This is a genomic window from Mongoliibacter ruber, assembly GCF_003003005.1.
GTDB lineage: Bacteria > Bacteroidota > Bacteroidia > Cytophagales > Cyclobacteriaceae > Mongoliibacter > Mongoliibacter ruber.
Genome location: NZ_PVTR01000004.1, coordinates 230,687 through 288,357, shown reverse-complemented (window position 1 = coordinate 288,357; position 57,671 = coordinate 230,687). Strand labels below are relative to the sequence as shown.

General features: G+C 39.1%; 39 protein-coding genes (2 of these 39 running past the window's edge). 27 read left to right on the top strand and 12 right to left on the bottom strand.

Annotated elements, in window-relative coordinates; translation table 11 throughout:
• Positions 1-800 carry the 3' portion of a YjbH domain-containing protein gene (locus tag CLW00_RS08685; protein WP_106133283.1) on the top strand. 334 nt of this gene lie to the left of the window's left edge, so the window shows 800 of its 1,134 coding nt (coding positions 335-1,134); its start codon lies off the left edge, out of view; it ends in the stop codon at positions 798-800.
• Positions 801-1,049: 249 nt separating this feature from the next.
• Here the strand turns inward: CLW00_RS08685 and CLW00_RS08680 are convergent, their stop codons facing one another.
• The 3 genes from CLW00_RS08680 to CLW00_RS08670 all read right to left on the bottom strand — a co-directional run bounded on the left by CLW00_RS08680 (position 1,050) and on the right by CLW00_RS08670 (position 4,904).
• Positions 1,050-1,976 carry a hypothetical protein gene (locus CLW00_RS08680; protein ID WP_106133282.1) on the bottom strand — a complete coding sequence of 309 codons (927 nt, stop codon included), beginning with the start codon at positions 1,974-1,976 and terminating at the stop codon, positions 1,050-1,052.
• A 330-nt stretch (positions 1,977-2,306) separates the two neighbouring features.
• Positions 2,307-3,233, bottom strand: a complete 927-nt coding sequence (locus tag CLW00_RS08675) for a hypothetical protein (protein ID WP_106133281.1) — start codon at positions 3,231-3,233, stop codon at positions 2,307-2,309.
• 240 nt (positions 3,234-3,473) lie between these two features.
• Entirely contained in the window at positions 3,474-4,904 is a 1,431-nt protein-coding gene (locus tag CLW00_RS08670; protein WP_106133280.1) for a PAS domain S-box protein, read from the bottom strand.
• 577 nt (positions 4,905-5,481) lie between these two features.
• On the opposite strand from CLW00_RS08670, the gene CLW00_RS08665 reads away from it, so the two are divergent.
• The 7 genes from CLW00_RS08665 to CLW00_RS08635 all read left to right on the top strand — a co-directional run bounded on the left by CLW00_RS08665 (position 5,482) and on the right by CLW00_RS08635 (position 14,733).
• The gene (locus CLW00_RS08665) at positions 5,482-6,594 is read left to right on the top strand and encodes a glycoside hydrolase family 130 protein (RefSeq protein ID WP_106133279.1); all 1,113 of its coding nucleotides are present in this window, start codon (positions 5,482-5,484) and stop codon (positions 6,592-6,594) included.
• Positions 6,595-6,987: 393 nt separating this feature from the next.
• Positions 6,988-7,170, top strand: coding sequence for an SDR family oxidoreductase (locus CLW00_RS08660; RefSeq protein WP_425437947.1), 183 nt, complete (start codon positions 6,988-6,990; stop codon positions 7,168-7,170).
• 88 nt (positions 7,171-7,258) lie between these two features.
• A complete protein-coding gene (gene sbnA / locus CLW00_RS08655) occupies positions 7,259-8,305 on the top strand; it encodes a 2,3-diaminopropionate biosynthesis protein SbnA (RefSeq protein WP_106133278.1) in 1,047 nt (348 codons plus the stop codon).
• On the top strand, positions 8,274-10,169 hold the full coding sequence (locus CLW00_RS08650; protein WP_106133277.1) for an FAD/NAD(P)-binding protein: 1,896 nt from the start codon (positions 8,274-8,276) through the stop codon (positions 10,167-10,169). Before sbnA ends, CLW00_RS08650 begins: the two co-directional genes overlap by 32 nt.
• The gene (locus CLW00_RS08645; RefSeq protein WP_170073193.1) at positions 10,102-11,535 is read left to right on the top strand and encodes a type III PLP-dependent enzyme domain-containing protein; all 1,434 of its coding nucleotides are present in this window, start codon (positions 10,102-10,104) and stop codon (positions 11,533-11,535) included. The genes CLW00_RS08650 and CLW00_RS08645 overlap by 68 nt, the downstream gene beginning before the upstream one ends.
• Positions 11,536-11,673: 138 nt before the next feature.
• Entirely contained in the window at positions 11,674-12,957 is a 1,284-nt protein-coding gene (locus CLW00_RS08640; RefSeq protein WP_106133275.1) for a hypothetical protein, read from the top strand.
• 450 nt (positions 12,958-13,407) lie between these two features.
• Positions 13,408-14,733 (top strand): glycoside hydrolase family 68 protein, encoded by a 1,326-nt coding sequence (locus CLW00_RS08635; protein WP_170073192.1) that lies wholly within the window; start codon positions 13,408-13,410, stop codon positions 14,731-14,733.
• Positions 14,734-14,930: 197 nt separating this feature from the next.
• Here CLW00_RS08635 and CLW00_RS08630 read toward each other — a convergent pair whose 3' ends face one another.
• The 3 genes from CLW00_RS08630 to CLW00_RS08615 all read right to left on the bottom strand — a co-directional run bounded on the left by CLW00_RS08630 (position 14,931) and on the right by CLW00_RS08615 (position 21,688).
• Positions 14,931-15,611 carry a LytR/AlgR family response regulator transcription factor gene (locus CLW00_RS08630; RefSeq protein WP_106133273.1) on the bottom strand — a complete coding sequence of 227 codons (681 nt, stop codon included), beginning with the start codon at positions 15,609-15,611 and terminating at the stop codon, positions 14,931-14,933.
• A gap of 169 nt (positions 15,612-15,780) precedes the next feature.
• Positions 15,781-17,190, bottom strand: coding sequence for a sensor histidine kinase (locus tag CLW00_RS08625; protein ID WP_106133379.1), 1,410 nt, complete (start codon positions 17,188-17,190; stop codon positions 15,781-15,783).
• A gap of 424 nt (positions 17,191-17,614) precedes the next feature.
• Entirely contained in the window at positions 17,615-21,688 is a 4,074-nt protein-coding gene (locus tag CLW00_RS08615) for a hybrid sensor histidine kinase/response regulator transcription factor (protein ID WP_106133271.1), read from the bottom strand.
• Between the two features lie 250 nt (positions 21,689-21,938).
• Between CLW00_RS08615 and CLW00_RS08610 the strand changes: the two genes are divergently transcribed.
• From CLW00_RS08610 to CLW00_RS08555, 12 genes are all read left to right on the top strand, one after another.
• Positions 21,939-23,132 carry a glycoside hydrolase family 53 protein gene (locus tag CLW00_RS08610; RefSeq protein WP_245917203.1) on the top strand — a complete coding sequence of 398 codons (1,194 nt, stop codon included), beginning with the start codon at positions 21,939-21,941 and terminating at the stop codon, positions 23,130-23,132.
• A gap of 26 nt (positions 23,133-23,158) precedes the next feature.
• Positions 23,159-25,741 (top strand): membrane or secreted protein, encoded by a 2,583-nt coding sequence (locus CLW00_RS08605; RefSeq protein ID WP_106133269.1) that lies wholly within the window; start codon positions 23,159-23,161, stop codon positions 25,739-25,741.
• A 43-nt stretch (positions 25,742-25,784) separates the two neighbouring features.
• A complete protein-coding gene (locus CLW00_RS08600) occupies positions 25,785-28,730 on the top strand; it encodes a SusC/RagA family TonB-linked outer membrane protein (RefSeq protein WP_106133268.1) in 2,946 nt (981 codons plus the stop codon).
• A 58-nt stretch (positions 28,731-28,788) separates the two neighbouring features.
• On the top strand, positions 28,789-30,384 hold the full coding sequence (locus tag CLW00_RS08595; protein WP_106133267.1) for a RagB/SusD family nutrient uptake outer membrane protein: 1,596 nt from the start codon (positions 28,789-28,791) through the stop codon (positions 30,382-30,384).
• 16 nt (positions 30,385-30,400) lie between these two features.
• Positions 30,401-31,438: a SusE domain-containing protein gene (locus CLW00_RS08590; RefSeq protein WP_106133266.1), complete on the top strand. Its 1,038-nt coding sequence runs from the start codon at positions 30,401-30,403 to the stop codon at positions 31,436-31,438.
• Positions 31,439-31,672: 234 nt separating this feature from the next.
• Positions 31,673-32,560, top strand: a complete 888-nt coding sequence (locus CLW00_RS08585) for a WG repeat-containing protein (protein ID WP_106133265.1) — start codon at positions 31,673-31,675, stop codon at positions 32,558-32,560.
• Positions 32,561-32,767: 207 nt separating this feature from the next.
• Entirely contained in the window at positions 32,768-33,148 is a 381-nt protein-coding gene (locus tag CLW00_RS08580; RefSeq protein WP_106133264.1) for an HYC_CC_PP family protein, read from the top strand.
• Between the two features lie 270 nt (positions 33,149-33,418).
• Complete coding sequence (locus CLW00_RS08575; protein WP_106133263.1) at positions 33,419-37,288, top strand: efflux RND transporter permease subunit; 3,870 nt, start codon at positions 33,419-33,421, stop codon at positions 37,286-37,288.
• A gap of 187 nt (positions 37,289-37,475) precedes the next feature.
• Positions 37,476-37,868: a four helix bundle protein gene (locus CLW00_RS08570; protein ID WP_106133262.1), complete on the top strand. Its 393-nt coding sequence runs from the start codon at positions 37,476-37,478 to the stop codon at positions 37,866-37,868.
• Positions 37,869-37,987: 119 nt separating this feature from the next.
• Positions 37,988-39,385 (top strand): TolC family protein, encoded by a 1,398-nt coding sequence (locus tag CLW00_RS08565; RefSeq protein WP_245917202.1) that lies wholly within the window; start codon positions 37,988-37,990, stop codon positions 39,383-39,385.
• A gap of 160 nt (positions 39,386-39,545) precedes the next feature.
• Positions 39,546-41,306 carry an efflux RND transporter periplasmic adaptor subunit gene (locus tag CLW00_RS08560; RefSeq protein WP_106133260.1) on the top strand — a complete coding sequence of 587 codons (1,761 nt, stop codon included), beginning with the start codon at positions 39,546-39,548 and terminating at the stop codon, positions 41,304-41,306.
• A 232-nt stretch (positions 41,307-41,538) separates the two neighbouring features.
• Positions 41,539-42,132 (top strand): DUF2911 domain-containing protein, encoded by a 594-nt coding sequence (locus CLW00_RS08555; protein WP_106133259.1) that lies wholly within the window; start codon positions 41,539-41,541, stop codon positions 42,130-42,132.
• Here the strand turns inward: CLW00_RS08555 and CLW00_RS08550 are convergent.
• The gene (locus tag CLW00_RS08550; protein ID WP_146131384.1) at positions 42,129-42,905 is read right to left on the bottom strand and encodes a PAS domain-containing protein; all 777 of its coding nucleotides are present in this window, start codon (positions 42,903-42,905) and stop codon (positions 42,129-42,131) included. The two genes, CLW00_RS08555 and CLW00_RS08550, sit on opposite strands and share 4 nt — an antisense overlap.
• A gap of 346 nt (positions 42,906-43,251) precedes the next feature.
• On the opposite strand from CLW00_RS08550, the gene CLW00_RS08545 reads away from it, so the two are divergent.
• Positions 43,252-43,848, top strand: coding sequence for a hydrolase (locus tag CLW00_RS08545; RefSeq protein WP_106133257.1), 597 nt, complete (start codon positions 43,252-43,254; stop codon positions 43,846-43,848).
• On the opposite strand, the gene CLW00_RS08540 is transcribed toward CLW00_RS08545, so the two are convergent.
• The 3 genes from CLW00_RS08540 to CLW00_RS08530 all read right to left on the bottom strand — a co-directional run bounded on the left by CLW00_RS08540 (position 43,849) and on the right by CLW00_RS08530 (position 46,967).
• On the bottom strand, positions 43,849-44,994 hold the full coding sequence (locus tag CLW00_RS08540; protein WP_106133256.1) for a hypothetical protein: 1,146 nt from the start codon (positions 44,992-44,994) through the stop codon (positions 43,849-43,851).
• A 101-nt stretch (positions 44,995-45,095) separates the two neighbouring features.
• Positions 45,096-45,863 (bottom strand): zinc ribbon domain-containing protein, encoded by a 768-nt coding sequence (locus CLW00_RS08535; protein ID WP_106133255.1) that lies wholly within the window; start codon positions 45,861-45,863, stop codon positions 45,096-45,098.
• Positions 45,864-45,866: 3 nt separating this feature from the next.
• On the bottom strand, positions 45,867-46,967 hold the full coding sequence (locus tag CLW00_RS08530) for a Nif3-like dinuclear metal center hexameric protein (RefSeq protein WP_106133254.1): 1,101 nt from the start codon (positions 46,965-46,967) through the stop codon (positions 45,867-45,869).
• Between the two features lie 41 nt (positions 46,968-47,008).
• Between CLW00_RS08530 and lpxK the strand changes: the two genes are divergently transcribed.
• The 5 genes from lpxK to CLW00_RS08505 all read left to right on the top strand — a co-directional run bounded on the left by lpxK (position 47,009) and on the right by CLW00_RS08505 (position 53,705).
• Entirely contained in the window at positions 47,009-48,058 is a 1,050-nt protein-coding gene (lpxK, locus tag CLW00_RS08525) for a tetraacyldisaccharide 4'-kinase (RefSeq protein WP_106133253.1), read from the top strand.
• A gap of 116 nt (positions 48,059-48,174) precedes the next feature.
• Positions 48,175-50,025, top strand: a complete 1,851-nt coding sequence (locus CLW00_RS08520; RefSeq protein WP_245917209.1) for a putative porin — start codon at positions 48,175-48,177, stop codon at positions 50,023-50,025.
• Positions 50,026-50,027: 2 nt separating this feature from the next.
• Entirely contained in the window at positions 50,028-50,639 is a 612-nt protein-coding gene (locus tag CLW00_RS08515; RefSeq protein WP_211300179.1) for a MiaE family protein, read from the top strand.
• Positions 50,640-50,770: 131 nt separating this feature from the next.
• Positions 50,771-52,015 carry an ABC transporter permease gene (locus tag CLW00_RS08510; RefSeq protein ID WP_106133251.1) on the top strand — a complete coding sequence of 415 codons (1,245 nt, stop codon included), beginning with the start codon at positions 50,771-50,773 and terminating at the stop codon, positions 52,013-52,015.
• Positions 52,008-53,705 (top strand): GMC oxidoreductase, encoded by a 1,698-nt coding sequence (locus tag CLW00_RS08505; protein WP_106133250.1) that lies wholly within the window; start codon positions 52,008-52,010, stop codon positions 53,703-53,705. Before CLW00_RS08510 ends, CLW00_RS08505 begins: the two co-directional genes overlap by 8 nt.
• Here CLW00_RS08505 and CLW00_RS08500 read toward each other — a convergent pair.
• Together CLW00_RS08500 and mtaB are read right to left on the bottom strand one after the other, a co-directional pair.
• Positions 53,698-54,051, bottom strand: coding sequence for a DUF805 domain-containing protein (locus CLW00_RS08500; RefSeq protein WP_106133249.1), 354 nt, complete (start codon positions 54,049-54,051; stop codon positions 53,698-53,700). The two genes, CLW00_RS08505 and CLW00_RS08500, sit on opposite strands and share 8 nt — an antisense overlap.
• A gap of 98 nt (positions 54,052-54,149) precedes the next feature.
• On the bottom strand, positions 54,150-55,469 hold the full coding sequence (gene mtaB, locus CLW00_RS08495) for a tRNA (N(6)-L-threonylcarbamoyladenosine(37)-C(2))-methylthiotransferase MtaB (protein WP_106133377.1): 1,320 nt from the start codon (positions 55,467-55,469) through the stop codon (positions 54,150-54,152).
• 233 nt (positions 55,470-55,702) lie between these two features.
• Between mtaB and CLW00_RS08490 the strand changes: the two genes are divergently transcribed.
• Positions 55,703-57,671: the 5' portion of a glutamine synthetase III family protein gene (locus CLW00_RS08490; protein ID WP_106133248.1), read on the top strand. 194 nt of this gene lie beyond the right edge of the window; the window shows 1,969 of its 2,163 coding nt (coding positions 1-1,969); the start codon lies at positions 55,703-55,705; its stop codon lies beyond the right edge, outside the window.

Genomic DNA, 57,671 nt, shown 5'->3' with positions numbered 1-57,671 from the left:
ACAATGAAATCAATAAGGGGTACAGGTTTCATGTAAGGATCAGTCCTGATTTTTCTGCAAGATTTGGGAAGTTTGATGATCCCTTTCAAAACAAAACCAATCTTATTCTAGATACCAGGATATATCTTTTCTCCGGTGTAAGTTTGCACACCGGCGTTCTCCTACCAATCACCAATAACCTTGATGCCCAAGAAAAGAATATCAGGTTGGCGCCTTCTCATTTACATTTATTCCGTGCTGTTGAAAACAGGCATTTCTATTCCATAACAGGAGGTTTGTTCTTTTTCGATAGGTATGGGCTGGATTTTCAATACCGCTATATGCCTATGGACAAAAACTGGAGCCTTGGTGTAGAAAGTTCGCTCACAGGTTTCTATTTTCTCCCCAAATCGGGCGTTTATATGAACAGGCTTGATGAGTTTACCTTTTTATTAAATTACGAGTACCGGCTACCTAGGCTGCCATCCATTTCTCTTGGACTGACTGCAGGCCAATTTCTTTTCAACGATAAAGGGCTAAGAGGAGATCTTATCAAACAGTATGGCAATATCGATATCGGACTCTATGGAGCGATGACAGAAAATGGCTTGAATGTCGGTTTTCAGTTTGCTTTTCCATTATTTCCCGGTAAGATTCTTAGAAACCGGAATTTTGAATTGAGGTCTACAGAAGAATTCAGGTGGGAATATGGTTATAATAATGTTGATATCGTGGCTAGAAAATTCAGATTGGGCACTCCTAGATTACAGGATGTTTTAAGACAGTACCACCCCAAGTTTATTCGGTCTCAAAGACTTTAAAATCTCCCAATTAAAATAATTGTGTGTCATGATCAAGAAATGTCAGCACATATAATAAACATTAGAGAATAGCCTGCTTTTATGCTTTTCAACTCAATTGACTTTGCGGTCTTCTTACCGATAGTTTTTATACTCCATTGGTTAGTGTCTAACAATAACCTAAAACTTCAGAATTTTCTTATACCCAAATACCAAAGTGGCTCCTTTTTCAGTATGGTATCTCTAGAATTGTGAAGTATGAGGCAGTGCTTACTTACTCGTAAAAATCGTTTTTTGGTTAGTGATGGCCACGCCAACTTTTACATGATAGCTATCATAACTTTCAAAGTCATCAAGATAATATAGCCCTTCACTTGCCAATGAATTGGCTTCCCTTTTTTCGAAAACTACAGGTACTGTTTCGATTTTTGAAGCCAGCATGTTTCCGAGGTATGATGATATTCCCTTTTCACGAATCACTACAATCAGAGCCTCAGGTTTGATTATCAATAATTTATTGATCTTTTTGCCGATATGGTTTTTAAGGTATTGTGTGGTTTGAATTTTTAAATTTGCATCAATACTCTGGTTGAGCTTATTCTTCTGCGTATCGCGGCCCTTTTTTAGGCCATTAAAATCTAAATCAGTAAAAAACTCACTCAGGCCCGGGCCAAGTATATAGGATTGTTTTTCTTTTTCCGAGCTTGGATCGAAGTAGATACCTTCAAAATCATCCTTTCCAAATTTCAGTAAGATAAACTCAGGTTCTTTGATGGTTTTTGAAAGAGCGACAGCTTGGGCGTAAATATTGGGATAAGTACAGAAATCTTGGATATGTAAGAGTTTTGAGACCTCTTTACCTCTACTGATATAACTCAGTTTCTTTTGTTTTTTGATGGAGAGGTAATGGTTGATATTTTGATAATATTCCCGCAAGTTCAGACCGAGATTTACTTTGAATCTCGTTTTCCTAAATTTGAAATTTAGTAAGCCTGCGTATAGAACATAGGTAAACCAAGCATTTAAATCATTTGTATTAGAAGAGTCAGAACCTCCAATTTTGTAACGATATAAGTTTCCCTCAAAAGTTAAGGATTCATTCTTGTCATCAACTTCAGGTGCTTTTGTATTGATTTTATGGATAGATACATGATTTGTCAGCTCGTGACTTTTCAGAGAAGGTTTAGATGAATCCATAATTTTTTATTTCAAATTAGATGGAATAATCTCTCAAAAGTAAAAAAGGTAAATAAAAGCCAGAATAGGGGTAAAGAAATGTAATTACCTAAAATTGAGGAGGTAAGGATAGATACTAAAATATGAAAGGATGATTTTTAGGGATGTTTTAAAATGTGTTTCACCTAATTTGTAACAAACAGAAAAAGCAAATAGCTCCCACAAAGCCTAATGGGCTTTTTGGTTTTAGCCCATAGAAATTACCAATTCACTAATTGATTTATCTTACTGATAAAACATCAGGAATTTAGCTTATCCTATCAGGAAGTGTAAGTGGTATAACTATATTTTTTATTTACTGGTGAAAATTGATTTTCCTTTAGAAATGGCTACTCCTACTTTGGTATGGGAACTGTCCAAACTCTCAAACTCGTCAATTAAGTAAAGGCCTTCACTTGCAATTGAATTGGCCTCACTAATTACAAACTTTACTTTTTCAGACCTGATTTTGGAAGCTAAGATATCTCCAACATAAGGTGAAATGGCAGCGTCACGAACTACTACTATCGAGGCGTCAGGTTTCAAAGTGATCAACTTGTTTATTTTTCTTAAAATTTGATTTTTGATATATTGATTTGATTGAAATTTGATTTTGGTCTCTATTTGCTTGCTCTGCTTATTTTCTGCAGGATTGCCTCCGTTTTGTGGTCCTTCAAAATTAAAATCTGTCAAAAATTCACCTACTCCAGGGCCAAGAGTATAATGCTGTTTTTCTTTATTTAAAGTAGGGTCGAAGTAAATGCCCTCAAAGTCATCTTTCCCAAATTTAAGCAGGATAAATTCACTTTCATTGATGATTCTGGAGAAGGCAATGGCTTGAGCGTAAATGTTTGGGTAAATACAATAATCCTGAATCTGTAAGAATTTGGATAACTCTTTTCCTCTGATGAAGTAATTCAATTTCTTTTGTTTGCTGATAGAGAGGTAATCGTTGATGTTCCTATAGTACTCTCTAAGATTGAGACCTATGTTTACTTTGAATTTTGTGTTTCTAAATTTGAATTTGAATAAGCCTGCATATAAAACTTGATTCAACCAAACATTCACATTTTTTGTTTCTTGGCTGTCGAAATCTTCAAATTCGTAAGGATATAATTTTTCTTCAAAGGCTGAAGAATTGTGTTTTATTATAGTTTGCGGGTGTTTTTTTTCAATGTTGTGGATACTTGCATAATTTGGTAATTCATGACTTTTTAATGTCGAATAAAATATATACATAGCTTTTTTATTTTTAATGTATATCTAAAAATATCCTAAAATTTAAAAATGTAAACTAAAGTAACAAAAGTCGTAAAGAACAGTATTTTTACTTGTTTTGAGACTGTGGATTTTTAGTTTTTTACCGAAATAGTATAGTTTAGACTCTCGCAAAAAAACCTGTGATTTTGACCACTTTTCTATGGGAAAAAGCTCTAAATCAGCTTATAAATTTCAAGATTGTTTCGCTAAATAGAAAAGCTACTTCTCCTCTAGCTTGTCAACGATATCTATTTTCTTGGCGACATCTCTGATAACTTTATCAAGCTCTTCGCTTGACTTGTTGAGCAAATCTAAATATTTGCCAAGGTCATCATTATCTGCAAATTCTTCTTTCATCAAATGTATCAAACCTAAAATATTAGCCAAAGGTGCACGGACGAGGTGGGATTGCATCCAAGCGATATCCTTCAGGATAATATTTTGGTTTTTGATTGAATTCTGATGTTTTTTCTTTTCAGAGATGTCCAAACATATCGCTGAAAGTACGACTACGTTATGAATATAGATTCTCTGCAAATGCATCTCTACAGGATATGTGGAATTATCCTTTTTTACCAATTCTGTTTCAAAAATGTGTTTTGGGCTTAGAGATTGAAGCAAGGAAGCACAGATGTTCTCAAACTCTGATTTGGAAAAGTCATTGAGTAGGTCAATGAACTTCAAATTCAAAATATCATCTTTTGAATACCCAAGTTTGCTCAAGGCACAATCATTGGCATGGAGGATAAGTTGAGACTCAGGGTTGAAGGTGAAGATTTCATTGAAGGATTGCTCAATAATCTGATTCACTGTCTGAAGCTTTTCTGTAGTTTCCACAATCTCAGTGACATCTCTGCCTATAGATTGAAATTCTATGACTTCGCCACTTTGATTGAGGATCACAGTATCAGTCCATTCTTGCCAGATAATAGAACCATCATTTTTTATGGTTTTGTGTCTCTTGGTCTGTGTTGGATTATCTTTTGAAAGTTTACGGAGGTCTTTCAAAACATTCTCAATAAACTCTTCAGGAATAAATTCAGTAAATTTCCGGCCGATTAACTCTTGCTTGGAGTAGCCCAAACCTTTGCAATAAGCGTTGTTTAAGAATGAAAGTGTAGTGTCAGGTAAAAACCGGCAGATCATTTCATTCTGCGTCTGAAGGACAGACTCTAAAAAATCCTCATTCTCTTTGAGCCTTTTCTCTACATTCTTTCTGTCATCAATATTGGTCGCATTGAAAGATATGCCGATAATTCCCCCTTTTTCATCATAGGCAGGGTGGTAAGAGCATTTAAACCAGATTTTACTTTGATTGAAACATAGATTGATGTCGCGGGAAATAACTTCACCATTTAGAGACTTTTTAAAGTCAATCAAGAAATCATCTTTGGTTTCGGGAGTAATATAGGGTTCGAAATCACAACCAACTCTTAATTCTTCACCGAAAAGTGCTTTGGTATTTTCATTTGCTACTTTGTTGAAGTTTAATACTTTCAAATCGGGACTAATCAAGATATTCCCATCACTCGTGCTTTCAAAGTGAGCCTTGAGTTTTATTTGGGATTCATAGAACCTCTGTTGAAAAGTGGTTTTCTGCATGTTATCATTTACATTGACAATCAAACCATAGCCATCTGACTTTTTCATTTTTTTTAAAATCTTAATTGCTATTCGTTGATGCTTTTTCCGTATTTTCTTTATGATTGCTCAAGCAAAAAAATGAAGATGACGAAAAAAATTTAATCCACCAAAAGCAATTGATCTCAAAATTTTCAATCTGTTTCATTTTATTTTTATAATATATAATTTGTTTTACACACTATATAATATGGATTTTAATTTTAACGTTAAATTTTAGCTTTTAAATCACTATGTATATTCGTTTTTCACACCAGTAGAATCTAATTAATAGAATTAACCTGTGATTTCGAACCAATATGAATAAATATCCAAAATCTATTAGTATCCCTTTGCCAAGAAAACCTTGTTTAATTGATTAGTGGAATGATTGCGGATAATCATATAAATTATTCCATTGTTTTATGATTATGCGGTAATTTGTCAGGAGTAATGAAATTAAAAGCCCTCAAATGCATTAAGAATAAAATATCACAATTCTGGGCCAAGGAATTGCCTATCTTGAAAAAATATATATGTTCCTTTTGTTCTCTGCCGGCAAAGTGGTATTTGTAGAAATAGAAGAAATCCTAAAACAGAACTATAAATGATCCGAAATATAAAAATTGCCCTTTTCTTAGCCTTTTTCAGCCTTTCGCTCCATTCGGCCCATGCACAGCATAAATCGTGGATGCTAGGACCCTTTGAAAGAGAAGTCAACCAAAAACCAATTATTGAGCCTCGGGAAGATACAGATTTTGAAGACCCTATGACTGGAAACAATGTTTTTTGGGAATCTATGGCAACATTTAATCCCGCAGCGATCCTCAAAGATGGCAAAATCCATGTGTTGTATAGGGCAGAAGAAAAGTTAGGAGAAAATGAAATAGGAGGGCATACCTCACGATTGGGGTTGGCTACCTCTGAAGATGGTAAATCCTATCAAAGAGAAACTGAGCCTATTTTCTACCCCGCAGAAGACAATCAAAAAGAATTTGAATGGACCGGAGGAACCGAGGATCCGAGAATAGTAGAAACAGCAGATGGTAAATATGTGTTGACTTATACCCAATGGAACAGAGAATACCCACGCCTTGCCATCGCAACATCGGCAGATTTGAGAAACTGGGAGAAGCATGGGCCTGTTTTCCAATCCTGGAAGGATGGCAAATACCATAACATCGAAACCAAATCAGGAGCAATAGTAACGGAAGTAAAAGGTGGGAAGTTAGTCGCAGCCAAAATCAATGACAAGTATTGGATGTATTATGGTGTGCCACATATTTGGCTTGCGAGTTCGGAAGACCTGATACATTGGGAGCCTATCGAAAACCATGAAGGGAACCTGGCACCAGTTTTAAGCCCAAGACCTGGGTATTTTGATTCCTGGCTTGTAGAAGCCGGACCTCCACCAGTATTGACTGATAGAGGGATTGTGGTGATGTACAACGCTGGAAACTCGAATGAAATAGGAGTGAAGGACTTGGGAAACAGGGTGTACACTGGTGGACAGGCGCTTTTTGATGCCAAAGAACCTTGGAAGCTGTTGGATAGAACTGATCAGCCATTTATAAAGCCTGAAAAAGACTTTGAAAAATCAGGTCAATACGTGGACGGAACTACATTTTTGGAGGGACTGGTTCTTTTTGAAGGGGTCTGGTACCTTTATTATGGCACTGCTGACAGTATGGTAGGTGTTGTTAAATGGATCCAAGATTAGTAAATACAGGGACAGAATTTATATTTTAGAATGATCAATTGTATTGAAGTTGACCCATGGCTTCAGTGATCACTTATTTTTATCTTTTTAATATTTCTTTGAGTCATTGCGACTTCGTAGCAAAGTAAAAAACCCAATTCAGGAATCAAATTCCTCAACTTGATCAGTCAAGCTGATATTTGCTGTGTTCAAAAAAATAGATATCATAGTTTAAAAGATTATATTTTTAATGTTTAAACTTACATAAATCACAATTTTCTGACTTTAAATAGATTGGTGGAGTAGTATTTGTTTTAATTTTTATCCAAACGCAGTTTTTGGAAATAGATAACCACGACTAAACCACAAATTTCATGACTAAACCAAAAGAATTCCCTGAACAAAGCCAAGAACTTGGCAGAGAAAGGAATTAGGGTAAATGCAGTAGCTCCAGGCCCAATATGGACACCTTTGATAGTCGCTACTTTTGATGACATCCAAGACTTTGACCAAGATACCCCTATGAAGCGTGCAGGACAACCTTCGGATTTGGTCCGGCTTATGTCTTTTTGGGATCATTGGACAGCAGCTATATGATCGCTCAAGTGCTTCACATCAACGGAGGTGAAATTGTAGGCGCCTAACTCAATAAGTATTCGAACTTCTTCCTTAACACAAAATCTTAATGATTTCAACCAATAAAAATCAAATCATAGAAGGGCTTACAAAAGAGCCCAAAGTCACTAATGGTGTGACTTCTTTGATAGGTAATACAGGACTGATCCGCTTGACCAAACTCTTTCCAGAGAAGCAAGTATATGGAAAGCTTGAAATGATGAATCCAGCCGGTAGTATAAAAGACAGAACTGCAAAATTTATCATAGAGCAATCTTTAGAACTAGGATTGATCAACTCAAACTCATTGGTCGTAGAGAGCACCTCTGGAAATATGGGTGTAGGTCTCGCCCAAATATGCCTTTATTATGGACTCAAACTCAAGCTGATTGTAGATCCGTTTATCAATTCCCAAACCATGCAGTTATTAAGTGCTTATGGTGCGGACGTCGAAATGGTGGAGGAAGCAGATGCCTCTGGTTCATACCTTGAAACCAGGATTGGGAGGGTTCAGCAAATCTTAACCGAGCACCCCAACGCCTTCTGGACCCAACAATATGATAACACGCTGAACCCACTCACCCATCATCAGACTGCAGAAGAAATCGTCAATCAATTGGGAGAATACCCGGACTATTTATTGGCTGCGACAAGTACCTGTGGGACTTTGATGGGGCTTGCGGAATACAATGAACAAACTGGCCGTCAAATGAAAATTGTCCCAGTCGATGCCTTCGGTAGTGTGATTTTTGGTGGAAAACCCGAAAAAAGGGTGATCCCAGGCTTCGGTGCCTCAAAGACCTCAAGCTTGCTTAGGGAAGAACTACTGGAATTACCCATTTGGGTACAGGAACATGATAGCATAGCGGGTTGTAAAATGCTGCTGAGACATGAAGCTATCTTGGCAGGAGGCTCCACGGGCGCCTTGGTATCTGCCGTGGATACGCTTGACTTACATCCAGATGAAAAGGCAGTGATCATCATTTGTGATCGCGGAGAGCGCTATCTGGATACAATCTATTCAGATGAATGGATCAAAGAAACATTTGGAATAGAAATTTTTCATTCAATAAACAATAAGGTCAATGAAGGTGTGGAGCTCGAGCAGTTTAACTGATATCATCAGTCAAAATCAAAGGCTTTTGGCCAGTTATATCAGTGAAAGTTATTTGCCGGAATCCAATTTCCGTGTAGCCATTATCGGAGGAGGGCCAAAGGGATCCTATGCTATTGAGCGTTTGGCGAGTGTATGGAATACACATTGCCCCGGGAAGTTCCTGGATATCGTTTGTTTCAATTTATCCGCCGATTTTGGTTCCGGACCAAATTATCAAACACGGCAACCTGACTTCCTGTTGATGAATTATAACCTTGGAAAGGTTGATTTTTGGACCGATGAACCCGAACAGCTTGTTTTTGACCGTCCAGACCTTCGGGAGTTTTTGGAAAGGTTCAAAAATGAATCTGAAATGGAGGTTGATGCTGAGGATTACTGTTCACGTGCCATTACAGGCGTGTACCTCCAATACTGCCTCTGCAAAGTCATAGATGCACTTCCGCCAAATATCCGGTTACATCTGGTCGTAGATGAAGTAAAGTCTATTTCAGAGATTTCAGATAGCCTGATGCTCGATACGGGAAGTGGAATGCACTTTGGTTTTTCTGAAGTGATGTGTTGTACTGGGCACTCTTATCGGTTTGGAAAAGAGTATGATACCAGAAATTCAGTAAAAAAGATAAGTGATGTTTCTCCGCTTAATCAAACTGTTTACCCAGCTGAGAACCTTCAGAAGAAGGATTTGAAAGGTAAAGTTGTGGCCATTAAAGGCATGGGTTTAACTTTTGTAGATGCCGTGTTGGCCTTGACAGAAGGGAAAGGGGGAGTGTTTAAAAGAGAAAATGGCAGTCTCAGGTATATGGCCTCAGGAAAAGAGCCGAGTGAAATATTGCCTTTTTGCAGAACGGGCCTACCCATGATTGCGAGGAAAGAGGATTTCAATAGTGCCGATTTTTCTTTGAGATTTTTCACAGAGGAAACGGTTCAATACCTACTTTCCAAACATGACAAACTGGATTTTAAACTACATTTACTACCATTTATTCAAAGAGAGTTTCGATTCCAATATGTAGTACATCTTTTGAGATTCAGGTGTAGCAAAAATATTCAACCGGAAAAGACTTTACCAGAGCTGGAACTGTATGCTTCAGGAATATACCCGGATTTTGAACCTTTCGATTTGGAGGAATTTTTATCACCTGAGTTACCAGCCCTCGATTTCCACAATGCTGTAGTCAACTATTTACGACAAACCGTTTTTCCGGAAAATTGTAATGAAATGCACCAATCAAAAATAGCAATGTCAGCCTTGTGGCGGAAAATAAACCCCATTCTAAACACCGTATATTCCTTTGGTAAACTCACAGGGGAAAGCCAGCGGTATTTTGATCAGCACTTTTACGGCAGGTTTCAACGTGTTTCTTTTGGGCCTCCAAAAGAAAATATGGAAAAGATATTGGCTCTTGCTGAAGTGGGATTATTGCAGTTCGATCTGGCAAACAAACCCAAAGTATCGATCAAAAATCAGTCTACAGACGTAATTTTAAGCCATAAACAGGCCTCTATTTCAAAATCAGCTGTTACACTGATAGATGCCAGGATTCCAAAATCCGGGGGTTTGGCTACCCAGCCAGAATATATCAAAAAACTTGTATTGCAGATGAAAGCAAGCTTTTTTGTAAATGAAAAATACAAAACCGGTTGCCTGGAAATTGATCAATCAGGAAGGTTGAAAAAACAAAAACAGATCTGCTTTTACGGCACTCCTACAGAAGGCTGGACCCTTGATAATGAAAGCCTCTCAAGGGCAAACAATAACTTCCTTTCACCTTGGGCAAACCAAATCTCAAAAAACTATGTCAACATCAAAGATTCCAAAGTTAACACCAATTACCCACTCTTGGATCAAGGAGCTAACAGCTAACCTAAACGTAATCAATGGCTGGATGAAAGAATACAGCTCACCAGTTAACCTCTTGAATCTGAGTATTTACAAACAGAATTTCCTGAAATATGACAAAATATTTGAGAAATATGGGATAAAAAACACCATCTTTTTTGCCAGGAAAGCCAATAAATGCAAAAGCTTTGTTTTGGCAGCAAAAGAAGCTGGTTTTGGAGTGGATACTGCGAGTTTGAATGAAATCAAAGATTGTGTGGCTGCTGGAATAAATCCCGATAAAATCACTGTCACAGCGGCAGTGAAAACGCCTGAACTGCTTGAATATGTCGTTGCACATCAAATCCCGGTTATTTTGGATAATAGGGATGAATGCGAGCTATTGCATCAAATTCTTGTAAGAGAAAATAAAACTTTACAGGTTGGATTCAGACTGAGTGGTTTTTGGCATGATGGGGAAAAATTATATTCCAGATTTGGTTTTGATGTAGATGAAATCGTTGATTTTATCTCAACAAATGTCTCAGAGTCCGGTAGATACAAGCGTTTCATTTATCATGGATTGCACTTTCACTTGAACGGATACAGCATGGAACAGAGGATCAATGGCTTGTCTCAAAGCCTTGATGTTGCCGATGGACTTGCCCAGTTTGGGTTGAAGACATCATTTATTGACATGGGTGGAGGCATTTTGATGAATTATTTAAGTCATTCGTCTGAATGGGACGCTTTTCACAAAGAACTGAAGCAAAGCATCCAACCCGGTAAAGAAGAGATCACCGTTCATAAAGATTTGTTGGGGATGATCAATGTCGAAGGAAAGCTGATAGGTGAACCAAAAGTCTATCCATATTTCAACGAAACCTATCAGGATAAATTTGTTGAGAAAATTCTGATTGGAGAGAAGGATGGAGTGCCATTGTACTCGCATTTGGCTGAAAGAGATATCGAGTTGAGGATTGAGCCAGGACGGTCAATGTTGGATCAGGTCGGGATTACGATAGCCCAGGTGGCTTTTAGAAAAAGAGATTCTGAAGGAAGGCTACTCGTAGGCTTGGAGATGAATCGTACGCAGATGTTCAGTTCGAGTGCAGATTTTCTTCTTGACCCCATTTTTCTTCCTCTCAAACCCGAAGAGGAGTCGCCTTGCGAAGTATACTTTGTGGGGGCTTATTGTTTAGAGCAAGAGTTTTTATTGAAAAGGAAGATAACACTTGATCAGCTTCCACAAATTGGAGATTTGGTCTGCTTTGTAAATACTGCTGGATATATGATGCATTTTTACGAAAGTGAGGCACACCTGTTTGACCTTGCCCAAAACCTGATTGTAGAAAAGAATAAAATGTGGGAAGCCATACCAGATTGGAAATACTGGGCAAGCCATACATAGCTTTTTTTCTTTTGAGAGCAAAGAGCCTATTGATGTTAAAAAATTTTGATACTGCTTCCTGACAGGATTGCGGACATACTTGTTTTTTGATATATTCAAAAAAATTAAACAGCTCCGATTTGTCAAACACTAATGCCGATGTCTAAGAAAAAAAAGAAGCCACAGCAAACAAAAATTTCTCCTAAATCTTACCTGAAACAAAGAGGGCGAAGCTTACCTATTTACAAATGTCTAGTCAATGATGAATGGGAAGAAAATGGGATGGCCCAAGTGATTGTTGTTAGAAAGCATGTCAATGGAAATATCACGTTTGGAGCTTTTTTGATTGACATCTGGGAGAAGGGCTTAAAAGATTCCTTTGTGGGTTTCAATGAATCTGAAGAATTTTTGGAAGATATCCAAGAAAAATCTCCTTATGATTTTATAGAAATTGAGTACAATCTGGCACACAATATCGTTTATGGAGGACTTGAATTTTCTCAGGACCAGGGGTATAAGACTGAGAAAGATTTTAACTGGACAAAATATATTTTGGAGGAAGATACAGAGGATATTCCAGTGATCGATATTTCTTTTGGATCGGGTGATTGGACTGGGGACGAAGATGATTCTGAGAATGATGATGAGCAGGTTGATCCATATAAAGGAGTGGATTTAATTCTCTCCCTTACTGATCGGGTAAAGGAATTGACATTTGGAACTCAATGGCTGGCTCCTGACTTCGCGCAAAAAAGAATAGATGCCGATAAGGGGGTTGATTTTAAGGAATTAGATGATTTAGAGGTAGATAGAAAAGAGATAACTACTCTTTTTCCGGTTCTTTTGGAATTTGAAGAGATAATGGATGAAGAACATCCAAATGAAGAAGACCTGAAAGAACTTGCGGTAAAAATTGAAGGATTAATTCAAAAAAATGAAGAGATTCCTCAATTTTATGAACTGCTTTCTAATATATATCTTGAACTTGAAAATGATGATAAGGTTTACCAGACAATTCAAAAACAATTAAATCGGTTTCCCAATCACTTTACCTCAGTATTTATTTCCGGAATTAAGCTCATTGATTTGGGGAAAATAGAGGAAGTTGAAGCATTGGTTGGAGATGCTTTGGATGTGAAAGATTTTAGGGCCGGTTTTGCCGGACTTAGCGAGTTTGAAGTGGGTCTATTTTATGCCCTCTTATGCAGTTATTTCATGGCCAAAGAGGAATTTGACAAAGCAGAAGTGTATTATCAACTGGTACGCAAACTTTGCGTTGATGGAGAATCTTTGACTACCGGCCTGCAGTTGGAAGTACTTCTTAAGTTTGCGAATCATAGAAGAATCAGCATAGAAAAATTCTATAACAAACCGTTCATGGAAGTTCTTAACCAAGAAAATATAAAGGAAAAAATTACAGATGTGTTGATAAAGAATAACTAATTTAAAAATTGGGCTATCCGGTGTAACCGTATGTTGATGCTGATATCCCGTCAAACCAATCATAAGTATCCGAGAGTCTTTTGACTTGAATGCTATAGAGTTAAAACGCCAACCCTTTTTAGTAGCAAAAGGTTGTTTTTCCCACTAATTTTTTTTCACCTTATTACCTTTTTTTTTCTTAGATCAGACCGTTTTTTTATATACAATTCCTTAAAATAGTTATATATGTATGTGATGTGGTTAATCCCTGATTTGCCAGTTTTCAGGACTTTATTTTATTAATAAATCCTCTCATATGCCTGTAAACATGATTTTTTTCACAAGAGGAGTTAGTTGTTTCAGTAGAATACTTGAATTTTGAATTTTTAACAAAAAACGAAATAGTTATAGTGTCGTAAGCTGTATGATATAGTGTATAATATTTTGTTAATAAATTTAAATTTTATGATTATGAAAAGAAATGTATGGCTCCCATTTTTAGTAGCCGGAGGATTTTTCTTACTCACTTCCTGTGATATAGAAGATAAGCCTACTGTTGACGATACAACAGATCCGGCAGAGGTACAAACTGTAGAGTGGACTGCTGAACAAGTCAAGATGATTTCCAGGAATCCGGGAAATACGATTCCTAGAGTGGATTTTGACGAAGGTGTCGACCTGATGCCAGGTTACCATCAGTGGGATTACTGGCCAATCCTCAACCTTGATGGTTCGATTGCCAGGATCAATGGATACCGTGTGATGATAGTTTTAACAGCTCCTGACACTGTGCTGTCTGGCAAACGACACGATATTGTAAGGCATCGATATGCCATTTCCAGGGATGGTATCGACTGGGAAGATGCGGGTATGGTATTTTCGGAAGACGATATCATTGGTTCACGTCAATGGGCTGGAGCAGCATATTATGATCAAGGCTTGGTGTATTTCTATTATACAGCTACGGGCGATAAAGGAGAAAATATGAATTCTGGCAGATTGAATAGTGGTGTCCCTGGTGAGGAAGGTGATATTTCCTTTGAACAAAGGATAGCCCTTGCAACGGCCCAAGTGGGCAGTCAATCGGACAGTGTAGTCTTTGAGAACTTTAGTCAACATAGAGTTCTACTGCAGGCTGATGGTCAAATCTATCAACCTGCCACAGGCATTGATGAAACAGGGACTGTATTTGCATTCAGGGATCCGTTTATCTACAGAGATCCGGAGACCAACAAAATCTATATGACATTCACTGCTAGAGAGGCTGGTGATATCACTACCTACAATGGTGCCGTTGGTTTGGCTGAGGCCGTAGACAATGATTTGACTAACTGGAGACTACTGCCTCCTTTGGTAGTGACAAACATCAATTCAGAATTGGAAAGGCCACACTTTATCAAACATGACAATAAGTACTACTTGTATTTTTCTACCCATATAGAAAAATTCTCTCCGGAAGTAATGGATAGGGTCAACTCTCCTGAAGGAATGTATGGATTCGTCAGTGATGATTTCCTCGGACCATACGAACCGCTCAATGGAAGCGCACTAGTGGCAGGGAATCCAATAGAGGATCCTTATGCTACCTTCTCTTGGCACGTACTACAGGACAACACTGTATTGAGTAATACCAACTATTACAATATACAGCCTGGATTAGAAGTCGGTGAGTTTGGCGAATTGGGAGAAGAATGGGATAAGAAACACTTTGGAGGCACACTTGCCCCTAGGTTGGTTCTTTCCGTAAATGGAAATGAAGTTTCAATTACCAACAGACTTCCACCTTCTTTACCGTAACCTTTTATAAAATGCCGGATTTTTTCCGGCATTTTTTTTGAAATAATGTGAGGACATTCCAGATATTGGCCAATTTCAGAATTGGCTTTTGTACCTACCAGCCGCTCAGGATTGACCAAGTGTAATTATAAGAAAGTAAGGAAAAAGTACTTTCAGCACTGAGTAAGGGCTCTTAAGATTTGGTGTAAAAATGAAATTTATTTCATCTTTTCTACCAATTCCTTATGAAAAGCACCACTAACAGGTACGATTTTTCCCCCGGTAGATACCTGATGTTTTTCAATTTTCCGGATTTCCTTTGAGTTGACAATGTAGGATCGATGCGTCTTGACAAAATAAGATGGAAGAAGTTCTTCAGTTTCGGAAAGTGTCATCCTGCTTAGTATTTTTTTATCAGATAAGTGGAAGTTGACATAATTGCCATTTGCTTCGCAATAAAGAAGCTCATCAAAGTTTATTTTAACCTGTTCAAATCCTGTTTTGATAAAAATTGAGGAGGATTCACTACTAGGGCTTTTCTTTAATTCATGCCATTCCTGAGCCTTCTGGCATGCTTTTAAAAAACGGCTTAGATTAAATGGTTTGAGCAAATAGTCGATTGCGTCCAATTCAAAACTTTTAACTGCGTGTTCTGAATAGGCTGTAGTGAAGATCACCATTGTTTCTTTCGGCAGTAAAGTAGCCAACTCCATTCCTGAAATGTCAGGCATTTTGATGTCTAGGAATATCAAATTGGCAGGATGGTCTTTTAGATACTCCAAAGCCTTGATGGCATCTGTAAATGTAGCCGTCAATTGTAGGAAAGGTACTTTTGAAGCATGAGCCTTGATGACTTCCAAAGCCATGGGTTCGTCGTCTATGGCAATTGCTGATAACATTTATTTTGTATGTCAAGGTTATTAATGAAATAAAATAGAAATATAGTAGAAATAAGGTTGAAATAATTTTCAAGTACCATACCTAAATTTTGGTTTGATGGTGGGAAATTATATCGCCGCAGACATATTTCAATCATCTTTTGCACAGCATATATCTACCATTTTTCAACTATCCCAATTTAATGCTTAAATGAACAAAATACTCAGTTTCATTTTCTCGGATTATCAATTCATGCTTATCAGGATATAGTAATTTCAGTCTTTGCCTGACATTTTCCAATCCTATCCCAGATGATTTTTTTTCTGGATCATCCTCTTTATCCCTGTGAATGCTGTTGTTGACATCAAGGTGAACAGATCCTTCAAGGCAGCGAAGGCTGATTTTTACCCATGACTTTTTTTGAAGACTGATTCCATGTTTGAATGCATTTTCTACAAAAGGAATCAAGAGCATGGGAGAGATTTCACCATTGCAGGTGTCTTCATTTTTGTTAAATACAATTTCTATATTCTCCTGATCCTTTATTCGTAGATTTTGTAGGTCTACATAGTTGATCAGGTATTCTTTTTCGCGGCTGACTGGGATTCTTTCCTGGTTATTTTCATGTAACATAAAGCGCATCATGTCACCCAGTTTTTGTATTCCTTCTGAGGTACGTTCTGCACCTTCCTGAAGGGATGTTCCGTAAAGTGTATTCAATGCATTGAAAAGAAAGTGGGGGTTGATCTGTGATCTCAGAAAAGCCAAGTTGGCCGAACCTTGATCCACCTTGACCGCTAGGGTATTGAGCTGACCAAGATAGTGGTCATATTTTTGGAACAGGAAATTGGAGATGGGGATGATAAGGACCATGACTGCCAATATTACGATCAAGCCAACCAATAAGGCAAGAGGTGTACGTTCGGCCATGGAAATCACAAAAAACATCCCCGCAATAAAAACCTGCAAAAGGATATAAAATGCCCTTGCTTCAGAATTTCTTCCTCTTTTGCTGTAGCTGTAAATCAGGAAAAAATTATAGGCTATGACAGTAATGATGGATGGTACAATAACTACAAATAAAAATGCTACAACTTCTCCCGCTATGTTTTGAAATTGCAATAAAAAGATGACTACAAAAATATATATCAATAACAATCGCAGTGAATTATAAAGCCTGTAGTCCTTTTCTTCCCGAACTAAAAATATCTGATTGAGGATATAAACGATTGCTCCGTAGCCGGCATATATGGCCAGGGTATTGAAATAAAATGGCATCAGAAAGTCTGAAGTAAAGTTTGCTGAGACAGAAAAAGCGCCAATGATAATGAAAGATCCCAGAAAGAGGAGAATGGAATATATTACGAGTTTTACTTTTTTCTGGTCAAGCTGATAGGTCGGGAAAACCCTGACATGGAATAGGTAAAATGTTACCATAAAAGTCAAGGGGATAAAAATCTTGGCAAAGTATAGGGTTCCATCTTGACTGCTTAAGTTGAAACTAGGGGCTGAAATGATGTTGGAAATGATGATACAGACAAAAAGGAAGGTAATTACCCACCATTCAATTTGCTTGAATGGTAAAACTTGATCTTTCATAATTTTTTTGTTTTTGTAGCTCAGGAATTTTCGGAGATCTTGGTTGATAACTGAAGTGTTGAGGATTGATTTTTTTGCATGGCTTCTGTCCAAAGAAAAATATTGTACAAAAGTGCAAGCAAAATCAATAGGAGATATTTATATTTTTGTTTTTTCATAGTCCCAAATCAATCTGAAAGCAAGAATAAGTCAGTTCAGGATTGGCTACAAAAAAATGTGTCGAATGCTACTTATTTTGTGATGAAACTAATATTTACCCCGGATTTTGCATTAGGATTTGTAGTGAGGGTTGAAAAGACAAGAAATTCAGTCCATTGGAGACCTCAGCATAGGGGGGCATGATTATCTCCTAAGCTTTCAGAATCAGCCCGTAATTGAAAAGCTAGTTCAAAATTCGTGAGAAAAGAATAATTATCCCCATTCGCTACCTGCCAGAATAGAGTTCATTTCTAAAGTCTGATGGAGAGGAGGTACTATTTGACTGTTGGAAATCTCTCGGTGACATGTCATATTCTTTTCGGAAGCATTTGGCAAAGTAGGAGAGATTTGAAAACCCAACTTCATACATGATTTCTGATATATTCCCTTCTTTGTTTTTGAGAAGGATGGATGCTTTCTTCAGCCTGTATTTCCGGATGATTTCTTTTGCTGAAAAATGGGTGAGTGATTTTAGTTTTCTATAAAGATGGGCTGTACTCATTCCTATTTCATCACTGAGCAGCTCTACAGTAAAATCCGGGTTTGAAATATTGGCTTCAATGATACTGATGACTTTTTTGATAAACTTGTCGTCCACACTTTCACCCTGGCTTTCCAAAATAGGCTGTGTGATAATTTCTGATTTAAAATAGTTGTGAAGTTCGTCCTTTCTTTTTATCAACTGCTCTATGTTGGCTTTGAGAAGTTCCAGGTCAAATGGTTTGGTCAAATAGGCATCTGCCCCAGTTTTTATTCCTTCTATTTTTTGTGAAGTAAGACTTTTCGCAGTCAGTAAAATCATCCCAATGTGGCTTGTTTTGGGATTTTCCTTGATTTTCTTGCAAAGTGTCAGACCATCCATTACGGGCATCATGATATCGCTGATGATGACTTCGGGAAGGAAGCTTTTGATTTTCTCCAATGCTTCCTGTCCATTGTGTGCTATGACCAAGTGGTAATCCTCTTTGAGGTGGATGCTCAGGTAGTCCACCATGTCAGGATAATCTTCCACAATCAATACAATTGGTTTGCCCGAATCCAAATCATACTGGTATTCCTCAGCACTGTTTCCGCCTTCTTGTTTGCTCGCCAAAAGATTGAGGGCGTTCGACTTTTGTTCTACTTCGAATGGATAATGGATATTGCCCATGGGCAGAATGACTGTGAAACATGCACCTTCTCCGACCTGACTGTCTACTTTTACCTCTCCGTAGTGAAGCTTGGTATATTCTTTGACCATCGATAACCCAATCCCGGAGCCGGTATCTATTTGTTTTGCTTTTCCAGTCTGATAAAAGCGGTCAAATATCTTGTCTTGTTCATCTGATTCTATCCCTATTCCGGTATCATGAATTTGAATTTCGACGCCACCTTTTATATACTTCTCATCTGCCGGATGAGTTTTCAATAGCATTTCAACTGTCCCGGACTCTGAAGTAAATTTAAAGGCATTGGATAGTAGGTTGTACAAAACAGTTTCCAGTTTGTCCCTGTCAGCCCAGATGTAGCAAGTTTCCAAATCAGAATGAAAGCGAAACTGGATTTCATTTCTTGAGGCTTTGTCTACGAACAATTCACATAAGTCTTTACAAAAGCCAACCAAATCAAAACTGGTTACTTTTAGCTCAAGACTATCCTGCTCCAGTTTTCTGAAATCCAAAATCTGATTGACCAAACGTAATAGCCTGTTGGAATTTTTTTCTGCCAATTGAAGCAAGCTCTTGGTCTTCTCATCCATGCTTACCCGATCCAAAGCCTGTTGGATTGGGGGTAAAATCAAACTGATGGGTGTGCGGAGTTCGTGGGAAATATTGGTAAAGAATTGTTGTTTTGTGACAGCTATTTCCTCACTGTGCGCTTTTTCCATTCTTGCTAATTTGACTTCATTTCGTAGGTGGATTCTGCTTGAATAAAACCGCAATGCAAAAACGATGGCTCCTAAGGCTAGAACAAAATAAAAGAAGATGAATAGATTACTCAAAAACAGTGGGGGGTAGATTTCAAAGTCCAATGTCTTTATTTCATCAGACCATATCCCATAGTTGTTGCTCCCCTTCAACCTTAAAGTATATTTTCCAGGTGATAGATTTGAATAGATGGCTGTGTTTCCTGAGCCTGAGGAATAAGACCAATCTTTGTCGTGCCCCTCAAGTTTATAGGCATAGATGTTCTTTTCCGGCTGCCAAAAATGCAAGGAGGAGAAGTCTATGGCTATTGATCTTTGGGAGTAGTGTAGTTTGAGGTCGCTGACAAAGGCAATGTCACTAGGAAGTTCGAAGTCATCATTTGATTTATTGCCAGGCTGAATCAGGGTATTGTTGATACGGATTTTACTGAAGAAAAGTCGGGGCTTGAAGTTGTTGGGTTGCGCATCTGGGGAAATGCTGATGTATCCATTGTCCCCACCAAAATAGAGGTTCCCCATTTTGTCTTTTCCCCAGCAAGCCTCAAAAAAACTTTTGATAGGTAAGCCTTTGTCCAATGGGAAAATTTCAAAGGTATTGTCAGATGGTTGAAACTTGATGATAAATCCTGACGTGGCTCCCCAGATCTGACCTTTGCTGTCTTCGGTGATGCTCGAAAGGACAAAATCTTTTCCAATATGCAATGGGTGAAAAATAGCTTGATCTGTTTGTGGTTGGTATTCTATCAGTCCATTGGTAGTAGCTGCCCATAAGTTTCCTTTTTTGGAAAAATAGAGGGCATTCAAGCTTCTCCGGTTAGATACTTTGTTGAAGGAATTTACGCTGGTATTCCTATGGCTTTGAAGGTCTATTCTGAACAATTCATCGTAATTGACGACCCAAACGGCATTTGCGCCCGTTACCGTTTTTTCAGTCCCATACTCACTTGCCTTTTCAAAAATCAAGCTGCTGATTTCCTTAAAATTTCCACCTACTTTATATAACCCACCTTCCCAAGCGCTCACCCAAAATGTTCCGTCATTTGCCTTGATAAACTTTGCTATATAATTGCTTTCCAAGCCATTTTGCTCTCCAGAGCTGATCGCGTACATTTTCTGATTTTGCTCATCCCATACATTTATCCCGCCTGCTGTACCAATCCATATCCTTCCGAATTCATCTTCTTCAAGCGCATACACATTGTTGAGAAGTATATTCTTTCCAACTCTTGCATGAATATCAAACACCTCCTGTTTGCCTGTCTCTGCATCGATTTTGATCACACCATTGAGGGTAGCCAACCAAATATCTCCCTTTTTGGAAATTAAAATAGATTTTACCTGGCTCCCAATCTTTTGCTGATTGAGGATATGATTCACTTCATGATAGGAATAAAAGCCCCCATACTTATTAAAAAGGCTCAAACCATTGGAGGTGACAAACCAGACAACTCCACCTGAATCCTCAAAAATCTGCATGCTTACATTGCTTCCTATCGAGTAGGGTAACTCCGGATGATGGAACAATTTCTCTACACTCTCGTCCTCAGGTTTGAAAATATTGACACCAAAGTCAGTTCCCATGTAGATGTCGCCGGACTGGGTCAGGTAAATACTTTTGATCACCTCATTGCTAAAACCCGCATTTTCTTCGTTGAAGGTCTCGTATGAACCGGAAGGGATATGCATCCTCACCAAGCCTGTTTCTGTTCCCACCCACAAATAGTCACGGTCTACCTGATCGGGCTTGATGTCCATGATCAAATTGTTTTTGAGACTTGGCTTGTAATTGCCTTTCAATTCGTAAGAGGTGAATTTGCCTTTTCCACTAGGGAGTTTATTGATCCTGTCATAGGTGCCCACCCATAGGTTATCTTCGTGATCCATAAATACAGACCTGACCATATTATGACTCAAGCCGTTTTTTTTCACGTCAAAAGTCTCCATTTCTTCCCCATTAAATCTCAGCAAACCTTTTGTGCTACCAACCCACACAATTCCTTTGGGGTCAAGATACATGGTTCGAATGGCAATGGTGGGATCCAATTCCACGGGGGTAATTTCAAATGTTTTGGAATTAATCCTCGAAAGCCCTTTCCAAGTACCTACCCATATTTCTTCTCCTACGGCCAAAAGTGAGCTGATTTCATTGGCTGCCAAAAGGGGATATTCTTCCTTTCTAAAAATCAAAAAACTATTGCCATCATATCTCGCCACACCATTTGCAGTACCTACCCAGATAAAATCCTCGCTATCCTGTGCAATGGCACTGATGGTATTGGAAGGCAAACCATCACGGGAAGTCAATGTGGTGAAATAAGGGAGTTGTTGACCAAATCCTGCTTCTATGGATATGAAAATTAAAAGTAAATAAAGAAGGTGAGATTTATGTGGCATTTTGGATTGGCGCAGGAGTGACAATTTGGGTATTTCTTTGTTTGAGCAGGAAAATTCTTTAGGGTTCTTGTTTCTTAAGAATATGTTTAATAATACACTTTTTGGCCTAAAATGTAAGATTTGAACGCGGTTATGATTGATTATTGTCTATATCTGTATGATTTGAATCGGTCTGGGGCTAGTATTCAGCGTAATTTTGAGAAGCTGATGTAGTGCATTTATTGCAATTAGTCAAACCCAAAATTACCAAATGATGTCCAGAAATTTACCTGCATTTTTGACACTCCTATTTCTTTCCTCTCTTATGTGTTCCTGTGGAGTGGAACAAACAGAACCTCCCCTTGACCAGGGGACAGGTGAACCGAGTGAAACTGAATTTATTTTTGGGGCTGATTTATCTTACCTTAACCAGATTTTGGATCGGGGTGGAGTATACAAAATGGAGGGGCAGGTAAGAGATCCATATGAGATTTTTTCTCAGATCGGAACGGACATCGCAAGGTTTAGACTATGGCATAACCCGAAATGGACTTCTGAAATTTACGGAGGCAATAATCACCCCACTTATAATGACCTCGAAGATGTAGAAAAATCTATTTCAAGGTCAAAAGCTCAAGGCATGCAGGTCCTGTTGAATTTCCATTTCTCGGACATGTGGGCGGATCCGGAAAGACAGGAAGTTCCGGATTCCTGGAAGCATATCCAAAGCTTGGAAGTTCTTCAAGACTCAGTTTACCAATATACATTAGCCACACTCATACAGCTCGAAGAAAAAGGTCTCACACCCGAATATGTTCAACTAGGCAATGAAACGAATTGCGGAATGATGTATTCCAATGCATTGGAAAATTTCCCCAAGCTAAATGTCTGTGAAGGGAATTGGGCAAACTTCAAAACTGTGATGGCTTCTGCTGTTCAGGCGGTAAAAGATTCACCAAAGGGCAATCATATAAAAATCATCCTGCACGTTGCCGATCCTGTGCATGTGGATTGGTGGTTTGAAAATCTTCAAAGTGGTAGCCCCCTTGATTATGATATCATCGGATTTTCTTATTACCCCCTTTGGCACACTGAGGTGTCCATTTCCCAGCTTTCAAATAAGGTAGCAGCCTTCAAAAGTAAATTTTCGAAGGACATTCTTATGCTCGAAACGGCCTATCCGTGGACTTCAGAGGGAAATGACAGTTACACGAATCTTTTTGGTGGGCAGACTCCGATTCAAGGCTTTCCATTTACGAAAGAAGGTCAATTCGAATTGCTGAAATATATGAGTGAGGAGATGATCGCAGGAGGAGCAATGGGTATGATTTATTGGGAACCGGGATGGATTAGTGCCGATATGAAAGACCTGTGGGGAACAGGCTCCTCATGGGAAAATTGTACTTTCTTTGACTTTGAAGGGGATCTTCATCAAGGTGCAGCTTACATGAAAGAGAATTATTGAGAAAATATTTAAAGCAAAAAGGATTGATGTCTAAAAATTTACAAATCTTACTGGTATTTATAATTTTAATAGCATTGCCTTTCTCGTCCTTTGGGCAAGGAGGTGATCGGTCTTCCGACCGTTTGATAGTCAATGAAAAGGGTTTGTTGTCTTGGAAAAGTGATGGGGTAGAAGCTTCGTTTTTCGGAGTAAATTATTCTACCCCATTCGCTTATGCTTACAGGGCGCACAAGCGCTTGGGAGTAGACCTGGAAGAAGCTATACAAAATGATGTCTACCACATGGCAAGAATGGGGATGCAGGCTTTTCGCGTCCATGTTTGGGATACTGAAATATCAGATATTGAGGGGAACTTGTTAGAAAATGAACACCTTCGATTATTTGATTTCCTTCTTGGTGAACTGAATAGACGTGGCATCAAAACCATCATCACACCGATTGCTTTTTGGGGAAATGGTTATCCAGAACCAAATGAAGATACACCTGGATTTTCTCATTATTACGGCAGGGCAAGGCTTACCACTGATGAGGCTGCCATATTAGCCCAGGAAAATTACCTCACACAATTTTTTGAACATATAAACCCCTACACTGGTATGACCTATCAGGAGGATCCAGGAGTAGTGGCAGTAGAAATCAATAACGAGCCAGATCACAGTGGTCCAAAGTCAGCAGTGACAGCTTATGTCAATAGTTTGCACAGAGCGATTGTGGCTACAAGTTTTGATAAACCGATTTTCTACAATATCAGTCAGGGTCCTTATTATGCAGATGCAGTAGCTAAGTCGAACGTAGATGGTTTTAGTTTTCAATGGTATCCTTCAGGACTGGTGTCCGGAAAGACACTTAAAGAAAATTTCCTACCCCATGTCAATGAGTACCGTATCCCATTTGATAGTATTCCCGAATTCAACGGTAAACCAAAAATGGTGTATGAATTTGATGCAGCCGATATCATGGAACCGTACATGTATCCTGCCATGGCAAGGAGTTTCAGGGAAGCGGGATTTCAGTGGGCTACACAATTTGCTTATGACCCTCTGCATATTGCACATACCAATACAGAATATCAGACCCACTATTTGAATCTTTTGTATACGCCTCGAAAAGCCATCAGCATGTTGATAGCGGCAAATGCATTCACACAACTTCCTCTGGGAAAAAGCTACGGTAGTTTCCCTGAAAATAACTCCTTTGAAGCATTTGAGGTGAGTTTTGATAAAGGGAGTAGTGAAATGAATACGAATGATGCATTTTACCATACAGATAATACGAGTACAGCAGCCCTTGAACCTGCCAAACTGAAGCACATTGCGGGCGTGGGTTCATCTCCTCTAGTCCAATATAATGGCAATGGGGCTTATTTTTTAGATGAGGTTGAAGAGGGAATATGGAGACTTGAAGTATTGCCCGATGCCATACAAATCAGAGATCCTTTTGCCAAAACTTCCCCGGAGCGGTCAGTTACTGAGCTTCAATGGTATAGGCATGACATGGAGATTAACCTGAGTCAATTGGGTATAAATTTCAATGTAATTCCCCTCAATTCAGGAAATGATTTCGCACCTTTGGTGGAGAATGGAAGGTTTGAGATCTATCCAGGAACGTATTTACTCACAAAAGAGGGGGAAGAGCTTTTCAATCAAAAAGATGTACAGATTGGAAATATTGGGCTCAGGGAGTTTGTAGCTCCAAAAAAAGAAAATGGCGATATTAAAGTTTACCACCAAGCGCCTTATGAAGTTTCTGCCAGCGATGATTTTCATGTAACTGCATCTGTCATAGTGGAAGGCCAAGCTGATGTGATGCTTAGCTATCGCGGGTTAAGTGGCCCTTCCAAAAACATCAAAATGACCAAAACAGCCACATATACTTATGAGGCGAAGATTTTGGAGGAGGACCTCAGGCCAGGGATATTGGATTATTGGATCAAGGTAGATTCAAATGACGATACAGTCATATTTCCCGAAAATATTTCACAAGTAAGTCTTGACTGGTACTCAGAATACCCCAATTCTTATAGAACATTCGTCGCAAGTGAAAATTCCGACATCATCGTTTTTGACCCATCTAAGGATCGGAATATTCAGATTTATCCCAATTACGATAAGGGCTTTAGTACAGGATTGATTGCAGGAAATCAATCAGGTAAGCTGCATTTATTGCTCAATGTGATCAACCCTTCTGATAATGAATTGATTGGACTTCAGTATGATATCAAGGAGAAACTAGCCAATCGTCTAACAGATGCGGAGTGTTTTGTTATGATTGAAGTGGAGGCTAGGGTGTTGGGAAAGGAAGCCCAAAAGCTAAAAGTTGGAATTACAGACAAAGAAGGTAGGGCATGGACTTCACATGTTTCGATCAATGAGAAGCTGGGGAAATACCAGATTCCATTTTCAGATTTAAGTCAGGAATCTGCTATGTTATTACCAAGACCATTCCCTGGATTTATGCCATTGCACCTGAATCATGTGAAGAAAGCGAAAGAGATCAATTGGTCAGATGTAGAAAAAATACAGATCAGTTTGGAACAAACTGAAGACAATAGGCAATCAGAAAATTCTTATACCATAGAGGTTGGTAAAATTCTGATTAAAGTAAAGTGATAACAAATAGATTAAATCAACAATTAACCTAAATAAAAATGATATGCGGAAAGGTTTTACGCTAATTAAACTATCAGTGTATATGGCCATGTTTATGTGTTGGCAAATGGCCCACGCACAGCAAAGGACCGTAACCGGGAAGGTTTTGGACAGTGAGTCCGAAGAAGAAATGCCTTTCGTAAATGTAACAGTGAAAGGAACAGATATCGGAGTGATTTCTGACATAGATGGTAATTTCTCTATCAATGTCAATTCTTCTGAGGATGTACTAGTTTTTTCTTTTATTGGATATGGCAGAAAAGAAGTCAGGGTTGGAAATCAGTCTGACATTACTGTTCAGTTAAATCCTGAGACGGCACAGCTCAATGAAATTGTTGTGATTGGTTATGGTACACAGCGAAAATCTGATATTACAGGGTCTGTAGGTTCTGTGAGCAGAGAGGATTTCAACGTTGGGCAAGTGACCAATGCAGAACAATTGATCACAGGTAAAATTGCAGGTGTCCAAATCACACCAAACTCAGGTGCTCCTGGGGCAGGTGGTAGAATCAGGATCAGGGGAGGTTCTTCATTGAATGCCAATAATGACCCCCTTATTGTGATTGATGGAGTGCCATTGGACAATTCTTCAGTAGCTGGAGCTTCCAATCCACTTAGCTTTTTGAACCCAAATGATATCGAAACATTCGATGTGCTTAAAGATGCTTCGGCAACAGCGATTTATGGTTCAAGGGCTTCCAATGGTGTGATTTTGATTACAACAAGAAAAGGTAAAAAAGGACAAGATCTGAGTCTGAATGTAAGTTCCTTGGTTTCGGTATCACAGATTGCTAATAATGTAGATGTACTCAACCCAGACCAATACAGAGAACAAGTGGGAGCACAAGCTTCGCCTTCTCAGCGTGCATTGCTTGGGGATGCCAGTACCAATTGGCAGGATGCAATTTTTAGGGATGCTATCAGTATTGATAACAATGTCAGCCTAAGTGGTTCGATGAACGGGATTCCATACAGACTTTCAGTAGGTAACCTAGAGCAAAATGGTGTTCTCAAAAGAGATAACCTAAACAGGACCACTGCGGCTTTAAGTTTAACTCCCAGCTTATTTAACGATCAGCTGAAAATCAACTTCAATGTCAGAGGGACATATTCTGTCAGTCAATTTGCAGATCAAGGTGCCATCGGTGCAGCTGCAGCATTTGACCCAACCCAACCTATTTATGATCCGGAAGGATTTGGTGGATTCTGGGAATGGCTAAATGAAGACGGGTCTCCTCAAACTTTGGCTCCGAGAAACCCAGTGGGTTTGCTTGAACAAAGAGATGACAGGGGTGAGGTTAAAAGAAGTATAGGTAACCTTCAATTGGACTATGCAGTCCCTTTTTTGGAAGGTCTTCGTGCCAACCTGAATTTGGGTTATGATGTCAGTGAAAGTGACGGGACAGTGATGATCCCATCTACTTCTGCTGCAGGAGTCAATGAAGGAGGTTCTATTTTAAACTATGCTCAAAACAAAAGGAACCTTTTGGCTGATTTCTATTTGAACTACATTCGTGAAATGGGAAGTGCCGGAAGGCTTGATGTGACAGCTGGTTATTCATGGCAGGACTTTATGATAGAGAATCCTTCTTTTCCAAGGTTCAATGAGGCTGGAACGGTACTTACTCCTGCAGGTGTGGAAACAAGGCCGCAATACAGGTTGATCTCTTTTTTCGGCAGAGCCAATTATAGTCTAAAAGACAGGTACTTGCTGACAGCAACTTTGAGAACAGACGGATCTTCCAGATTCAGTCAGGAAAATAGATGGGGTGTTTTCCCTTCAGTAGCAGCAGCTTGGAGAATCAGTGAGGAAGATTTCCTTATCAACAACAACGCTATCACTGACTTGAAATTGAGGTTGGGATATGGCGTGACAGGTCAGCAGGATATAGGTTCCTTTTTCCCTTACTTGCCAAGATATACCTTCAGTGATGACGCTGCAAGATATAGGTTCGGCAACAACTTCTTCAATACCCTGAGACCGGAAGGTTATGATAGAAATATCAAATGGGAAGAAACAGTGACATACAATGCGGGTTTGGATTATGAATTTTTCAATGGGAAATTTTATGGTAGCTTGGATTATTACTATAGAAGAACCAATGACCTTCTTGCAGTAATTCCGGTACCTGCGGGGACCAACCTGACCAATCAATTGTTTACCAATGTTGGAAATATTGAAAGCTATGGCTTTGAGGCTGGATTGACATACAATGTGGTGCGAACAAACGAATTGAACTGGGACATCGGAGGGAACTTCACCTATAATAGGGTAAACATCCTTAGCCTGAGCAATGTGGCAGAAGATGCCGTAGGTATTTTAGTAGGTGGAATCGGTGGAGGAACCGGTAATACCATTCAGGTGAATACTGTAGGCTTTCAGCCAAACTCCTTTTATGTGTGGGATCAGGTGTATGGATCTGACGGTGCTCCTCTGGAAAATGTCTACGTAGATCAGAATGGAGATGGAATTGTCAACGAACAGGATTTAGTAAGACAAGGATTTCCTGATCCAAGGTATTTCTTTGGATTCAATTCACAGGTAAGGTACAGAAACTGGGACTTTGGATTTGTGATGAGAGGAAACATAGGACAGACAGTATACAATAACGTAAGGTCTTCAAGTGGTGCTTATCAAAGCTTGAGGTGGCCTGATTATTTGCTGAACATGACTTCGGATGTGATGGATACCAATTTTCAGAACTATAGGCTAAGATCCAGTCATTACTTGGAAAATGCCTCTTTCCTGAGAATGGAAAATATCAATGTGGGTTACAACTTTGGAAATGTTTTCGCTTCAAAAGTTAGCTTACAAGTCAACGCAACGGTCCAGAATGCCTTCGTCATTACAGGCTATTCTGGTATTGATCCAGAAATTCCAGGTGGGATAGATAACAATTTCTATCCATTCCCAAGAATTTTCTCATTCGGTGTAAACTTTGGCTTTTAAATCACAGCATGGATAAACATCATATTTGAATTTGATTCATGTTAAAAACACATTAAAGATGAAAAGTAGATTTATTAATAAAATAGCAATCATGATGGTAACTGTGTTTACCATTGGAGGTTGTACAGATCTTGATCTGGAGCCATTCGGGGAATTCACCTCAGTTCAGGTTTATCAGGATTTCGATAATTATGTACAGGTGCTTGCAAAAATGTATGCTGGCCTTGCTACAAGTGGTCAGTCAGGACCTGATGGCAGAGGCGATATTGGTGGACAGGATGAAGGTGCTTCCACTTACCTAAGGGCTTATTGGAAATTGCAGGAGTTACCAACAGATGAGGCCATCATTTCATGGAATGATGAAGGCTTGCCTAGTTTGAATACCTTGACATTCTCTTCAGACAATGGCTTTATAGCTGCCATGTATTACAGGATTTTTTATCAAATCACTTTGGCAAATGAATTCATCAGAGAATTGAGTGATGCCAATATGAACGATAGAGGTATTTCTGAAGCCGATCAACAATCAGCAAGGATGTACCGGCTTGAAGCAAGGTTCCTCAGGGCCTTGAGTTATTACCATGCTTTGGACTTGTATGGGAATGTTCCATTTGTTACCGAACAGGATGTAGTAGGCTCGTTTTTCCCAGAGCAGACCAACAGACAAGATTTGTTCTCTTACATAGAGTCAGAACTGTTGGATATCATTCCTAACCTTATGCCTGCCGGTCAGAATGAGTATGCAAGAGCAGATCAAGCAGCAGCTAGGATGCTTTTGGCGAAAATGTACCTGAATGCCGAAGTTTATACTGGGCAGTCTAGGTATACTGAAGTCATTACCCAAGTCAATGAAGTAATCAATGCAGGATATTCTTTAGAGCCTGATTACAACCATTTGTTTTTTGCAGACAACGACCAATCCAATGAGATCATATTCCCCATTTCTTTTGATCAAGTCAGTACGATGTCTTGGGGAGGTGCTACCTTCTTGGTGAATGCCGCTATCGGAGGAACCATGCGTAACTTTTACAGCTTTGGGGTGCCGGGCCAATGGCAAGGTATGAGAGCAAGACCTGAATTGGTAAGGCTTTACCCCAATACTAATGGTTCACCTGATGCAAGAGGCTGGTTCCATACAGACGAACAGCAGATTGATGTAGAAAACATCAGTAATTTTCAGGATGGTTATGGTGTGCTTAAATTTAGAAATATCACAAAAGATACTGGAGACAGACCGGGAGGTCCAGTGAGTGACCATGTGAGTGTCGATTTTCCATTGTTTAGATTGGCAGATGCGTATTTGATGTATGCTGAGGCAGTGCTAAGAGGCGGATCTGGAGGCACAGAGACAGAAGCAATTTCTTATATCAACGCGCTGAGAGAAAGGGCTTATGGAAATTCTGAAGGAAATATTTCTGCCGCTGATTTTACGTTGGATTTTATCCTAGATGAGCGGGGCAGAGAGATGAAGTGGGAAGCTACAAGGAGAATCGATTTGATCAGATTTGGAAGATTTACAGGAGGAGAATACATATGGCAATGGAAAGGTGGAACATTTGAAGGTACTTCAGTGCCGGCGTTCAGAAACTTGTATCCTTTGCCACAGGCTGATTTGATCGCCAATCCAACTTTAGAACAAAACCCTGGATATTAATTAAAATAAAAAATCCATGAAAAATATTAAAATACTATACCTCGTGTTATTAGGACTGTCAATGAGTTGGGCCTGTACCGAAGAAGAAAGAACGGTGATGTCGGATAATCCCGATAGTCCTGTGCTGACTAGTCCTGCTTCAGGACAAAGTATTGTTTTGGACAGCGAAACTGCATCTGAACAGTTAGTATTCAGTTTTGACCCAGCCAATTTTGGTTTTTCTGCAGCAGTGAATTATACTGTTCAACTAGCAGAAGCAGGAACTTCATTTGCGGACCCACTAGATGTTGGGAATTCCAATGGTTCTGATGTTACCATCACCCAAGCAAGTTTAAATCAAAGATTAATTGGGAGGGGTTATGAGCCTGAAGAGGGTATTCAAATGGATGTCAGGGTAAGAGCGAGTCTTGGTGATGCTGTAGATCCAGTCTTTTCTGAAGTGTCTACCATTTCGGTGACACCTTTTTCAGAGGCATTGGAATTTACCAGAATGTATGTACCGGGCGACTATCAAGGCTGGGCTCCCGAAAATGAAAACACTGTATTGTTTTCAGTTAACAATGACAACGTGTTTGAGGGTTATGTCCATATCCTTGGAGGTTCTGGTGCCTTTAAAGTGAATGAAGGGCCAAACTGGGATGTCAATTATGGCGGTGAAAACGGAACCCTGGAAAGAAACGGACCCGACTTGATCGTGACCGAACCTTTCGGGACATTTAGGTTGAAAGTAGATTTGAACAACCTGACTTATGAAATTGGTACTAGAAGACCTTGGGGGATTATTGGGGATGCGACACCTCTTGGATGGGATGCTGATACACCGATGGAATTTGATCCTGTGGAAAATGTATTGACCATCACCTTGGATTTGGTAGCTGGTAATTTCAAATTCAGAGCTGGAGATTGGGCTTTCAATTATGGAGATACTGGAATGGATGGCGTACTGAATCCAGACGGATCAGATATTCCTATTGCAGATGATGGGAATTATACCATTACCATGGATTGGAAAGTGCCAGGTGAAATCACCTATGAATTGATCAAAAACGATTGATGTAAAAAATTTATGTACTGAAGAAACCAATTAGTGAGGTTTCTTCAGTACATAAAATCAAATAACCAAAGTGGAATTTTTTTGGGATTGCCATATTCAATATCATCTGCAGCTATAAAGCTGTTTTTGACTCCCTGAATTTGCTCGGTAGTTTTATTTTTCCCACCTACTTCAAAGATGTATTTCTATCAATCCTGAAATTACCATCTTTTACATATTCCACTGTATGGGAATATGAAAGCTGATGTCGGGTTTTCTGAGGATAGTTCGAGAAAACTTACAATACATTATTTTAATGATCAATTTGAAGAAGTTTTGCGAATGGACCAACAAGATTACACCAGTGTAATAGGTGCTTCAAATTTTAGTGACCTAAATAAATTTTTTATTTCGTCAAATATTTTCTCTGTTACATCTTCATTTTTTGCACCTTCAGAAGGTTTGATCAAGATTTATAATCCCTTAAGTAAAAAATTTGGATTTATAAATTCTGACAAAGAGCTTGTTGTTGATTTTAAGTTTAAGGATGCATCATCTTTTAGTGAAGGGTTAGCAATTGTTCAGGATGAATTTGATAATTGGGGCGCAATCGATAAAAATGGAGAAATGATTATTGATTTTATTTTTTCTAAAAAACCATCTGATTTTAAAGATGGTCTATCTAAAGTTCAATCTAGCAATTGGAAATTTGGGTATGTGAATATGGATGGGGAAAAAGTTATAGAACCTGAATTCAGTGATGGAACTTCATTTTTTAAAGATCATGCTCTTGTCAATAATGGGAACGGTGAATTAATTCTTATCGATAAAAGTGGAAGTGTAATCTCAAATTTTGGTAGATATATAAGCTTTTTGGATAAGGATGCTGATGGTTACTCACCTACTTTGATACAATTGATGAATTTTGGGAAGGGAGTTTTTAAAAAGGGCTTGTCCTATGGACTCATTGATGTAGAAGGCAAAATATTGATCGATTTTAATTTTAAACTCATCAATTATTTTGATGGATTACATGCTCTAGGCCATAAATCAGAATTTATCAATGGCAAAACAAAACATGACTATGGACTAATTGATGAAGTAGGGAATTTTATCATTATGATTGAAAAAAATGAGTTTTAAAAATGACTGTTGGAATGGTATATTTAATATAAAGTTCAAGTCAGCAGTTTTGAGAAACTCCGGGAGATATGGTTCATTCCACTATCATTTCTGACGGTTCTGCCCGACATTGGCTTTTAAGATTTCAGTATATTTTATAAACTCCCACAAAAATTCTGTACATTTAATACAGTAAACTTATTTACATTTGTTTCGTAATTACCAATCGTGAAGTCATTTATCAAAATAGCACTCCTTGTATTCTATGTGTTTTTTAACGCAGGGCTGAGCTATTCCATGCATTTCTGTGGAGATGACTTCCAAAGGATCAATGTTTTTGCTGAATACAAAACCTGCTGTGAGTCCAATACTCCCATGCAAGGCTGCTGTGATGATGTTTCCAATTTGGAACTTCCGAATACTGAACAGCAACTCTCTACAGTTTTGAATTTTCAACCTTTTGGTTTTGATTATGTAGATTTGGCCTTTAATACGGAATTGTTCAAAGTAAGGAACAATGATAAAGAGGTGACAACTTTTGCTGATTCCTCACCTCCAACATTACAAAATACACCGATTTATATTTTTTGTCAGGTATTCCTGATATGATTTTTTCTTTCTAATGAGTGTGGTTTGAATTACCACAAAGTCACTAAGGCACAAAGAGAATTAGAATTTTCTTCTTGATAAAAAGTAGATTTTGAAGGATTTAAAGGTTGAAAACCTGTCAGGTCTATTTCCTAACCCTTTATCTCCTTTCAAATTTTAGTTTAAGGCTTGCTGCTAGTCAGTAATATCCAATAATATCTAGTATCCATAAATATCTGTTTCTACTTGAATGAAGTATTTCAGGTTAGAAAAAAGTTAGTTTCAGAAACTATGCTTAATAAAACAATAAAATTCTTTCTCGAAAATAAACTGGTCACAGTCATACTACTCGTCCTTGTAGTGGCATGGGGGATAGTGACTGCTCCATTCAACTGGAACACTGGCTTCCTGCCCAACGACCCTGTACCAGTAGATGCCATTCCGGATATCGGGGAAAACCAGCAGATCGTCTTTACCGATTGGATGGGACGTTCTCCTCAGGATGTCGAAGATCAGATTACCTATCCTTTGACTACTTCTCTACTTGGGATGCCTGGGGTGAAATCCATCCGAAGCACTTCTATGTTTGGCTTTTCTTCGATCTATATCATTTTTGACGAGGAAATTGAGTTTTACTGGAGTCGCTCCAGAATCCTGGAAAAGCTCAACTCTTTGCCTTCAGGATTGCTTCCTGAAGGAGTACAACCCAAACTTGGTCCTGATGCTACTGGATTAGGACAAGTCTATTTCTATACACTTGAAGGAAGAGATGAAAAGGGTAATCCTGCAGGTGGATGGGACCTGCACGAACTCAGAAGTATCCAGGATTATTATGTGAGATATGGTCTCGCAGGCACAGAAGGCGTAGCGGAAGTAGCCAGTATTGGTGGACATGTCAAGGAGTATCAAGTGGATTTGGATCCTGTGGCCATGAAAGCCCACAACGTTTCCATGATGCAGGTAATGAACGCCATCAAGCAATCCAATCTGGACATTGGTGCCAATACCATGGAAATCAATCAGGTGGAGTTTATCGTCCGTGGACTGGGCTATGTGAAATCCTTAGAAGACATTGAGAAAGCTGTAGTAAAGGTGAGCAACAACGTTCCCTTGCGCATCAAAGATATCGCCAAAGTCAACATTGGGCCTGCAAGCCGTGCCGAAAGAGCAATATTGGACAAAGGAGGTGCGGAAGCAGTTGGTGGTGTAGTTGTTGCCCGTTACGGAGATAATCCTTTACAAGTCATCGATGCCATCAAAGCCAAAATTGAAGAGATCTCTCCAGGTCTTCCTACCAAAACACTGGAAGATGGTACGGTTTCTAAAGTGACCATAGTGCCTTTTTATGATCGTTCGGGTCTGATAAAAGAAACCTTGAGCACCCTCAATGAAGCCATCAGTCTTCAAATCCTGATTACCATCATTGTGATCATGGTGATGGTGTATAACCTCAGGGCTTCCCTCTTGATTTCTGCACTTCTGCCTTTGGCTGTTTTGATGTGCTTTATCATGATGAAGTATGTGGGCGTGGATGCCAATATTGTGGCACTTTCAGGGATTGCCATTGCCATTGGAACAATGGTGGATTTGGGGATTATTCTAAATGAAAATATTCTCCGCCATCTTGAAGAATCAGGGGATAAAAAAACCAAACTTCAGATAATATATGAAGCTACTACTGAAGTGAGTTCGGCAATCCTGACTGCGGTGATGACTACGATTGTGAGTTTCTTACCTGTCTTCACGCTCCAAGCGGCAGAAGGCAAACTTTTTGGTCCTTTGGCTTACACCAAGACTTTCGCTTTGATAGCGGCTTTGATTTTTACTTTGGTATTTATGCCAGCCTTTGCCCATTGGGTTTTCGGAGCCAAGGTGAAATCCAAGAATTACAGGACAATTCTCAATTTCTTGATGGCTTTTGCTGGCTTGATTTTGTTGTTCTATTTCCCTTGGGCAGGATGGGTTTTGTTGGCCTTTGCAGCCAATCAATTGATCCATCATTTCTTTCCAAAGCAGACACAAAACGGGAAATATAAAAATCAGATAGCCATGTTGATTGCTGTCGTGGCTGTTTCCGTTTTACTGGCTTTTGAATGGAGGCCATTAGGACTGACGCAATCAGTATTTGTGAATTTTCTTTTCATTGCCTTAGTCTTGGGTTTGGTTTTGGGACTTTTCTCTTTATTTATCCGCTTCTATGCCCACATGTTGAAATGGTGCCTGGAGCATGCGAGGGTATTTCTTTTGCTTCCTGCATTGATCATTCTCTTTGCCGCAAATGTCTGGTTAGGGTTCAATAGCATTTTTGGCTTTGTCGCCAAGGGTTTTGACCAAGTAGGCTGGAATATACGGACTACTTCTGTTTGGTCTGGACTTACACATGCACTTCCGGGGATGGGCAAAGAGTTTATGCCTGCATTGAACGAGGGGTCTTTTCTATTGATGCCGACTTCTATGCCACATTCAGGTGTGGAGGCCAATATGCAGATAGTGAAGCAACTGGATATGCTGGTTCAGGCGATTCCTGAAGTGGAAATGGTGGTTGGAAAAGCTGGAAGAGCAGAGAGCCCATTGGATCCGGCGCCTATGTCCATGTACGAAAACATCATCAATTACAAAACCGAGTACCTGCAAGATGATGATGCCCGCAAACTCAGGTTCAAGGTCAATAGAGACGGCAATTATCAGGTACTGGTCAATGATAAATACTGGTGGTATGATCGTAGCGATGGTGCCATTTGGGATGATGACAAGAATTATATGGAAGAAGCCCAAAGAAGGGCAATAACTCGAAATATTTCCAAATACTTGGTTTCCGATGAAAGAAGAGGACAATACTTCCGTCAATGGAGGGATGAAATCCAAACGCCAGATGATATCTGGGATGAAATACAAATCCGTACTTCAAACCTTCCTGGAGTAACTTCTGCGCCAAAGCTACAGCCTATCGAAACCCGATTGGTGATGTTGCAGACAGGTATGCGTGCCCCTATGGGTATGAAAGTCTATGGGCCAGATTTGGAGACAATTGAGAATTTCAGTCTCAAACTGGAATCACTGCTCAAAGAAGTACCTTCAGTCAAATCTGAGGCAGTATTTGCTGACCGATCACTAGGTAAGCCATATATGGAAATCGATCTGGATAGGACCCAATTGGGCAGGTACGGGCTGAATATTGCCGATGTGCAGGAATTTATAGAAGTGGCTATTGGAGGTATGACGCTAAGTACCACGGTAGAAGGAAGGGAGCGATATGCTATCCGGGCCAGGTATGCCAGGGAATACAGGGACGATCCTGAGGCTTTGAGACGAATTTTGGTCAGCACACCCACAGGTGCTCAGATTCCTTTGGGTCAATTGGCAGAAATCAACTACCGTCCAGGTCCGATGATGATTCGAGGCGAAAATACCTTCTTGGTGGGCTATGTCCTGTTTGATAAAAGAGATGGTTTTGCCGAAGGAACCGTAGTGGATAATGCCAAGGATTTTATTATACAGAAGATAAATTCTGGAGAATTGGAAGTGCCGGCAGGAGTCTCCTATACCTTCTCTGGAAGCTATGAAAATCAAATCCGCGCTGAAAAACGATTGGCCATTGTCATTCCCCTTTCATTAGCAGTGATCTTCTTGATCTTGTACTTGCAGTTCAGGTCTACTGCCATGGTCTTGATGATTTTCTCTGCCATAGCCATGGCCTTTTCGGGAGGTTTTCTGATGCTTTGGTTATATGGTCAGGGTTGGTTCTTTGATTTCAGTTTCATGGGAACCAACATGCGGGAACTCTTTCAAATGCGGACATTCAACCTTTCTGTGGCAGTTTGGGTAGGTTTCATTGCCCTCTTTGGTATTGCCACAGATGATGGGGTAGTCATGGGGACATACTTGAAACAAAGTTTTGAAAGCATCAAACCTGAAAATGTAAAAGAAGTCCGAAAAGCAGTCTTGGAAGCTGGTCTGAAAAGGGTAAGGCCCTGTCTGATGACCTCAGCTACTACTTTATTGGCTCTATTGCCAGTTCTCACAAGTTCAGGAAGAGGTTCTGACATCATGATCCCAATGGCTATTCCAGCTTTTGGGGGGATGACCGTGGCATTGATTTCACTGTTTATTGTTCCGGTGCTTTATGGGAAATTTAAGGAGTATCAAGTTGGTAAAAATTAGGGTTTTGATATTAGTTGATACTTGATATTGGTAGATATTGGTCTTGATATCAGTCGTTTGGTTGGTTTTGGGAAAGGGATTGAGGATCTTAAAAAGATATTAATAGATACCTGCCCTTCGGGAGGTGGGTTAGATATTTCTTGATATTGGTTTAGTAATCAGTTGTTTGGTAGAAAAATTTGATATTATGGAAGATAAAAAGGGTTATATAAAATTAGAGGATCTAGAGGTCTATAAATTGGCTAGAGAGCTTTCGAAGCTCGCTTGGGTAATATATTCAAAAATGACTTGGCAAAATCGAAAAATTATTGGCGATCAGTTTATTGAGTCTACCGATTCTATAGGAGCAAATATTGCGGAGTCTTATGGACGCTACCACTATTTAGATAGGGTTAGATTTTTATACAATAGTAGAGGTTCAATGTTTGAATCGATCAATCATTGGTTAAGTCTTATGCTGGAAAGAGAAATTATTACAAAGGAGGAGTTTTTGGAGGTTAAATCAGTTTCAGACACATTATCTCTTAAACTGAACAATTACATTAAATCTATTTACAATTCAAAAAAAGAATTGAAATGAAAACTCTTTTAAAAATAACGAATAAAAGGGCCATTGCTAATAGTGGAAGAATGGTTTGTATTCCCAAACAATATCTATCAATATCAAGTATCTACCAATATCTATTAATTCTGATTTTTATGGTTAGTGTTAATGGGTATTCCCAATCCCTAGATCAATATCTCGAAGAAGCTGCTGAGAACAATCCTGCCCTCCAAGCTTCATTTAAAGGATATCAGGCTTCTTTGGAAAAAACAAATCAAGTCACCCTTGAAAACCCTCAATTAAACATTGGAGTCTTCACAAGGCCAATGGAGTTGTTGATGGGGAATCAGCGGGCGGAGGCTTCGGTGATGCAGATGTTTCCATGGTTTGGGATGCTGAAAACACAAAAGGATGAAGCGACTTTGATGGCAGAAGCCAAATACGAGGAGTTTAGACAGCAGCGAAATGTGCTCCTGTACCAGGTAAAGGAGACTTACTTCCAGTTACAGCAATTGCAGAATAGCATTGAAATTACAGAATCCAATTTGGATATATTGAAGTCCTTGGAGGAGTTGGCGATCATACGTTACCAAGGAGGAAATACATCGGATGCAGTTTCATCTGTTTCAGCAGCGGTCAGAAGACCCTCCCAAGGAAGTCAGCAGGGCAATGATGATGGCATGGGAATGGGTGGAGGTAGCTCTTCATCATCCTCGGGGGCTTCCTCCTCAGGAGGTTCTGCCATGTCCAGTATGGGAGCGGGTTCTGGTTCAGGGAAACTCACAGATGTATTGAGACTGCAAGTGCAAATCAAGGCGATGGAATCAGATTTACAGCAGTTTGAAATAGATAAAAGGCCACTATTTGCTCGCTTCAATCAACTTTTGGGAAGGGACAAAAGCGAGTCAGTGCTATTTGACTCGGAAATCTCTACCCAAAAAGATATGGGTTGGGAAATCACCATGCTTGAGCAGATTTTAGAAACCAACCCTATGTTGCTCATGCTGGAAAAAGAAGGTTTGGTTTACCAAAAACAAGGTGAGATGGCCAAATTAGAGGGGAAACCTATGTTTGGGTTGGGCTTGAACTATATGGTCTTTTCTCCTAGACCTGAAATGGGTGTCCCCGGTGGAATGAATGGCATGGACTATATGCCCGCAGGCATGGGAAACAATATGGTGATGCCTATGGCTACTGTATCATTGCCGATTTACCGCAAAAAATACAAAGCCATGGAATCAGAATCCAAACTCTATTGGGAAGCTAACGAAAAGCAGAAAGAAGACCTTCAAAGAACTCTTGAAACAGAGTTTGAAAGCATCCTTGTTTCCATCAAAGATGCAACCAGGAAAGTCACTCTTTTGGAAGAGCAAATAGAACTTACCGAGCAGACCATGGAATTATCAGTCACATCATATGCCAACGAAGGAAGTTCCTTTGAGGAAATACTCAATATTCAACGTGAACTCCTGGACTTCCGGTTGAATTTGCTGAATACAAAAATTGAAAGGGAAATTCAGTTTGCCAGGGTTGAAACGTTGGTAGGGATTTGAAATGATATTGATATTAAAGATACTATTTGATATCGGTAGATATTGGTTTTGGATAAGTTCAAATGAAAATGGTAGATGCTAGCACAATATCAAAAAATATCCAATATCCATCAATATCTACCCTTAAAATAAGAACTTCAAATATTTTGAATAAGATACAATGAAAAATAAAAGGAATATTATAATCATCATCCTCAGCTGCCTATTCTTTGGCGCTGTTGCGGGTTGGTTGATTCGTGGGGGAGGGGAAGAACATCCTGATCACGAACATACCCATATTGACGAAAACGGTGTGGAATACACCTGCTCCATGCATCCGCAAATCCGGCAAAATGAACCCGGCCAATGTCCACTTTGTGGAATGGCGCTCACACCTGTAAGCAATAAAAAAGGCGGTGAATCCAGTCCTTTTGTATTGGAAATTACCCCTGAGGCAGTTGCGCTTTCCAATGTGCAGACCACTAGGGTAAAATCTGGAACAGGTTCAGGGAAACTCACCCTCACAGGTAAAATCCAAGCGAATGAACAGCGAGTAAAAAGCCTGACCGCAAATTATGCTGGGCGAGTGGATCAGTTGTATATCAATTTTACCGGACAAGAAGTGCAGAGAGGTCAGAAGTTAGCGACACTCTATTCTCCTGAGTTGGTTAATGCACAAAAAGAACTTTTGGAAACAGCAAAAATCAAGGATCGGCAACCAGCTTTGTACCAAGCAACCAAAGAGAAGTTGAGGTTGTGGAAAATCTCTGAAGAGCAAATTGCAGCTATTGAAAGTTCAGGAGAGGTTCAAACACAGTTTGACATTTTTGCTGATGTTGCAGGTGTAGTTACTGCACGGAATATAGCAGTGGGTGATTTTGTAAGTAGGGGATCCGCCCTTTTTGAAATAGTGGATTTGAGTAATGTTTGGGTCATGTTGGATGCTTATGAATCTGATTTGGGAGCGATCCGCAAAGGGGATGATTTGAGTTTCTCGGTGTCGGCCTATCCAGGAAAGGAATTCAAAGCCAAAGTTACTTACATCGATCCGGTGTTGAATCCAGATACCCGAACAGTGGGAATCAGGGCAGAAGCGGTTAATCGGAACTTTGAACTGAAGCCAGAGATGTTTGTATCAGCCAACATTTCCACTTCTCAGGCAGGTCAGTCTGGGTTGATGATTCCCAAGACAGCGATTCTTTGGACAGGACCTAGATCAGTGGTGTATGTACAAGTTGGAAACAAAGAAGCACCTGCATTTGAAATGCGGGAGATTGAAATCGGAGCTAGGGTTGGAGATGACTACTTGGTCTTGTCTGGCGTAGAGGAAGGTGAGCAAATTGTCAGTAATGGAGTTTTTGCCATTGATGCGGCAGCCCAATTGAGCGGAAATTACAGCATGATGACACGACCTGAAGTGAAGACCTTGGATACACCGGAAGCATTCAGGAAGCAATTGACTGCCTTTGTTGAAAGCTATTTGCCTATCAAGGATGCTTTGGTAAAAACCGATGCGAAAGCAACTCAGAGTACCATTTCCCCTGCAAAGTCAACTTTATCAAAAGTTGACATGAAGTTGCTAGATAGCAAAGCCCATGATATCTGGATGGATTTGTTAAGGCCTATCCAAAGTAGTTTGGACAAAATTGCCCAAACAGCCGATGTGGAGGAACAAAGAAAGCATTTTGAAACTCTTTCTGACAATTTAATTGAAGCGGTAGAGTATTTTGGAGTGGTTGAAAATACCATCTACAGGCAGTATTGTCCCATGGCCTTTAAAGACCAAGGTGCTTACTGGTTAAGCAGTGAAAAGGAAATCCGAAATCCATACTTTGGTGATATGATGTTGACCTGTGGTGAAGTCAAGGAAACATATCAGCCAGGGAAAAGAGTGACTTCTTCTGACAATAAGCCTGAGGTGCAGGTTGGGCATCAGCATTAAAAATGATACTTATTGATATTTATAGATATTGGGATATATGGTAAGAAATTCCAATATCCTAATACTTATATCCGCTTTCATACCGGTAGAATCTAAATAATAGAATTAACCTATGATTTCGAACCAATATCAATAATTATCCAATATCTATTAGTATCCATTTGCCAATAAATCCTAGTTTAATTGATTAGTGGCATGATTTCGAATAATCGTATAAAATATTATCACAAAAATGAAAACCAAAAATTATCTAATCATCCTTTCTTCAATGATTATCCTTTCTTGTTCTTCAAATAAGGAAGAGGGCAAAGTAGAGGAATCAAACGGGCATGCCCATCATGACCATGGAGCAACATCTGAAGCTGCAAATTCAAAAAGTCCCCGAACCGCAGCCATGGCTAATATCGGTTCCAACCATGTCCATGTCGTTTATTCTGCCCCGAGTGTAAGAGGACGGCAGGTTTTTGGAGGCTTGGTGGCTTATGATGAAGTATGGGTGACAGGAGCGCATTCAGCTACAAGTATTTCTTTTAATGAAGATTTGATCATTGAAGGAGAGTCAGTCCCAGCTGGGAAATATGCCTTGTTTACTATACCAAAAGAAAATGGTTGGACAGTCATCTTGAATTCAAATTACGAGCAGCATTTGGCAGATGATTATGACCAAACAGAAGATGTGTTGAGAGTTGAAGTTGAAAATATTCCATCTGCCGATCAGGTTGAACAATTGAAGTTTGAAGTAATCAGCAAAGACACACAGACTGGAGAATTGAAATTCAGTTGGGCAGAAAGAAGCTTTGTGATCAATTTAAAAGCACAAAATTAAAAATTATCAGAATTTAGGGCGCTTGAAGCATGTATGCTGCTTTGGAGAACTTGATCCAGTTTGATTGCCTCATTCTTAATCAAGCCGATCAAAGCAGCAGTTTCTTCAAAATCTCGCTTGCCATCCATTACTTCAAGCACCCCTAAAATATTTGCAAGCTTGGCCCGCATCAAATGAGATTGATTGAAGGTGAGTTCCCTGAGAAATTGATCTTGTTTTTCAATTATAGCTTCTGATTTTTTCTTTTCTGAAATATCGAAAAGACCCCCTACCATCACACATGGGGAACCTGTTTCGGCCCATTTGACCACTTTTCCATAACAGACTACATACTTGATTTCATTTTTCAGACTCAATATTCTGAACTCACAGTGGAAAGGGATTTTTCCTTTTGCAAAAAAGTGGTCTTTGAGTTGTTTTTCAACCTTAGCCTTGTCAGGAAGATGAATATGCTTTTCCCACTTCAATTGTTTTTTCCTGGTTTCAATATCATCAGTCTCATATCCTAATAATGAATACAGAGAAGCGCTTAATTGATTGTTTTTATGCTCCAAATCCCAAAACCAAAATCCTAATAGATGGTCTTGGAATAGTCCATCTAGCACTTCATTTTTCACTTGAAGTTCATTCATGTTACCAGGGATTTCAAAGTAATGATCCTGTTTCATTTTAATCGAATGGCCATGTCCAATAAGTCTTCTTTTTCCTTGTAGAGCGGTTATTTGAAATTCCCATTTACTCCAAGTGAAATCTTCCCCATTAGTATTAAGCATCCTCAAATCAATATTTAAGGTCGATTTGCCTTCAGAAACTGATTTTTCTACTAAAAATTTATAATTTAAAAAATCTCGGGGGTATATTATCTCCGAAAATGATCGATCGATTATAGATTTATCAAAAACTGAAAGTTGATCATTGAAGTAGGTATTCACTTCAATGATTTTAAAATTTTCATCAAGTACGATTAAGTAAATGCTTGTCGATTTATTGAATAAATCCAGAAAATCATTGTGGCTGAGGGTAGATCTTTTCACTTAAAATCATTAAGAATACTTACGAATATATATAGAAAAAGCAAAAAATAATATTTCAAATACATTTAATATTGTTCAAAAAAACATGACATCCTTAAAATTAAATAGAAATCAATTCGGAGATCCTAAAAACCAAGGCAACATAATGGATGTTGGCGAGGCCAATTCACTTTTGTCAGAATGGGTGAAAAATGAAAAACTTGTCTTTCACATGAAGCAGGTGGGCCATCTGATGAAGTCTTATGCTGAGTTTAAAGGCTACGATAAAAGTACCCAGCAAATGTGGTACATCGCCGGTCTGCTTCATGATGCTGATTGGGATCAATGGCCGGACGAGCATTGTAAGAAAATCATTGAAGAGTTGGAAAGCAGAAATCAGGATCCTCGTATCATGAAAGCTATAGCCAGTCATGGGCCAATCCATTTTGGAGTAGAACCTGAATCAGAAATGGACAAAATGCTATATGCTTTCGACGAATTGTCAGGACTGATTCATGCTTATTCCCTCATGCGCCCACAAGCCTATGAAGGCATGGATATAAAGGGCGTAAAGAAGAGACTGAAAGACAAAAGTTTTGCTGCTCAGGTGAGTAGGGAAGATATAGCCGATGCGTCCCAAAGAGCCGGAATTTCTTTAGAAGAATTGATCCAATTTGTGATTGATAATCAATTGCGTTCCTGATCAGGGGAGCCTCACTTCTTCCCAGAAATTTTCTTGGCTTTTCACAAAAAGTCCATCCCTGGTTGCAACATAGGCTTTGTTTCCGAAAAACTGGACATCGTATATATTTGGACTCTCGAGTCCTGTCCTATCCAGTTCCTGCAATTGGTGATTTGCCACTCCGTTTTCCCTGAAGTTGTCGAGTGAAGAAAGTATATTGGTACCAGGTATGAAGATGAGTCCTTTGTTTCCATCAGACCTGATTATTAAGGGTCCGTTAACTTCAGTGATGTATTCTTTGCTTTCAGAGATAATTGAATTTGAATAGGAAATTCTGCCAATAGGAGATTCTGAAATCAGGAATTCCAAAGGAGTGATCATTGCATAATCATAAAACCTGAAATTAGGGCTGCCTGTTGATGGTCCTATGAGTTTTTGGACACTGCCATCTTTGTAGATTAGGAAAGAATCTCCTGATTCCTCGTCATCGCCGGCTTTTTTGATGTGGGCTACCCATTGGTCTTCCAGCTTTTTAACACTTTGGATAATCAATCCCTGACCATTACTATCAGTGTCCATACCTAAATTGGATGGATTGATTTCTGCTATCTTATTTACACCTATGCTGCCGAATCCATTTCCAAAGTCAATTTCCAGTATGATGATTCGATTGACTCCATCTTTGGCGAGATTGAGGATCAGGTGATTTCCATTTAAATCAAAATTCCTTTCTGGATGAAAAAAATTTTTATGGGTGTCCAAAACAAGCGTTGCACCTATTCCATCCTCGCCTAAATGTTGTGCAAAATTCAATCCTCTTAAATCCCCAAAAAAGTTGGGAAACAAAAAGAATCCACTTAAATTTTCAACAGGATGAATAATATAATCTTCAGTAAAAGAAGGCCTGAACCTATTGCTTAATCCACTCCTCAAACAACATGTGAAATTGATAATACCCTCTTTATTGATATATCCTGGAGTATTTACGTGGAGGAAAAAAAGCTTTTCATCGATGATTTCCATACCAAGAATAAAACCGTTACTGTTAATAATATTAGAATCATAAAGTTCAAAATCTTCAGGATCCTCTTCTATGATAGGTTCGCCGGGATCCGAACAGGAAAAACCAAAGCAAATCAATAAAACCAGCGCTAATTTTCTTTTCATGGGCAGTCATAAAAACTTGAGTTAATCTAAAGTTATAGTTTTATTTTACAAAAAAAAAGCCCGGAAGTTTTTCCCGGGCTTTCACATTTATATTAATGAGATTAAGATCTGCTGCTTCTTTTCTTTTTTACTGGTTCCTCTTCCACCTCGTCTTCTACACCGGCGAAAATCCTACCACAATGTTCACAGACAATAAGTTTTTTCTTTTCTCTAATGTCTGCTTGTCTCTGAGGAGGGACAATGTTGAAACAACCGCCACAAGCTCCTCTTTTTACCATTACTACAGCCAAACCGTTTTTGGCATTGTCTCTAATCTTGTTGTAAGATTTCAAGAGCCTGTCTTCGATTTTTTTAGTAGCCTTTTCTCTGTCTGCTTCTAATTTAGATTGATCGTTTTCGCTTTCAGAAACAATAGTATCTAATTCACCTTTTTTGGAGTCTAGATCTTTTTGCCTTTCGCTTAAGATCTCCTTCAAAGCATCAACATCGGTATTTTTGCTTTCAATCCTTGACTGTGCTTCTCCGATTTTCTTTTTTGATACTTGGATTTCAAGGTCTTGAAGTTCAAGTTCTTTGGTGATGGCGTCATACTCCCTGTTGTTTCTGACATTCATCTGCTGTTCTTGATATTTCTTGATCAGCTTTTCAGATTCTTTGATATTTTCCTTGTAGGTTTTTATATCATCTTCTAGGCTGTTGAGATCATTTTTGAACTTATCCAGTCTTGTCTCGTAACCTACTATCTCATCTTCAAGGTCTTGGACCTCTTCTGGAAGGGCTCCTCTAACTTTAAAAATCGCGTCGAGTCTGGAATCTAATTTTTGAAGGTTTAATAAGGCTTCAAGCTTTTGTGAAACTGTACTTTCCATGTACTATATATAAGTTATGGGATTCGTAACTACATTTGTCAAATAGAGTGCAATATTACTAAAATTTTGTGACAATAAATCCCCAAGCAGTTCTTTTGTGTAAATTTCACTTTCGTAATGTCCAATGTCGCAAATAATCAGTTGATTTTCAGCGTCAAAGAATTCGTGGTATTTCACATCTGAGGTGATGAAAATGTCCGCCCCTGATTTTTTGGCATCATTTAAGAGGAAAATACCCGCACCACCACATACTGCTACATTTTTGATAGGTTTACCTAGAAGATGGGTATGTTTGATTATTTTCAGGTCCATTTGCTTCTTGAGGTAGGTCAAAAACTCCTTTTCATCCATCTCAAAATCGAGTGCTCCTATCATTCCGGCGCCGACTTCCTGGTTTTCATTTTCAAGTTTTGTGATGAAGTAAGCCACCTCCTCGTAAGGATGTGCTTTTTTGAGAGCACTCAACACTTTTCTTTCCAAATAAGCGGGTACCATTACTTCTATCTTAACCTCCTCTTCTTCGTGAGGTTTGCCTTTTTGACCTTTATGTGGATTGGAACTTTCAGAAGGTGTGTAAGTGCCGTACCCCTTGCTCTGAAAACTGCAACCACTATATTCACCTATTTCTCCAGCTCCTGCATCAAATATTGCCTGAGCGACCTCCTTTGCGGAGTCAATTGGCACAAAAGTGACCAATTTGGATAATATTTCTCTTTTGGGTTTTAGGATTCGAGTTTTGGTCAAACCCAAGATATCGCATATTTTTTTATTGACTCCATGTGCTACATGATCCAAATTAGTATGGATGGCATAAATAGCCACATCATTTTTGATGGCTTTGATTATGGTTTTTTCGACGTAGTTTTTACCTGTAAAAGTCTTGAGCCCTTTAAAAACAATCGGATGGTGTGCAACGATCAGGTTGCAACCCAGCTTGATCGCTTCATCTACAACCGCCTCTGTAGCATCAAGGCTACATAATATCCCTTTTACCTCTTCATTTGAGTTTCCTGTTATCAATTGTGCATTGTCGTAAGATTCTTGGTAACTCGGTGGAGCTATTTTTTCCAAGTAAGAAACAATATCCTGAATCGTGTAAACCATAATTTTTCTTTTACTTTGCCCCAAATTAAGTAAAATTATCCATGCGATGGTATGCCCCTTTGCTCTATCCGTTAAGCTTTTGTTATGATGGCGTTACAAAATTGCGCAATCATATGTTTGACATTGGCCTAAAAAAACACACCGGTTTTGATGTACCATGTATAGTGGTAGGAAATCTTAATGTAGGTGGTTCTGGAAAAACCCCAATGGTGGAGTTTTTGATTGAAGCACTTTCTAAAAAGCATAAAATCGCGATTTTGAGCAGAGGATATGGCAGGAAAACAAAAGGTTTTTTGATGATAAATGAGCACCTAAGCCCATCGGAGGTTGGAGATGAACCTTTTCAGATGTTTTCAAAATTTCGCCAGTTTGCAAAATTTGCAGTTGGAGAGAAAAGAGTCTTAGCCATTCCAAAGATTTTAGAAAAACATCCGGAAATCAATCTTATCTTGTTGGACGATGCTTTTCAACACAGGTATTTGAAAGCTGATTTAAATATTATGCTTACTACTTTTCAGCAACCATTTTTCAATGATTTTGTATTGCCACTTGGTAGGCTGAGAGAATCGAGATCAGGGGCCAAAAGGGCTGATATCGTTGTGGTGTCCAAATGTCCTGTAGGTATAAAAGATTCCAGCAAAGAGAATTACATTGAAAATATAGGCAATTATACTTCTGCGAAAACTATTTTCTCTCAGATCCAATATGGCGAGCCTATTGCCGTTTTGGGAAATGGAGGAAAATTGAAACCAAAAGCAGTAGTGGTATCTGGACTTGCAAATGACAGTCTGTTTGTCGAAGAATGTGAAAAGAGGGTTCATGTCATTGAAAAGTTGAGCTTCAAAGACCATCATGAATATACGCTGGCAGAAATACGTCACCTTGTGGAATTGGTTAGTTCTCAGCAAGACTGTATGCTTCTTACTACCGAAAAAGATGCTGTCAAACTAAAAAACACTAGCTTTCGTGATTATTTGGCAGAAATTCCGATTTTTGCCTTGCCTATTAAAATTAGCATGACCAAGTTGGACGAACAATATCTATTGGGTCAGATTTCAAATATGATTGCCGAAAAAGCCTACCATCTGTGAGATTTAGATTAACCTTTTTTCTTTTGATGATCACTTACCTGATTGGTGGGGAGTTGAAGGCTCAAATTCGCCCTATTAGCCCTACTACCAATCCTCCAGGTCAACAAAATCAGGGTATGCAGCCTAGGCAAGAGCGAGATCCCGAACAACAGATGCAGGAAGAATCGGGAGAGAGGAAAAAACTCATTGATGACTCTACTAAAATGGTTTTTGGGCCAAAGACCACCTTGTATTTTTTCGAAAAAGATATCAGGAAGAATAAAGATATCAAATACGAAATAGATACACTGCTCAATAATTTCCATTATTATGAACCTGTGGCCAAGTCGGGTTGGAAATACCAAGATTTAGGGAATATCGGAAGTGCAGCTCAACCTATTTTTTACCAATCTCCAAAAATGATCGGAGTGACTTCAGGTTTTCATGCTTATGATTTGTATCATAACTCCTCTGATAGCATGAAATATTATGATACCAAGTCTCCTTATACCCAGATGAATGCTTTTTGGGGTGGGGGAAATAGGAATATGCTCGATTTGGCTTTTGCGCGAAATGTGAATTCCAGATGGAATGTAGGTTTCAATCTAAGTACCATTAGGGCCAGGAAAACCTTAAACCCTAGTGCTAGGGATGATAATTTGACCGAACAAACTTCCTATTCTCTCCATACCAATTATAAATCAGAAAATGGAAAATATTTCTTGCTTGGGAATTTTTCTAGAATGAAGCATCAGGTCAGGGAACAAGGAGGGATTATACCGCCTGAAATTGATGAAACCTCAATTCTTTTTGCTTATGAAGATGCGAAGGTTTGGCTTAGAAATTCAAGGGCAATTGACTTGAGGCAGGAAGTACACCTTTATCACGAGTATGAAGTATACAAAGGCTTGGAGGTTTATCATGTCTTTGATCGGAAAATCCAACAAATGGATTTCAACAGTAACCTTAGGACGGCGGATTCTACTTTTTTTAATTTATACAATCCGGATAGGTTCAATACAACTGATAGTACAGCCAATAACTTCAGGTTTGCTGAATGGAGAAATGAAGCTGGTTTCAAAGGGGATTTAGGCCCAGTTTTTTACAATGCCTACATCAGGTATAGAACAGGAAACATGAATAGTCCCTTTATGGTAAACCCCAATGGTTTTGATGAACTTTATCTAGGGGGAGCTCTCAGAGGTGAAATAAATCCGCAATGGAAGTTTGAAGCTGAAGGTGAATACCTCTTGCCGGGCGCCTTTAGAATACATGGCTTATTCGTATCTCCATGGCTTGAAGCGTCTTATACCAAAGCTCTTTATAAGCCTACATCTATACAACAACTGAACAGAGGCAATCATCATCGTTGGTCAAATCGATTTGATAACATAGGTCTGGATCAAATTAAAGGTGTGATCAAGGCGGATTTCAACAGTTGGAGCTTCAGGCCAAGTCTAACCATCAATAGGGTCAATAACTATGTGTTTTTTGATGAAAATCAGCAGGCCGCCCAAGCAAGTGGTGAAGCATTTATGTTGATTCCTGGGTTAAAGTATTCTTTTAATATCAGAGAAAAGTTTTTCTGGGAGTCTGAAATCTATTATACCGTGCTTTCGGGAGGTGGATCGGATAATTTCAGAATACCAGAGTTCTTCGCTAATAGCCGTATATTCTTTGATAGCCCTATGTTCGATGAGAATCTATTCATTCAAATAGGACTTGAGGGGCGTTACAGAAGTGATTATTATGCCGATGCTTACAATCCTGCCTTACAAAATTTTCACCTTCAGAACGATTTCCTCGTATTGGCCTACCCAGTGGTAGATTTCTTTTTGAATGCAAGAATAAACAGGACCAGGATATTGTTGAGGTTCAACCATCTCAATATCAACACACTGAGTGAGCCTGGGTATTTTGTAACCCCATATTATACAGGTCTCAAAAGAGCACTGGATATAGGGATAAGTTGGCCTTTATTCGATTGATGATGAATTGGACAGAAAGCACTAGACAAAAAATGCTCAACTTGCAGCTTCCTACTGATCCCCGGTGGGTGAATATTGCCGAAATGAACATTGAGGATATTCTGGTGGATCATGCATACTGTGAACAAAAAGCAGCTAGCTCATGTATTTCCATGATAGTTCAGTTTAATGATTTCGAACAACTTGTAGCGGAACTTACACCTGTAGTGGCAGAGGAATGGGGACACTTTGAAAGGGTATTGGAGCAGTTAAACAAAAGAGGCTTCAAACTTGGTAAACCCAGAAGAGATGAGTACGTCATCAAATTGAAAGATTTTGTCAAAAAAGGTGGAGATAGGATTCAACAAGTAACAGAGCATTTGATGATGAACGCTTTGGTAGAAGCCAGAAGCTGTGAAAGGTTTAAGTTGCTTTCTCAAAATATAGAAGACAAAGAGCTCAAGGTGTTTTACTACGAATTGATGATTTCAGAAGCTGGGCACTATGTCAATTTTCTTGAATTGGCCAGATCCATTGGTGGAAAAGAAAAGATCAATGAACGTTGGAAAGAATGGCTGCAATATGAAGCAGGTATCATCAGCAATCTTGAGATAAGAGGAGATAGGATGCATTAGGAAGCATTAGGAATTATTTAAATAAAAATTTCTTAAAATTTACAAATGCTTAATAAAATCAAATCTAATTTTTTAATATTAACGCTTAAATGCTTCATGAACACAGTGAATTGTACTAATATGGACAGAATATGAATTTGGCCGAAAATATAAGGGAATCTTTAAAATCAGTAAAAGTCAATCTGCTGAGAACTATATTGACGGGAACAATCATTGCTATTGGCATCACTTCCCTGGTGGGAATGCTTACTGCAATAGATGGGATCAAAGCTCAGATTGAAGAGAGTTTTTCAGGCCTTGGTGCGAGTAATTTTGATGTCAAGTCAAGGGGTTTTTCAGGTGGAAGAGGTGTCAGAGATGGAGTCGCTGAGAGAAATTTCCCGCCTCTTAAGTATAAAGATATGCTTGAGTTTCAGCGGGAATTCAGCAATACTGGACCATCTACGGTTTATACTACTGTCAGTTCAGCTGTAGAAGTGAAAAAAGGGTCAAAGAAAACGAATCCCAATGTACGGGTCACCGGAGGAGATGAGCAGTACTTAAACTTAAAAGGTCTCAAAGTAGAAACAGGTAGAAACTTTAGCAATACAGAAATCAGGTATGGCAATAATGTATGTGTTATAGGTCAGGATATTGTAGAGACATTGTTTGAAAAAAATGACAATCCGATCAACGATTACATTACTTTTTTTGGAAGAAGGTATACTATTGTTGGTATTCTTGAAAAACAAGGTGCCGTCGGTGGTGGTCCGGGTGCTGATAGGGCGATTTTTATTCCTGTAGAAAATGCAAGCAGGTTGGATACAAGGGGAACCTTCCGTTATTCTCTTACAGCCAAAGGTACTGATCCATTACAGCTTGATTACGAAATGGGGCAGGCCACGGGGATTATGAGAAAAATTAGGCAAGATAGGATAGGGCAGGAAGACTCCTTTGAAATTACCAAAAGCCAGTCGGTGGGAGAAAGTTTGGAAGAAGTTGCCGGCTATCTAAGGATTGGAGGCTTTGGAATAGGTTTTATAACATTACTTGGAGCGGCTATTGGCTTGATGAATATCATGATGGTATCCGTTACAGAGAGGACGAGAGAGATCGGGGTTAGAAAAGCCCTTGGAGCCACCCCTCTACGAATCAGGCAGCAGTTTTTGATAGAGGCCATTGTGATATGTATTTTAGGAGGGATTTTAGGAGTTATTTTAGGTATCGGAATTGGTAATATTGTAGCCAATACCATTGGACCAGGAGGTTTTTTAATTCCTTGGTTTTGGATTTTGGTAGCATTTATTATATGTGTAGTAGTGGGATTAGCTTCAGGGTATTTCCCGGCTTACAAGGCCAGTAAATTAGACCCCATCGAGTCGTTAAGGTATGAGTAATGAAAGTAATTCTTATGATGCGATAGTCATCGGTTCAGGAATCAGTGGTGGTTGGGCTGCCAAAGAACTTTGTGAAAAGGGTTTAAAAACATTGGTGCTGGAAAGAGGAAGGGATGTCAAACACCTGATTGATTATCCTACTATGACATCACACCCTTGGGAAATGCCACATCGGAATTCGATGGTGCTCAAAGACAAGGAGGAAAATCCAGTGGTGAACCGTTGTTATGCATACAAAGAAGATACTGAGCATTTTTTTGTTAAAGATTCAGAACATCCCTACAAGCAAGAAAAGCCATTCGATTGGGTAAGGGGATACCAAGTAGGAGGTAAGTCACTGATCTGGGCAAGACAGACGCAGCGATGGAGCAAATACGATTTTGAAGGACCAGCTAGGGACGGCTTTGCTGTGGATTGGCCCATAAGATACAAGGATATAGCGCCATGGTACAGTTATGTAGAAAAATTTGTGGGTATAAGTGGGAATAAAGATGGGGTGGATACGCTTCCTGATGGAGAGTTTCTTCCACCATGGGAAATGAATTGTGTTGAAAAAGAAGTCAAAGACAAGATCAAAGCCCATTACACTGACCGGCATGTGATGATTGGAAGGTGCGCGCATTTGACCCAACCTTCGGAGCATCATTTAAGTCAAGGAAGAGGGCAATGCATGGCAAGAAATCAATGCTACAGAGGCTGTCCATTTGGCGCATATTTCAGTTCAAACTCTTCCACACTACCAGCAGCGGCAGCTACGGGGAATCTTACCATCAGACCAAATGCGGTGGTTCATTCTATCATCTACGATGAACAAAAGGGGAAGGCTACAGGAGTAAGGATAGTGGACACCTTGGATGGAACCTCTAAGGAATACTTTGCAAAAATAATTTTCTTAAATGCCTCAACGCTTAATTCTAATTTGATTCTCATGAACTCCACCTCGAGTAGATTTCCTGAGGGACTTGGAAATGATAGTGGCGTTTTGGGCAAGTACATAGCATTTCATAATTACAGAGGAAATATAGCTGCCAACTACGAAGGATTTAAAGACAAACATTATTTTGGTAGAAGACCTACAGCGGTTATGATACCGAATTTTAGAAATGTGCACCAACAAGAAACTGACTTTTTAAGAGGTTATATGTCTTTTTATACAGCTGGCAGACAAGGTTGGGGATCTCAGGGGAATGTGCCTTTTGGAGAAGAATTCAAGGAAAAGAACTCTTTGCCAGGGGATTGGACAGTTTTTATGATGATGCAAGGTGAAACTATCCCTATTGAGTCCAATGAAGTCACACTTGATAGCTCAGAGCAAGACAAATGGGGAATTCCTCTTTTAAAGATCAATGTAGATTATACTGAGAATGACGAAAAATTACTAGCTGATTTTTTGGTGCAAGGATCGGAAATGTTGGAAAAAGCGGATTGTAAAAATATCAGATCATGGGATACAAAGCAGGCACCGGGGCTTGATATTCACGAAATGGGGGGAGCTAGAATGGGAAAAGATCCCAAAACCTCTATTCTCAATGGGTGGAATCAAATTCACAGTTGCCCTAATGTCTTTGTCACTGATGGAGCCGCTATGACCTCGACAGGAACTCAAAATCCTTCAATAACTTACATGGCCCTAACCGCAAGAGCGGTTGACCATGCAATTAATGAATTGAAAAAAGGGAATATTAAATAACGTCTGTTTTGGAAGGTTCTTTACCATATTCATTGGTTTCTTTTTGACCTTCTTTGATACCCAGCCAGACAAATCCAATGAAGTTGATCGGTGGCGGAATCAATAAATACAAGGCATATCTCCAATCTAAACCTATGTCATGGAGTCTTTTTATGGCTTGGATCAAGAGTAATATTATAGTCGTAATAAGGACTATTCCGAAGGCCACAAAAGAAAAAACATCTCCTATTTCATATGCTTCATACATTTTGGTCAAAGATAATAAATTGACCCAATAGAATACGATGAAGAAAATCAGATACTTTCTCCTACTGATTCTTCCTTCTGGATTAAAGAAATTGCTCATGGTTGTTTGGTTTTTGTTATACTTATATAACTCCTTAGAGCATCATTTGTTCCATTTTGTATCTGAAAAGGCGATTTTAAGGGGTGAATTGATAAATTTTAATGATTTTCGAAAATCATTTCAGGTTCTACAGCTTCGACATTTCCCTTTTCATTTATCATGCTAAGCGTGACTGGTTTAAGTTCGTTGATAAGAATGGGATCATACTTGGCAGCTACTCGAATGTAGTTTTCAGTAAAACCATGCATCTTTCCATCTTCGATGTCCTCTTCAAAAAGGACAGTGAAAGTTTTGCCTAAGTTTTCATCGTAAAACTTCCTTCTTTTCTTCTCAGAAAGGATTCTTAGCATCTTTGAACGCTCATTTCGCTTTTTCAAAGGGACTACCTCATCCATTTCAACAGCTCTTGTATTTGCCCTCTCAGAATATGTAAATACATGAAGGTAGGAAATGTCTAATTCATTGAGGAAGTTATATGTTTCTAAAAACAATTCATCTGTCTCACCTGGGAATCCAACGATTACATCGACCCCAATACAACAATGAGGCATAAGAGACTTTATCTTGGCTACTCGGTCTTCATAAAGCTCTCTGAGGTATCTTCTTCCCATTTTTCTCAAAATGGTATTGCTTCCTGATTGTAAAGGAATGTGGAAGTGCGGTACAAACCTTTTTGATTGTGAGACAAAGTCAATGATTTCATTTGTCAAAAGGTTAGGCTCAATTGAAGAAATCCTTAATCTCTCGATTCCTTCTACTTCGTCCAAAGCCCTGACCAAATCTTCAAATTTTTCTTTCCTTTTACCTTCTTGAATTCCAAAATCACCAATATTGACACCAGTCAGGACAACTTCTTTCACATCTGTGCCAGCGATTTCTTTGGCAGACAAAACAATATTCGAAATACTGTCACTTCTGCTTTTTCCTCTTGCAAGCGGTATCGTACAAAACGCACACCCGTAATTACAGCCGTCTTGGACTTTTAGGAAAGTTCTAGTCCTGTCGTTGATTGAATAGGCATTGTTGAATGTGTTTGCTTCCTGTATTTCAGATGCAAGTACCTTAGTCTCTTGTTCTTTGGCAAAACCATCCAATAATTCAATCAAGCGGAATTTTTCTGCCGCCCCAAGGACAGCATCGACACCTTTTATTTCAGATATTTCCTTCGGCTTTAGCTGTGCGTAGCAACCGATAATGGTCACATAAGAGTTTGGAGATATCTTTTTCGCTTCTTTGACGATCTTTTTACACTTCTTGTCGGCATTTTCAGTAACCGAACAAGTGTTGATTATAAAAATATCAGGGGATTCTTGAAAATCCACTTTCTGATAACCTTTCGCTTCAAACATTCTGCTGATAGTCGATGTCTCAGAATAATTTAACTTACACCCTAGCGTATAAAATGCTACTTTCTTCACTTCAATCTCCTTTAATTCAAGCCCCAAAGGTAATCAATATCGTCAAGTTTTCAATTTTCTATTTTTCGCGTCCTTTTGGTACTTTTAAAAGCCTTCCTCAATAAAAAACACCCTTGTTTTTTAAAAATAGTGTAAAAAAAATCGAAAAATGCATTAAAAAACACCCCTAATCTTTAAATTTGATATTATTTCATATTTTTGTGAGCATAAAAACAAACCACTTATTGTAGAAAATGGCAACTTTAAGACAAAGCGCGCTTCTAATAGCGCAAGGGAGACAGAAAACGAATGTTGTTCCTCCATCAAGTAAAATTTCAGACTTCTTTGGAAGCAATGTATTTGGTGTAAAGCAAATGAAGGAGTCACTGGCACCTTCAGTTTTTAAAAAAGTAATTGAAGCGACCGAAAGAGGAGGGAAGATAGATCCTTCTACCGCTGAAGAAATTGCATCAGCTGTGAAAACCTGGGCACTTTCCAAAGGTGTTACACATTACACGCACTGGTTTCAACCGCTGACAGGATCAACTGCCGAAAAGCATGATTCTTTTTTTGACGCACATGCAGGGATTGAGAAATTTAAAGGTTCAGCTCTAGTGCAACAAGAGCCGGACGCTTCATCTTTCCCAAATGGTGGTATCAGATCTACTTTTGAGGCTAGGGGATATACTGCATGGGACCCATCCTCCCCGATTTTCATTTTTGACAAAACATTGTGTGTTCCTACCATATTTGTCGCTTATACAGGCGAAGCGTTGGATTATAAGACACCTTTGCTTAAATCCATGGAGGCAATCAATACTGCAGCCGTGGAAGTTTGTCAATTATTTGACAGGAATGTGAAAAAGGTGACACCTTCACTTGGAGTAGAACAGGAATATTTTGTCATTGACAAGGCTCTTTTTGCAACAAGGCCTGATTTGGTTATGTCAGGCAGAACAGTTTTTGGGCATAATCCTGCCAGAGGGCAGCAGTTGGAAGATCATTATTTTGGTTCTATACCAACCAGAGTTAAAGATTTTATGATGGATTTTGAAATTGAAGCACTCAAATTGGGTATTCCTGTTTCAACCAGACACAATGAAGTAGCTCCAGGTCAATTTGAGGTAGCACCATTGTTCGAAGAAATCAACAAAGCTGTTGATCATAATCAGCTATTGATGGATTTGATGGACAAGGTTGCCGAAAAGCACAGCCTAAAGGTACTTTTCCACGAAAAGCCATTCGCAGGTGTAAATGGAAGTGGTAAGCATAACAACTGGTCATTGATTACCGATACTGGAGTCAACTTGTTTCAACCAAGTAACTCTGCCAGGGAAAACCTTCAATTCTTAACATTTGTTGTGGCAACCGTGAAGGCGGTTTATGACTATGCAGATTTATTAAGATCATCGATTGCTTCAGCTAGTAATGATTTTAGATTGGGTGCCAATGAGGCTCCACCAGCAATTATGTCTGTATTTTTGGGCTCTACCTTGACCGGTGTTTTGGATGAGTTGGAGAAAAACGGTAATGTCAAAATTGAAAAAGGTGATAACATGTATATGAAGTTGGGTATTTCCAAAATACCTGAGATCATCCTTGACAATACAGACAGAAACAGGACATCACCATTTGCTTTCACAGGAAATAAGTTTGAGTTCAGAGCAGTAGGTTCTAGTGCAAATTCAGCCGGTCCGATGACAGTATTGAATGTAATCGTTGCAGAAGTACTTCGAACTATGGTTAAAGATGTTGAGAAGGAAATAAGCGCTGGTAAAGAGAAGAAAATCGCTGTAGTCAACGTTCTAAGAAAATACATCAAGGACTCCAAAAAGATCAGGTTCGAAGGTGATGGTTATTCTGATGAGTGGGCAGCTGAAGCTGAAAAAAGAGGACTCTCTAATCTTAAGAGTACCCCTTATGCCTTGGATACATATCTTGACAAGAAAACGGCTGATTTGTTTTCAAAACACAACGTACTTTCTGCCATTGAGCTCCATGCCAGACATGAGATTATGCTAGAAAACTACTTGAAAAAAGTTCAGATTGAAGCCAGGGTAATGGGTGATTTGGCACTGAACCATGTAATTCCTACAGCCATTCAATATCAGAATAAATTGATAGAAAATGCCAATGGATTGAAAGGTCTAGGATTGGATAATACCGCCGCTATCGATACCATTAAAGAAGTAAGTAAGCATATTGAGTCCTTGAAGCATAATG

What these genes read in the sequence shown, in the direction of transcription:
- CLW00_RS08680 (WP_106133282.1), bottom strand. Translation starts at nt 1,976, where the DNA reads ATGGATTCATCTAAACCTTCTCTGAAAAGTCACGAGCTGACAAATCAT.
- CLW00_RS08675 (WP_106133281.1), bottom strand. Translation starts at nt 3,233, where the DNA reads ATGTATATATTTTATTCGACATTAAAAAGTCATGAATTACCAAATTAT.
- CLW00_RS08670 (WP_106133280.1), bottom strand. Translation starts at nt 4,904, where the DNA reads ATGAAAAAGTCAGATGGCTATGGTTTGATTGTCAATGTAAATGATAAC.
- CLW00_RS08665 (WP_106133279.1), top strand. Translation starts at nt 5,482, where the DNA reads ATGATCCGAAATATAAAAATTGCCCTTTTCTTAGCCTTTTTCAGCCTT.
- sbnA (WP_106133278.1), top strand. Translation starts at nt 7,259, where the DNA reads ATGATTTCAACCAATAAAAATCAAATCATAGAAGGGCTTACAAAAGAG.
- CLW00_RS08650 (WP_106133277.1), top strand. Translation starts at nt 8,274, where the DNA reads ATGAAGGTGTGGAGCTCGAGCAGTTTAACTGATATCATCAGTCAAAAT.
- CLW00_RS08645 (WP_170073193.1), top strand. Translation starts at nt 10,102, where the DNA reads ATGTCAACATCAAAGATTCCAAAGTTAACACCAATTACCCACTCTTGG.
- CLW00_RS08640 (WP_106133275.1), top strand. Translation starts at nt 11,674, where the DNA reads ATGTCTAAGAAAAAAAAGAAGCCACAGCAAACAAAAATTTCTCCTAAA.
- CLW00_RS08635 (WP_170073192.1), top strand. Translation starts at nt 13,408, where the DNA reads ATGAAAAGAAATGTATGGCTCCCATTTTTAGTAGCCGGAGGATTTTTC.
- CLW00_RS08630 (WP_106133273.1), bottom strand. Translation starts at nt 15,611, where the DNA reads ATGTTATCAGCAATTGCCATAGACGACGAACCCATGGCTTTGGAAGTC.
- CLW00_RS08625 (WP_106133379.1), bottom strand. Translation starts at nt 17,190, where the DNA reads ATGAAAGATCAAGTTTTACCATTCAAGCAAATTGAATGGTGGGTAATT.
- CLW00_RS08615 (WP_106133271.1), bottom strand. Translation starts at nt 21,688, where the DNA reads ATGCCACATAAATCTCACCTTCTTTATTTACTTTTAATTTTCATATCC.
- CLW00_RS08610 (WP_245917203.1), top strand. Translation starts at nt 21,939, where the DNA reads ATGATGTCCAGAAATTTACCTGCATTTTTGACACTCCTATTTCTTTCC.
- CLW00_RS08605 (WP_106133269.1), top strand. Translation starts at nt 23,159, where the DNA reads ATGTCTAAAAATTTACAAATCTTACTGGTATTTATAATTTTAATAGCA.
- CLW00_RS08600 (WP_106133268.1), top strand. Translation starts at nt 25,785, where the DNA reads ATGCGGAAAGGTTTTACGCTAATTAAACTATCAGTGTATATGGCCATG.
- CLW00_RS08595 (WP_106133267.1), top strand. Translation starts at nt 28,789, where the DNA reads ATGAAAAGTAGATTTATTAATAAAATAGCAATCATGATGGTAACTGTG.
- CLW00_RS08590 (WP_106133266.1), top strand. Translation starts at nt 30,401, where the DNA reads ATGAAAAATATTAAAATACTATACCTCGTGTTATTAGGACTGTCAATG.
- CLW00_RS08585 (WP_106133265.1), top strand. Translation starts at nt 31,673, where the DNA reads ATGAAAGCTGATGTCGGGTTTTCTGAGGATAGTTCGAGAAAACTTACA.
- CLW00_RS08575 (WP_106133263.1), top strand. Translation starts at nt 33,419, where the DNA reads ATGCTTAATAAAACAATAAAATTCTTTCTCGAAAATAAACTGGTCACA.
- CLW00_RS08570 (WP_106133262.1), top strand. Translation starts at nt 37,476, where the DNA reads ATGGAAGATAAAAAGGGTTATATAAAATTAGAGGATCTAGAGGTCTAT.
- CLW00_RS08565 (WP_245917202.1), top strand. Translation starts at nt 37,988, where the DNA reads ATGGTTAGTGTTAATGGGTATTCCCAATCCCTAGATCAATATCTCGAA.
- CLW00_RS08560 (WP_106133260.1), top strand. Translation starts at nt 39,546, where the DNA reads ATGAAAAATAAAAGGAATATTATAATCATCATCCTCAGCTGCCTATTC.
- CLW00_RS08555 (WP_106133259.1), top strand. Translation starts at nt 41,539, where the DNA reads ATGAAAACCAAAAATTATCTAATCATCCTTTCTTCAATGATTATCCTT.
- CLW00_RS08550 (WP_146131384.1), bottom strand. Translation starts at nt 42,905, where the DNA reads ATGCTTAATACTAATGGGGAAGATTTCACTTGGAGTAAATGGGAATTT.
- CLW00_RS08545 (WP_106133257.1), top strand. Translation starts at nt 43,252, where the DNA reads ATGACATCCTTAAAATTAAATAGAAATCAATTCGGAGATCCTAAAAAC.
- CLW00_RS08540 (WP_106133256.1), bottom strand. Translation starts at nt 44,994, where the DNA reads ATGAAAAGAAAATTAGCGCTGGTTTTATTGATTTGCTTTGGTTTTTCC.
- CLW00_RS08535 (WP_106133255.1), bottom strand. Translation starts at nt 45,863, where the DNA reads ATGGAAAGTACAGTTTCACAAAAGCTTGAAGCCTTATTAAACCTTCAA.
- CLW00_RS08530 (WP_106133254.1), bottom strand. Translation starts at nt 46,967, where the DNA reads ATGGTTTACACGATTCAGGATATTGTTTCTTACTTGGAAAAAATAGCT.
- lpxK (WP_106133253.1), top strand. Translation starts at nt 47,009, where the DNA reads ATGCGATGGTATGCCCCTTTGCTCTATCCGTTAAGCTTTTGTTATGAT.
- CLW00_RS08520 (WP_245917209.1), top strand. Translation starts at nt 48,175, where the DNA reads ATGCAGCCTAGGCAAGAGCGAGATCCCGAACAACAGATGCAGGAAGAA.
- CLW00_RS08515 (WP_211300179.1), top strand. Translation starts at nt 50,028, where the DNA reads ATGAATTGGACAGAAAGCACTAGACAAAAAATGCTCAACTTGCAGCTT.
- CLW00_RS08510 (WP_106133251.1), top strand. Translation starts at nt 50,771, where the DNA reads ATGAATTTGGCCGAAAATATAAGGGAATCTTTAAAATCAGTAAAAGTC.
- CLW00_RS08505 (WP_106133250.1), top strand. Translation starts at nt 52,008, where the DNA reads ATGAGTAATGAAAGTAATTCTTATGATGCGATAGTCATCGGTTCAGGA.
- CLW00_RS08500 (WP_106133249.1), bottom strand. Translation starts at nt 54,051, where the DNA reads ATGAGCAATTTCTTTAATCCAGAAGGAAGAATCAGTAGGAGAAAGTAT.